The 57,671-nt window shown below is 61.7% G+C and carries 46 protein-coding genes and 2 tRNA genes (2 of these 48 cut by a window edge); 35 read left to right on the top strand and 13 right to left on the bottom strand.

Going from position 1 to position 57,671, the window contains the following annotated elements; all coding sequences use genetic code 11:
- Both SSARUM2_RS00255 and SSARUM2_RS00260 read left to right on the top strand, forming a co-directional pair.
- Window positions 1–65, top strand: partial view of a ribbon-helix-helix domain-containing protein gene (locus SSARUM2_RS00255; RefSeq protein ID WP_033649526.1) — the 3' end only. Its footprint begins 196 nt before the window's first position; 65 of the gene's 261 nt are visible here — the last part of the coding sequence; its start codon lies off the left edge, out of view; it ends in the stop codon at window positions 63–65.
- Window positions 65–340 carry a type II toxin-antitoxin system RelE/ParE family toxin gene (locus tag SSARUM2_RS00260; protein WP_060452991.1) on the top strand — a complete coding sequence of 92 codons (276 nt, stop codon included), beginning with the start codon at window positions 65–67 and terminating at the stop codon, window positions 338–340. The genes SSARUM2_RS00255 and SSARUM2_RS00260 overlap by 1 nt, the downstream gene beginning before the upstream one ends.
- Before the next feature lie 11 nt (window positions 341–351).
- Here SSARUM2_RS00260 and SSARUM2_RS00265 read toward each other — a convergent pair whose 3' ends face one another.
- On the bottom strand, window positions 352–1,263 hold the full coding sequence (locus tag SSARUM2_RS00265) for a LysR family transcriptional regulator (protein WP_033636572.1): 912 nt from the start codon (window positions 1,261–1,263) through the stop codon (window positions 352–354).
- A 121-nt stretch (window positions 1,264–1,384) separates the two neighbouring features.
- Between SSARUM2_RS00265 and SSARUM2_RS00270 the strand changes: the two genes are divergently transcribed.
- Window positions 1,385–2,011: a LysE family translocator gene (locus SSARUM2_RS00270; RefSeq protein WP_047569917.1), complete on the top strand. Its 627-nt coding sequence runs from the start codon at window positions 1,385–1,387 to the stop codon at window positions 2,009–2,011.
- Window positions 2,012–2,064: 53 nt separating this feature from the next.
- Here SSARUM2_RS00270 and SSARUM2_RS00275 read toward each other — a convergent pair whose 3' ends face one another.
- Complete coding sequence (locus SSARUM2_RS00275) at window positions 2,065–3,312, bottom strand: MFS transporter (protein ID WP_033638635.1); 1,248 nt, start codon at window positions 3,310–3,312, stop codon at window positions 2,065–2,067.
- 217 nt (window positions 3,313–3,529) lie between these two features.
- Between SSARUM2_RS00275 and SSARUM2_RS00280 the strand changes: the two genes are divergently transcribed.
- Complete coding sequence (locus SSARUM2_RS00280) at window positions 3,530–4,522, top strand: acyltransferase (RefSeq protein WP_060439315.1); 993 nt, start codon at window positions 3,530–3,532, stop codon at window positions 4,520–4,522.
- On the opposite strand, the gene SSARUM2_RS00285 is transcribed toward SSARUM2_RS00280, so the two are convergent.
- The 4 genes from SSARUM2_RS00285 to SSARUM2_RS00300 all read right to left on the bottom strand — a co-directional run bounded on the left by SSARUM2_RS00285 (window position 4,517) and on the right by SSARUM2_RS00300 (window position 8,466).
- Window positions 4,517–5,440: a helix-turn-helix domain-containing protein gene (locus SSARUM2_RS00285; RefSeq protein ID WP_060452992.1), complete on the bottom strand. Its 924-nt coding sequence runs from the start codon at window positions 5,438–5,440 to the stop codon at window positions 4,517–4,519. The two genes, SSARUM2_RS00280 and SSARUM2_RS00285, sit on opposite strands and share 6 nt — an antisense overlap.
- Window positions 5,441–5,442: 2 nt before the next feature.
- Window positions 5,443–5,994 (bottom strand): isochorismatase family protein, encoded by a 552-nt coding sequence (locus tag SSARUM2_RS00290; protein ID WP_033636578.1) that lies wholly within the window; start codon window positions 5,992–5,994, stop codon window positions 5,443–5,445.
- A 100-nt stretch (window positions 5,995–6,094) separates the two neighbouring features.
- Window positions 6,095–7,483, bottom strand: coding sequence for an amidohydrolase family protein (locus SSARUM2_RS00295; RefSeq protein WP_060452993.1), 1,389 nt, complete (start codon window positions 7,481–7,483; stop codon window positions 6,095–6,097).
- Between the two features lie 128 nt (window positions 7,484–7,611).
- Window positions 7,612–8,466 (bottom strand): LysR family transcriptional regulator, encoded by an 855-nt coding sequence (locus SSARUM2_RS00300; protein ID WP_033653975.1) that lies wholly within the window; start codon window positions 8,464–8,466, stop codon window positions 7,612–7,614.
- A 210-nt stretch (window positions 8,467–8,676) separates the two neighbouring features.
- Here SSARUM2_RS00300 and SSARUM2_RS00305 point away from each other — a divergent pair, with 210 nt between their 5' ends.
- The 5 genes from SSARUM2_RS00305 (at window position 8,677) to SSARUM2_RS00325 (ending at window position 13,348) form a co-directional block, all read left to right on the top strand.
- Entirely contained in the window at window positions 8,677–9,792 is a 1,116-nt protein-coding gene (locus tag SSARUM2_RS00305; RefSeq protein WP_060428515.1) for a cyanate transporter, read from the top strand.
- A gap of 75 nt (window positions 9,793–9,867) precedes the next feature.
- Entirely contained in the window at window positions 9,868–11,211 is a 1,344-nt protein-coding gene (locus SSARUM2_RS00310) for an esterase-like activity of phytase family protein (RefSeq protein ID WP_060452994.1), read from the top strand.
- A gap of 100 nt (window positions 11,212–11,311) precedes the next feature.
- Window positions 11,312–11,406, top strand: a tRNA-Sec gene (locus SSARUM2_RS00315).
- 170 nt (window positions 11,407–11,576) lie between these two features.
- Window positions 11,577–12,620: a virulence RhuM family protein gene (locus SSARUM2_RS00320; RefSeq protein WP_060453003.1), complete on the top strand. Its 1,044-nt coding sequence runs from the start codon at window positions 11,577–11,579 to the stop codon at window positions 12,618–12,620.
- A 215-nt stretch (window positions 12,621–12,835) separates the two neighbouring features.
- A complete protein-coding gene (locus SSARUM2_RS00325; RefSeq protein WP_060453004.1) occupies window positions 12,836–13,348 on the top strand; it encodes an Mpo1-like protein in 513 nt (170 codons plus the stop codon).
- Window positions 13,349–13,412: 64 nt separating this feature from the next.
- On the opposite strand, the gene SSARUM2_RS00330 is transcribed toward SSARUM2_RS00325, so the two are convergent.
- Window positions 13,413–13,583 (bottom strand): hypothetical protein, encoded by a 171-nt coding sequence (locus tag SSARUM2_RS00330; RefSeq protein WP_162846235.1) that lies wholly within the window; start codon window positions 13,581–13,583, stop codon window positions 13,413–13,415.
- A gap of 731 nt (window positions 13,584–14,314) precedes the next feature.
- On the opposite strand from SSARUM2_RS00330, the gene SSARUM2_RS00335 reads away from it, so the two are divergent.
- The gene (locus SSARUM2_RS00335; RefSeq protein ID WP_039568202.1) at window positions 14,315–15,481 is read left to right on the top strand and encodes an MFS transporter; all 1,167 of its coding nucleotides are present in this window, start codon (window positions 14,315–14,317) and stop codon (window positions 15,479–15,481) included.
- 32 nt (window positions 15,482–15,513) lie between these two features.
- On the opposite strand, the gene SSARUM2_RS00340 is transcribed toward SSARUM2_RS00335, so the two are convergent.
- On the bottom strand, window positions 15,514–16,263 hold the full coding sequence (locus SSARUM2_RS00340; protein WP_033636599.1) for an NAD(P)-dependent oxidoreductase: 750 nt from the start codon (window positions 16,261–16,263) through the stop codon (window positions 15,514–15,516).
- 662 nt (window positions 16,264–16,925) lie between these two features.
- Here SSARUM2_RS00340 and bglF point away from each other — a divergent pair.
- The 3 genes from bglF (at window position 16,926) to SSARUM2_RS00355 (ending at window position 21,728) form a co-directional block, all read left to right on the top strand.
- Entirely contained in the window at window positions 16,926–18,788 is a 1,863-nt protein-coding gene (gene bglF, locus SSARUM2_RS00345; RefSeq protein ID WP_033650002.1) for a PTS beta-glucoside transporter subunit IIABC, read from the top strand.
- 14 nt (window positions 18,789–18,802) lie between these two features.
- Window positions 18,803–20,206 carry a 6-phospho-beta-glucosidase gene (gene ascB, locus SSARUM2_RS00350; protein WP_041037251.1) on the top strand — a complete coding sequence of 468 codons (1,404 nt, stop codon included), beginning with the start codon at window positions 18,803–18,805 and terminating at the stop codon, window positions 20,204–20,206.
- 127 nt (window positions 20,207–20,333) lie between these two features.
- Window positions 20,334–21,728 carry a carbohydrate porin gene (locus tag SSARUM2_RS00355; protein ID WP_060453011.1) on the top strand — a complete coding sequence of 465 codons (1,395 nt, stop codon included), beginning with the start codon at window positions 20,334–20,336 and terminating at the stop codon, window positions 21,726–21,728.
- Here the strand turns inward: SSARUM2_RS00355 and SSARUM2_RS00360 are convergent, their stop codons facing one another.
- A complete protein-coding gene (locus SSARUM2_RS00360) occupies window positions 21,729–22,328 on the bottom strand; it encodes an HD domain-containing protein (RefSeq protein WP_033636604.1) in 600 nt (199 codons plus the stop codon). It lies immediately after the preceding gene.
- A 96-nt stretch (window positions 22,329–22,424) separates the two neighbouring features.
- Here SSARUM2_RS00360 and SSARUM2_RS00365 point away from each other — a divergent pair, with 96 nt between their 5' ends.
- The 13 genes from SSARUM2_RS00365 to dppF all read left to right on the top strand — a co-directional run bounded on the left by SSARUM2_RS00365 (window position 22,425) and on the right by dppF (window position 37,690).
- On the top strand, window positions 22,425–22,889 hold the full coding sequence (locus SSARUM2_RS00365; protein ID WP_041037249.1) for a MarR family transcriptional regulator: 465 nt from the start codon (window positions 22,425–22,427) through the stop codon (window positions 22,887–22,889).
- 160 nt (window positions 22,890–23,049) lie between these two features.
- Complete coding sequence (locus SSARUM2_RS00370; RefSeq protein ID WP_016929533.1) at window positions 23,050–23,475, top strand: organic hydroperoxide resistance protein; 426 nt, start codon at window positions 23,050–23,052, stop codon at window positions 23,473–23,475.
- A gap of 226 nt (window positions 23,476–23,701) precedes the next feature.
- Window positions 23,702–25,396 (top strand): kdo(2)-lipid A phosphoethanolamine 7''-transferase, encoded by a 1,695-nt coding sequence (gene eptB / locus SSARUM2_RS00375; RefSeq protein WP_033650007.1) that lies wholly within the window; start codon window positions 23,702–23,704, stop codon window positions 25,394–25,396.
- A gap of 127 nt (window positions 25,397–25,523) precedes the next feature.
- The gene (gene uhpA, locus SSARUM2_RS00380) at window positions 25,524–26,114 is read left to right on the top strand and encodes a transcriptional regulator UhpA (RefSeq protein WP_049235495.1); all 591 of its coding nucleotides are present in this window, start codon (window positions 25,524–25,526) and stop codon (window positions 26,112–26,114) included.
- Window positions 26,111–27,655, top strand: a complete 1,545-nt coding sequence (gene uhpB / locus SSARUM2_RS00385) for a signal transduction histidine-protein kinase/phosphatase UhpB (protein ID WP_060439299.1) — start codon at window positions 26,111–26,113, stop codon at window positions 27,653–27,655. Before uhpA ends, uhpB begins: the two co-directional genes overlap by 4 nt.
- A gap of 95 nt (window positions 27,656–27,750) precedes the next feature.
- Window positions 27,751–29,082: an MFS transporter gene (locus tag SSARUM2_RS00390; protein ID WP_033650009.1), complete on the top strand. Its 1,332-nt coding sequence runs from the start codon at window positions 27,751–27,753 to the stop codon at window positions 29,080–29,082.
- Between the two features lie 120 nt (window positions 29,083–29,202).
- Window positions 29,203–29,279, top strand: a tRNA-Pro gene (locus SSARUM2_RS00395).
- Window positions 29,280–29,703: 424 nt separating this feature from the next.
- On the top strand, window positions 29,704–31,395 hold the full coding sequence (locus SSARUM2_RS00400; protein WP_033653995.1) for a glycosyl hydrolase family 18 protein: 1,692 nt from the start codon (window positions 29,704–29,706) through the stop codon (window positions 31,393–31,395).
- Window positions 31,396–31,996: 601 nt separating this feature from the next.
- Window positions 31,997–33,604, top strand: coding sequence for a dipeptide ABC transporter periplasmic-binding protein DppA (gene dppA, locus SSARUM2_RS00405; RefSeq protein WP_019452584.1), 1,608 nt, complete (start codon window positions 31,997–31,999; stop codon window positions 33,602–33,604).
- A 170-nt stretch (window positions 33,605–33,774) separates the two neighbouring features.
- Window positions 33,775–34,794: a dipeptide ABC transporter permease DppB gene (gene dppB / locus SSARUM2_RS00410; protein ID WP_033636611.1), complete on the top strand. Its 1,020-nt coding sequence runs from the start codon at window positions 33,775–33,777 to the stop codon at window positions 34,792–34,794.
- 11 nt (window positions 34,795–34,805) lie between these two features.
- Window positions 34,806–35,708, top strand: coding sequence for a dipeptide ABC transporter permease DppC (gene dppC, locus SSARUM2_RS00415; RefSeq protein WP_025304838.1), 903 nt, complete (start codon window positions 34,806–34,808; stop codon window positions 35,706–35,708).
- A gap of 15 nt (window positions 35,709–35,723) precedes the next feature.
- Entirely contained in the window at window positions 35,724–36,704 is a 981-nt protein-coding gene (gene dppD / locus SSARUM2_RS00420; RefSeq protein WP_004934132.1) for a dipeptide ABC transporter ATP-binding protein, read from the top strand.
- Entirely contained in the window at window positions 36,701–37,690 is a 990-nt protein-coding gene (gene dppF, locus SSARUM2_RS00425) for a dipeptide ABC transporter ATP-binding subunit DppF (RefSeq protein ID WP_033636613.1), read from the top strand. Before dppD ends, dppF begins: the two co-directional genes overlap by 4 nt.
- 299 nt (window positions 37,691–37,989) lie before the next feature.
- Here dppF and bcsG read toward each other — a convergent pair whose 3' ends face one another.
- The 3 genes from bcsG to bcsE are packed head-to-tail and all read right to left on the bottom strand — an operon-like array spanning window position 37,990 to window position 41,400.
- Complete coding sequence (gene bcsG / locus SSARUM2_RS00430) at window positions 37,990–39,645, bottom strand: cellulose biosynthesis protein BcsG (RefSeq protein ID WP_033649883.1); 1,656 nt, start codon at window positions 39,643–39,645, stop codon at window positions 37,990–37,992.
- Entirely contained in the window at window positions 39,642–39,845 is a 204-nt protein-coding gene (bcsF, locus tag SSARUM2_RS00435) for a cellulose biosynthesis protein BcsF (protein ID WP_004934139.1), read from the bottom strand. The genes bcsG and bcsF overlap by 4 nt, the downstream gene beginning before the upstream one ends.
- Window positions 39,832–41,400, bottom strand: coding sequence for a cellulose biosynthesis protein BcsE (gene bcsE / locus SSARUM2_RS00440; protein ID WP_033649882.1), 1,569 nt, complete (start codon window positions 41,398–41,400; stop codon window positions 39,832–39,834). Before bcsE ends, bcsF begins: the two co-directional genes overlap by 14 nt.
- A gap of 189 nt (window positions 41,401–41,589) precedes the next feature.
- On the opposite strand from bcsE, the gene bcsR reads away from it, so the two are divergent.
- From bcsR to SSARUM2_RS00485, 9 genes are all read left to right on the top strand, one after another.
- A complete protein-coding gene (bcsR, locus tag SSARUM2_RS00445) occupies window positions 41,590–41,781 on the top strand; it encodes a cellulose biosynthesis protein BcsR (RefSeq protein ID WP_033649881.1) in 192 nt (63 codons plus the stop codon).
- 3 nt (window positions 41,782–41,784) lie between these two features.
- Window positions 41,785–42,525 (top strand): cellulose biosynthesis protein BcsQ, encoded by a 741-nt coding sequence (gene bcsQ, locus SSARUM2_RS00450; RefSeq protein WP_049233737.1) that lies wholly within the window; start codon window positions 41,785–41,787, stop codon window positions 42,523–42,525.
- On the top strand, window positions 42,522–45,125 hold the full coding sequence (bcsA, locus tag SSARUM2_RS00455; protein WP_049233739.1) for a UDP-forming cellulose synthase catalytic subunit: 2,604 nt from the start codon (window positions 42,522–42,524) through the stop codon (window positions 45,123–45,125). Before bcsQ ends, bcsA begins: the two co-directional genes overlap by 4 nt.
- A gap of 62 nt (window positions 45,126–45,187) precedes the next feature.
- Window positions 45,188–47,494 carry a cellulose biosynthesis cyclic di-GMP-binding regulatory protein BcsB gene (gene bcsB / locus SSARUM2_RS00460; RefSeq protein WP_049233741.1) on the top strand — a complete coding sequence of 769 codons (2,307 nt, stop codon included), beginning with the start codon at window positions 45,188–45,190 and terminating at the stop codon, window positions 47,492–47,494.
- Between the two features lie 5 nt (window positions 47,495–47,499).
- Entirely contained in the window at window positions 47,500–48,612 is a 1,113-nt protein-coding gene (gene bcsZ / locus SSARUM2_RS00465) for a cellulose synthase complex periplasmic endoglucanase BcsZ (protein WP_039568333.1), read from the top strand.
- Window positions 48,594–52,067: a cellulose synthase complex outer membrane protein BcsC gene (bcsC, locus tag SSARUM2_RS00470; protein WP_060453007.1), complete on the top strand. Its 3,474-nt coding sequence runs from the start codon at window positions 48,594–48,596 to the stop codon at window positions 52,065–52,067. The genes bcsZ and bcsC overlap by 19 nt, the downstream gene beginning before the upstream one ends.
- A gap of 229 nt (window positions 52,068–52,296) precedes the next feature.
- Window positions 52,297–54,303: a biofilm formation regulator HmsP gene (gene hmsP, locus SSARUM2_RS00475; RefSeq protein ID WP_049301567.1), complete on the top strand. Its 2,007-nt coding sequence runs from the start codon at window positions 52,297–52,299 to the stop codon at window positions 54,301–54,303.
- A gap of 274 nt (window positions 54,304–54,577) precedes the next feature.
- A complete protein-coding gene (locus tag SSARUM2_RS00480; RefSeq protein ID WP_041037232.1) occupies window positions 54,578–55,864 on the top strand; it encodes a dicarboxylate/amino acid:cation symporter in 1,287 nt (428 codons plus the stop codon).
- 260 nt (window positions 55,865–56,124) lie between these two features.
- Entirely contained in the window at window positions 56,125–57,627 is a 1,503-nt protein-coding gene (locus SSARUM2_RS00485) for a pitrilysin family protein (RefSeq protein ID WP_041037230.1), read from the top strand.
- Window positions 57,628–57,652: 25 nt separating this feature from the next.
- On the opposite strand, the gene ppiC is transcribed toward SSARUM2_RS00485, so the two are convergent.
- A protein-coding gene (gene ppiC / locus SSARUM2_RS00490) for a peptidylprolyl isomerase PpiC (RefSeq protein WP_004934175.1) crosses the window boundary here: on the bottom strand, window positions 57,653–57,671 show its 3' end. It continues 263 nt past the right edge of the window; the window shows 19 of its 282 coding nt (coding positions 264–282); its start codon lies off the right edge, out of view; it ends in the stop codon at window positions 57,653–57,655.

A 57,671-nucleotide genomic window follows, 5' to 3' on the forward strand; every position in this document is an offset into this window, starting at 1 on the left:
ATGAATCGGTAGAAGCCTGGGCTGCCAGCCTGGACAGTGACGATCCGCTGCCGGTACCGCGCTGATGGCGTTAAAATGGACGAGTAAGGCGCTATCGGATTTGGCGCGTTTGTTTGAGTTTCTTGCCTTGGCTAACCGTACTGCGGCAGCGAATTCGGTGAAGGCCTTGGTCGCCGCGCCTAAAGCGTTGCTTGATAATCCTCGCCTGGGTGAAAGACTGGACGAGTTTTTACCGCAGGAAGTGAGGCGTATTCTGGTCGGCCGTTATGAGATACGTTACCAGGTGCAGCCGGCAACGATTTATGTTCTGCGTATTTGGCATCCCCGCGAAGAGCGATAGGCCGAATTCCCCTACCCGATAAATCTGACGGCGGCCCGGCTGACGTCGGGCGTCTGGGCGGTCAGAAACGCCTGTAAGCGTTCGATCAGCGGCCGCTTCGCCGATTCTTCCGGCCAAACCAGATAGTAACCGTCGCCGGTACGCACGGCGGCGTCACAGGGCAGCGCCAATAACCCCTCCTCAATCGTCCGCAGGCTCAGCGCCAGATCGCCGATCGAGACGCCGTGCCCGGCGATGGCCGCCGTGTTGCCCTGTTCCAGCGAATCAAATACCTGGCCGCGCGTGAGATCGATCGGGGCCGCGATGCCGCTTTTTTGCAGCCAGCGCCGCCAGTCGCGCCGATCGGGCGAAGGGTGGATCAGCGGGCAGGCGGCGAGGTCGCGCTGCCCGTCGGCGAGCAGCGCGGGGGCGCAAATCGGGATCAGCCATTCGTCGAACAGCTTGGCGGCGGCGGTGTTGGCGCCGAAGTGGCCGTTGCCGAGCAGGATGGCGCAGTCGTAGGGTTCGCTGAAAAAATCCACGCTGTCGATGTCCATCCAGACGCTGGCTGCCTGCACCTCGAACGCCTGCGCCGTTTGCCGGAACCGGCTCAGGCAGTCCAGCAGCCAGCGCAGGGTCAGCGTGGAGGGCGCCTTCAGCCGCAGCAGATCGCGGTGGCTTCTGAACAACTCGCACGCTTGCTCGATGCGGCCAAACCCTTGCTGCAGCTCGGCGGCGAAGATTTTCCCCTGCGGCGTGACCTCGATGCGCGGGCCGTTGCGCTGGAACAGCCGACAGCCGAAGTGCTGCTCCAGCGTTTTGATGTGCTTGCTGACGGCGCTCGGGGTGAGATGCAGCTCCTCGGCGGCCAGCGTGAACGAGCCGGTGCGGGCGGCGCTTTCGAAGGCGCGCAGGGCGTAAAGCGGCGGAAGGGAACTGGCCATCGCGGCGTCTCTAATAATGAGTCTGATTCACAGTAAACGACAGGATTACTCCTTTTTCAAGGCGGGGGCGGCGGCAGGATAATGGCGCGACGCCAACTGACTGAATGTGAGTGAAATAAAGATGAACCTGTCGTTGCTGGCGGCGTATTTCGCCGCCATTTTCTTGCTGATCGCCACGCCGGGGCCGGTGGTGGCGATGGTGGCCAACACCGCGGCGCGCTTTGGTGCCCGGCGCGCGCTGTTGACTGCGCTGGGCAGCAACGGGGCCTCCTTGTTGCTGATCGGCATCGCCGCGCTGATTATCACCGGGCTGTTCGCGGTGGATATGCGCTTGCTGCAGTGGATAGGCCTGCTGGGTTGCCTGTTTATCGGCCGTATGGCGATCGCCTCGCTGTATGAGGATTTATCCGCGCGAACCCCGGATGCGCAGCCCGTTGCGCCGCCGCAAAAACGCTCGGCGATCCTGACCGGTTTTCTGGTGGGCATCGCCAACCCCAAAGACATTATCTTCTTCGTCGCTTTTTTCCCGCAGTTTATCGCCGTCACCCCCTCGATCGGCGCCAGCCTGACGCTGTTGACTGCACTGTGGGTGCTGGCGGACTTCGCCATCTTGCTGGCCTATATCACCCTGCTGTCGGGAACGGCGCTGCAGCGCGCGCGGCGGGCGATCTCTGTCCTGTCGGCGTTGCTGCTGTTGGGGGTGGCGGTGGTGGGAGCGGGGTATGCGCTGTGGGGGCTGCTCGGCTGAAGCCGCATAAAAAAACGCCGGTCGGGAAACCGGACCGGCGTTTATCGTGGCGTTTAAGCCGCGCCGGTCGGCTGCGGCGTGGGGTCGCCGTTGCGGCGTTTGCCGATAAACAGCGCCACCAGCGTCAACCAGCACAGGCCGCTGATGAGATTGAACAGGTTGAACAGCCCGCTGCCGCCCCAGACGTAGGCGACCTTGGCCAGCTCGATGCCGACGGTGAACACCATCATGCTCAGCATGCCCATGGTGGCCGACACGGTGCCTTTGCTGACAGTGCTGGAGAACAGCGTCAGGCGGTACAGGCCGGCGTTGGCCAGGCCAATGCCGAAGGCGTACAGGCTCAGGCCGGCGGTCATCCACAGGTAGGCATGGCTGGAGAACTGGGTCGCCAGCGCGGCGATCAGCAGCCCCAGCAGCATTGGGCCCGCGCCCAGCTTGATCAGGCGCTCCACGCTGTTTTTGCCGGTCAGGCGCGCCAGCGTCAGGTTGCCGAGGATCAGCGCGCCGAACACCGGGATTTGCAGCAGGCCGTAATCCAGCGTCGACAGCGACTCACCGCTGATCAGGATCACCGGTGACTGGGCGATCCAGGCCAGCAGCGGCAGGCTGGCGAAACCGATCGCCAAAGCGCCGCACAGGAAGCGGCGGTTGCCCAGCACCTGGCGGTAGTCGCGCCACAGGTTGGCGGCGGAAAACGCCTCGCCCTGCAGCGTGGCGGTTTCCGGCATCGCTTTCCACAGGCCGTAGAAGGCGATGGCCGCCAGCGCGGCGAACAGCACGAACATGCTCTGCCACGGCGCGACGTGGATCAGCGCCGCGCCGGCCAGCGGCCCGAGCAGCGGGGCGATCAGCGCCACGTTGGCCATCAGTGCGGTGATCTTGATGCACACCGATTCTTCAAACGACTCCTGGATGGTGGCGTAGCCGACCGCGCCGATAAAGCACAGGCCGATGCCCTGCAGGAAACGCATGGCGATGAACTGTTCGATGGTGGTGACCAGCAGGATCGCCAGGCAGGAGACGATAAAGAACGCCACCCCGGCCAGCATCACCGGGCGGCGGCCGCGGCGATCCGACAGCGGCCCGAGCAGCCACTGCAGGAAGATGCCGCCGGCCAGATAGGCGGTCATCGAGGTGGGTACCCACTCTTCGCCGGCGTTGAAATCCGCCACGACGGCCAGCATGCCCGGCTGAATCATATCGTTGCCGATATAAGTGGCGAACTCGAACAGCACCAGACAAAGAGGGAATAAAAGCGCCTGTCGGCCCAAACGTGCCGCAGGTGGTAATGTCGTTTTCATATTATTGTACTGATAGTAAAAGAGAAAAAGGAACTGCCAGGGCGGGAAGCGCAAACTGAGCGAGTTGTGGCGGCTATTTTGCCGCCAATTGTTCACCTTCGCAATCATAAGGTGTTGTTTAAGTGCATTCTGATATTTCGCTTTTGGGTTGTCGCCGAACGCCGTGCCCGATAACCTCTTCTTAACATATCAATATGACACAAGATCGGGCGAGCGTTTGAGCGAGAAAATCGGCTGGATAGACAATCTGCGGGCGATAGCGTGCATGATGGTGGTGATGATCCACGCCACCACCTATTACGTCACCAACGGCGCGGCGATAGGGCTGCACAACTGGGATATCGCCAACGCGCTGAACTCGCTGTCGCGCGTGTCGGTGCCGCTGTTCTTCATGATTTCCGGCTACCTGTTCTTCGGCGAAAAGAGCGCTGGCCGGCGGCATTTCACCCGTATCGCCTGCTGCATTCTGTTCTACAGCGCCATCGCGCTGATCTATATCGCGGCCTTCACCAAGATCGGCTTCTGGCCGTCGCTGCGCGCCATCCTGCAAAAGCCGGTGTTCTACCACCTGTGGTTTTTCTACGCCATTACGGTGATTTACCTGCTGTCGCCGCTGATCAGCGTCAAGCCGGTGTCGCGCCGTTACCTGGCCGCCGCGCTGGTGGTGTTGGCTGCGATCGCCAACCCGAATACCGACAAGCTGACCTTCGGCAATGCGCACCTGCTGCCGGTTAACCTGTATATCTACGGCGATACCTTCTACTACCTGCTGTATGCGCTGGCCGGGCGGGCGATTGGCATGATGGAGGCGCGCGGGCGCGCCGTGGGCTGGCTGGCGGCGCTGGGATTTGCGCTGTGCGTGGCGCTGATCGCGCGCGGCACCAAGCACCAGCTGTTCATCAACGGCAACTTCGCCGATACCTACTACATCTACAGCGGCCCGCTGGTGTTTATGGCGGCGGTGGCGCTGCTGGTGTGGGTGAAACACTGTTTGCCGCAGCCGATCGGCTGGCTGAGCGCGTTCTCCCGCCATTCGCTGGCGATCTACGGTTTTCACGCCCTTATCGTCAACGTGATGCGCAGCCGGCACCTGGATTTCACCGGCCACCCGCTGCTGGATATCTTCTGGGTGTTCGGCGTGGCGCTGGGGCTCAGCCTGCTGCTGTCTGTCGGCCTGCAGCGGCTGGATACCCGCCGGCTGGTGTCATAGCGGCGAGCGCTGGCGCTGCTGGGCGCGGCGCAGCTGCCGCCCGGAAGAAAAGCCGGCCGCCAGCGCGGCCTTCTCCAACCCATACCCTTGCTGCAGGCGCTGTTGCGCCACCGCCAACCGCAGCTGCTCATGATACTCCCGCACGCTGATGCCGACGTGGCTGCGAAACAGCCGCGCCAGGTGGCGGCTGCTGACGTGCGCCTTCTCCGCCACCTGCGGCACCGACCAGTCGGCCTCCGGCTCGGCGGCCATCACGTCCTGCGCGCGGTGTACCGCCGGGTGCAGGTGGTTGCGATAGCGCAGCCAGGGCGACAGCTGCGGATCGTCCCCGGCGCGGCGGAAATAGACCACCATGTCGCGTGCGACGTCGCGCGCCCGGCCGGAGCCGCAGTGGCGGTGGACCAGGTGCAGCGCCAAATCGATGCCGGTGGTGATGCCCGCGCTGGTGTAGATGCCGCGATCTTCGACGAAGATACGGTTCTCTTTCACCTGCGCCGCCGGCGCCTGCCGGCGGATACGTTCGATGACGTCGTGGTGGGTGGTGCACTGATAGCCGTCGAGCAGCCCGGCCTGCGCCGCCAGCAGCGCGCCGGAACAGATGCACACCAGGGTGATACGCTGCCGCTGCAGATCGGGCCGCAGCGTCGCCAGCCAGCGGCGCGCCTGCTCGGCCTCTTCCCCGGCGAAATAGCGCTGCGAATCGCCGACGCCCGGCAGCACCAGAATGGCGCCGTCTTCCAGGCGTTCGGGCAACGGCTGCAGGCCGCTCAGCGTCATGCCGATGGAGCAGACGATCTGCGGCGCCGGGCTGAGATAACGCAGGCTGAACTGCCCGGCGAGGCGCAGGGTTTCCGCCGGGCCGCTGACGTCCAGCGACAGCACGTTGGGCAACAGCAGAAAATAGACGGCCTGCGACATGGTTACTCCTGTGCGAGTTGCGCCAGCGCCTCATCCACGCTGGCGATGCGGGCGAAACGATCGACCAGTACGGTTTCAGTATGCCGCTTCAGCTGCGCGGGGGTAAAGGTTTCACCGTCGGGATGACGCATCGGGAAGGTCAGCGTCGCCTCGGTGACGAAGGTCACCCGATAACCGAGATCGGACGCTACCCGGGTGGTGGTTTCGCAACACTGTTCGGTGCGGATGCCGGAGACGATCAGGTGGTTGATATCCCGCTCGCGCAGCCAGGCGTCGAGGCCGGATTCGGTCAGCGCATTGTGTACGTGCTTATGCACGGTGATATCCGCCTGGTGGGTGAGGAACGGCAGGCGCTGTACATGGCCTGAAGCCAGCGAGAACGGCCCCTGCGGCGAAACGTGCAGCACATCGACCAGCGCTGCGCCGCGTTGTTGGCAACCCGCGATCAGGCGCGTCAGCGCCTGCTGAAACGCCGGCAGATCGTCCTCCTGCCAGAATGGACGGTGCTGGAATGATTGCTGGACATCGATGATCAATAACGCGCTCTGTGACATTTTCGGCCCTCCGCCTGTGTGTGTAGCGACCATCTTGCGCCGCTCCTTACTCTGGCAGAAGGCCAAAAACGGCCATCATGATGACAACAGCGGACCGACCTTAGGCTTTGCTCACCTGGCCGGCCACCAGACGCCCCTGATGGAAGGTGGCGCTGCGCGCCGGCAGGCGGGCGACCGCCTCGGCGGAACAGCTGGCGTTGACCAGCACGAACTCGGCGGCATCGCCGGCTTTTGGCCAGGCGCGCTGGCCCTTATCGTCCAGCGGCAGCACGCCGCCGGTGGAGATGGCCATGGCGCGCGACAGGTGATACTCGTCGGAGCCACGGTACAGCTGGGCGTACAGGTTGGCCTTCTCCAGGATGTCGCCGGTGCCGAACGGCGACCAGTGGTCGATCACGCTGTCGGTGCCGGTCATCACGAACACCCCTTTCTCGCTGAGCTGCGGCAGCGGCATCATCAGGCCGCCGATCGGCACCGTAGAGGCGATGGTGATCTGCTGCGCCGCCAGCCGGGTGGCGGTTTCCGCCAGTTCGCCCGGCGTCAGCGTGGTCAGGGCGAAAGCGTGGCTGATGGTGACCTTGCCGCGCAGTGCCGGGTTTTGCTCCACGGTGGCGATCATGTAGTTGATGGCGGCGACCCCGGCCGGGCTGGTCTCATGCAGGTGGATATCCACGCCTTTGCCGGTATCGAGGGCGATCTGGAACATGGCGTCCAGCGATTGCTCCATCGCGCCGTCGACGTTGGTCGGATCGAGCCCGCCGACGTACTGCACGCCCATCTGCATCGCTTCGCGCATCAGCGCATCGACTTTGGAGTGCAACAGCCCGTGCTGCGGGAAGGCGACGATTTCACAGCTGAAGTCCGCCCGGTGGTTTTCCAGCGCGCGCTGCAGGTGTTCCAGGCTTTTCAGGCCGCTGACCGGATCGATATTGCAGTGGCTGCGCGCCACGGTGCTGCCTTTGGACTGCAGCAGGGCGATCAGGTTTTCCGCCCGCTGCTGCGAGGTGGGCAGCAGTTTCGGGATCAGCGTCTGCTCCAGCGCGATCATGTCCATGATGGTTTTGCCCTGGCGCGGGCGCGGCGCCTGCCACGGGCCGCTGTAGAAGGTTTTGTCCAGGTGGATGTGCATGTCGCGAAACGCCGGCAGCAGCAGCTGGCCCTGCGCCTGATAGCGGGGCACGCCGGTGGGCAACGCGGCGCTGGCGGCGTGAATGGCGGCGATCTTGCCGTCTTTGATCTCCAGCGTGTACAGCGCGGTGCGGGTGCCGATCACCGTTTCGCCGTCGTATTCAAAGCCGTCTTCCAGCCGCACCTCGCTCAGGCAGTAGTGGCGATCGGTCAGGGTCATCGGTGCCGGTGCGCACTGCCCGTCGCCCGGTGACGCGGCCTGCGCCATGCCACCCGTCAGGCCGATCACCGCGCAGGCGGTGGTAAGTTTGCCGGTTTGGCTGAGGAAGGCTCTGCGGCCCGGTTGTTGAGGGTTTTCCACGTTCGGTTCCTTAATCCAGAGGTGAGGGATGAAAACATCCCCCAATTTAGGAGAGGAACCGGCCGGTTGGCAGCGACATTTGCCACTGGTGACTATTCGATTTGGTAATGATCGGCGTGTGCCGGCGTTTATATCAACCCGCAAAACACCGCCAGCCGCTGGGCCAGCGACAGCGTGGCGGCGGGGGCGCCGTCGCGGTAGTAGAGCGCCAGTTCGAAGCTGTCTATCGGCGGCAATCCTTCGGCTTCGCCCAGCACCCGATGCGTGGGCAGACGGCAGCCGGCCGGCAACAGGGTGACGCCCAGCCCGGCGGCGGAAGCGGCGGTCAGCGCCGCCAGGCTGGCGCTGCTGTAGCCAATGCGCCAGCGTTTGCCGAGGTTGTCCAGCGCCTGGCACAGCTCGTCGCGGTACAGGCCGCTGAGCGGAAATACCGCCAGCGGCACCGGCGATTGCTCGATGGCCGGGAAGGCCAGGCTGTCCAACCACAGCAGCGGTTCCGGCCGTGCGGCGCGCGGCGGTTGCCGGCGGCGCTGCTTCACCAGGATCAGATCCAGCTCTTCACGCGCGTAGGCGCTGTGCAGATCGGCGCTCAGGCCGCTGGCGACGTCCAATCGCAGGTGTGGGTGCTCGCGGCTGAAGTCGGCCAGCAGCTCGGTGGTGGGCACGGCGAAATCCTCCGGCATGCCGATCCGCAGCACGCCGTCGCGCCAGATGCCGGTCAGCGCGTCGTGGGCCTCTTCATTCAGCGCGATGATGCGGCGCGCGTAGCTCAACAGCTTGACGCCTTCTTCGGTCAGCAGCACCTGATGCGAGGAGCGCTCAAACAGCGGCTTGCCCAGCATCTCTTCCAGCCGGCGCACCTGCTGGCTAACGGTGGACTGCGACAAAAACACCCGCTCTGCGGCGCGGGTGAAGCTGTTGCTGTCGCATACGGCGACGAAGCTGAGCAGCAGCTGCGGATTGAACATCGGGTAGCGATTCATTTTCCCACTGTTGGCTATTTTATTATTTAATTTCCCAATACTAGCGGCGTTGCCTACAGTAACGCAACGCTGCGGCGATCGCGCTGTGACGCCGCACTCTTCATTTCGCAGTACCAGGAATATACCGTGTTAAATCATTCTGTTAATTCACCTTCTTCGCGCCGCTGGTTCAATCCCCTGTTGCTGGCGCTGGTGTTGATCGGCCTGAACATGCGGCCGCTGTTGACCTCGATTGGCCCATTGCTGCCGACGCTGCGCCAGGCTACCGGGCTGAGCTTTGGCGGCGCGGCGTTGCTGACCACGCTGCCGGTGCTGATGATGGGCCTGATGGCGTTGGCGGGTGGCGCCATCAACCGGCTGTTCAGCGAACGCAGCGCCGTGGCGTTGAGCCTATTGGCGATCGGACTGGGCGCGCTCTGGCGCGAGCTGGCCCCCGGCAGCGTGCAGCTGCTGATGAGCGCGGTGCTGGGCGGGCTCGGCATCGGGGTGATCCAGGCGGTGATGCCCGGCATCATCAAGCATCATTTCCTCAACAGCATGGCGCTGGTGGCCGGGCTGTGGTCGGCGGCGCTGATGGGCGGCGGCGGACTGGGCGCGGCGATCACCCCGTGGTTGATGAGTGCGGGGCACGACTGGCACAGCGCGCTGGCCTGGTGGGCATTGCCGGCGCTGGTGGCGCTGCTGGCCTGGTGGCCGGTCAGTCGCGGGCTGCCTCGCCTGGGCGCAGCGGGAGAAAACCGCGGGCCAAGCCTGCTGCGCAACCGGCGCGCCTGGCTGCTCGGCGCCTATTTCGGCCTGATCAACGGCGGCTATACCAGCCTGATCGCCTGGCTGCCACCGTATTACATGCAGCTCGGCTGGCAGCCGCAGGCCAGCGGTTCGCTGCTGGCGCTGATGACCTTCGGCCAGGTGGTGGGCGCGCTGCTGTTGCCGGCGCTGGCGCGCAATCATGACCGGCGGCCGTTGCTGCTGCTGGCGCTGATGATGCAACTGATCGGCTTTATCGGCCTGATTTACCTGCCGCAGACGCTGCCGTGGCTGTGGGTGTTGGTTTCTGGGCTGGGGCTGGGCGGCGCGTTCCCGCTGTGCCTGGTGCTGGCGCTCGATCACCTGCACCAGCCGGCGGCGGCCGGGCGGCTGGTGGCCTTTATGCAGGGCGTCGGCTTCCTGCTGGCGGGCGTGACACCCTACCTCTCCGGCCTGCTGCGCGACTACAGCGGTGGCTTCGTGCTGGACTGGCAGATCCACGCGCTGCTGGTGGTGGTGCTGATCGCCATCACCTGGCGCTTCCACCCGCACAGCTACCGGCGGGCGTTCGCCGAATAATATTTCTGTCATTGCCGCTCCCTATAGTGACGTTGCTTTTACTTCTGGGCGATAACAACGAAAAGGGACAATGACATGCACAACACCAAAACCCGGCTGGCGCTGCTGGTCGGCTGCATGGCGCTGAGCGCCAACCTGTGGGCCGAGGCGCAGCCGGTACCGGCGACGCTGGCGGGGCATGCGCTGCTGCCGGTGAAATCCACCGTTTCCACGCCGAAGGACGCGCCGAGCGATCTGCAGCTGAGCGGCAAGTACACCAGTGGCAAACGCGTCACCGAGCTGGGCAGCGTGGCGGGCAAATCCGCCGATCGCCTGACCGGCCTCGGCCTGCCGATCGAAGGCCAACCGCTGCAGGGCCACTCAGGCATCAAACACATGCCCGACGGCACCTACTGGGTGCTGACCGACAACGGCTTCGGCAGCAAGGCCAACTCGCCGGACGCCATGCTGTATCTCAACCACTACAAGATCGATTTCAAAGACGGCACGGTCGCGCCGCTGAAGACGGTTTTCCTGCACGATCCGGATAAAAAGGTGCCGTTCCACATCATCAACGAGAGCACCGAGAAGCGCTATCTGACCGGCAGCGATTTCGATCCGGAAAGCTTCCAGTTTGCCGACGATGCCTTATGGATCGGCGAAGAATTCGGGCCTTACCTGATCAAGGCCGACTTGAACGGCAAAGTGCTGGCGGTGTTCGACACCCTGGTGGACGGCAAGGTGGTGAAATCGCCGGACAACCCGACGCTGACCCTGCCGGGCGCGCCGGACGGCAAGCAGAACTTCCAGGTGGCGCGCTCCAAAGGCTTTGAAGGCATGGCCGCCTCGCCGGACGGCAGCAAGCTGTATCCGCTGCTGGAAGGGGCGCTGTGGGAAGGCGAGCAGTTCGAGAACGTCGGCGGCAAACGCTACCTGCGGGTGCTGGAGTTTGATGTGAAACAGCAGGCCTGGACCGGCCGCAGCTGGCAGTACGTGCTGGAAGACAACCAGAATGCCATCGGCGACTTCAATATGATCGACGCCACCCACGGGCTGGTGATCGAGCGCGACAACGGCGAAGGCACGCCGGATAAAGCCTGCGCCGCAGGCGCGCCGACCGACAACTGCTTCAGCCAGGTGGCCAAGTTCAAGCGAGTGTATAAAATCGCCTTCTCGGACGCCAACGTCGGCAAACCGGTCGACAAACTGGCCTATATCGACCTGATGAATATCCAGGATCCGAACAAGCTGGCGCGCAAGCCGCTGAACGACGGCGTGCTGACCTTCCCGTTCTTCACCATCGAGAACGTGGACGTGGTGGACGCCAACCACATCATCGTCGGTAACGACAACAACTTCCCGTTCTCCTCCAGCCGCCAACCCAATATGGCGGATGACAACGAGTTCATCCTGCTGGACGTGAAGGATTTCCTGAAGTAGCGCTCCCCGGCCGCCGCATCACCGGCGGCCGCACGATTTCCCGCTTAGCGCAGCGAACAAACTGCGCTATAATCAGCGCCTTGCTTCTTCTCTTCTCCAAGGAAGATCCTCGTCCCCGGTGGGGCGGCCGGACTTCAAATCCGGTTGGGGCCGCCAGCGGTCCTGGGCAGGTTCGACTCCTGTGATCTTCCGCCAAATTACTGTTTCCCACACTTTCTTGAATTCAACAAAATCCTATCCAAGCGAGTCAGCTTGCAGACATTTTTTTGGGAAAATAACCGTTGTTCGAGTAATGAGCTTTGATGTGGTTCTCTGGCATACTTAGCGAATTACAGCGTTGTAAGTCAGATTAAAGCGGAGGCGACATGGCAGACAAGCACTTAACCCAATCACCGGCAGGTGAGTTTGTTATGTTTGCCAGCGATGATGGCGAAGTGCGCGTTGAATGTCGTTTTGAGCAAGAAACGCTGTGGTTGCCCCAGGCAACCATCGCGAATCTTTATCAAGTGACTCCCCAGGCGATTACGCAGCACATCAAAGCGATCTACGAAGAAGCGGAACTTGAACAAAACGCAACCTGTAAGTCTTACTTACAAGTTCAGCAGGAAGGGGCCCGTCAGGTAAGTCGCAATATCCTGCACTATAGCCTGCCCGTTATTCTTGCCGTCGGTTATCGTGTTCGTTCGCCTCGTGGCACCCAATTTCGCCAGTGGGCGACCCAAACTCTTCAGGAATACCTGATCAAAGGCTTCGTGATGGATGACGAGCGGCTTAAAAATCCGCCCGTGGGTTCATCCGCTGTGCCTGATTACTTTGATGAGATGCTGGAGCGCATCCGTGATATCCGTGCCAGTGAGCGTCGGGTTTATTTGCGGGTATGGGAGATCTTCGCATTAGCCGCCGACTATCAGCCGTCACTTAAAGAGACAACGTTGTTTTTCCAAACTATCCAAAACAAGCTGCATTTTGCCTGCACCGGCCACACCGCTGCTGAACTCATCCATCAGCGGGCTGACGCCAACCAGCCCCATATGGGCTTGAGCAGCTATAAGGGCGAGGAAGTATGCAAAAGCGACGTGACGGTGGCGAAAAATTACCTCAATCAGGACGAAGTCAGCGAACTCAACCGCGTGGTCAACATGTGGTTGGATTTCGCTGAAGATCAGGCGCGGCGTCGTCAACAGGTGTTCCTACGTGACTGGCAGGATAAGCTGGATCAGTTTCTGCAATTTAACGACCGTGACGTTCTACAAGGTGCTGGCACGGTCAGTAAGAAAGCGGCAGATGAAAAAGCGCAGGCTGAATACGTCCAGTATGCCGAGCAGCAGCGCCGCTTAAAAGAAGCGGCGGGGGAACAGGATATCGCCGGTTTACTGCAGTGGAAAACAGACACCAAGAAGCAGCCATAAAGCCCCTTGAACCCCACAAGCAAAATAATTTGGGGGCATAATAGGGGGCATGGTTCAAAATCGAACTGGATAAAACTGAGTAAATTCAATAGAACTGACTATCAAATGCGACTCCTGTGATCGCCAATCTCTGACCATTTTCCTATGCTGAACGATACGGCTATCTTTAATGCAATGAGCCGGCTCGGCCGTGCGCGCACCATTCGGAGGTCAACATGCGAAGTCTGGAAGATCAACTTGCCGCTTATGCCGCCTATCACCGCGATGCGCGCAATATCGCCACGCATTTCATCGGCATTCCGCTGATCGTCGTCAGCCTGCTGGCGCTGCTCTCCCGGCCGGCGTGGGGGGCGGGATGGCTGCCGTTTTCGCCGGCCTGCGCGGTGGTTATCGTCGCGGCCCTCTATTACCTGCGGCTGAGCCTGCGCCTTGGCGTCATGATGCTGGCGTTGCTGCTGCTGTGCCTCGGGATCGGCGCCTGGGTGGCGTCGCTGTCGACGGCGGCGTGGCTGAGCATCGGCATCGGCGGTTTCGTCATCGGCTGGCTGTTTCAGTTTGTCGGGCATTTCTGGGAGGGGCGAAAACCGGCGTTTATGGACGACGTGACGGGCCTTATCATCGGCCCGCTGTTCGTGCTGGCGGAAGCCTGCTTCCTGGCCGGCGGGCTGCGCGAACTGCAGCGGAACATCGAGCTGCGCTCGGGCAAAGTGCGCAATGCAAAGCGCTAAACGAGGCGATTCCGATAGTCAGATGAAGAGCCTCTTTCAAAGAAAGAGGCTGAATGGGTTCAGATTAGGCGTGTTGGATCAATTTCCAGGTGACGCCTTTACCGCCATAGGGAGGCATGATATTGCCTTTGGCGATTGGCGCTGTGGTTGAGGGTTTGCCAACCACTTCCCAGACACCGCTTTCCGGGCATTTCTGTCCTGTTGAGGCGGTAGTACCAATAGGTGACTTAGACATACGATCTTTCCTTAATCAAAGCGGCGCCACCATAGCGCCGGGCATAAAGATATTTACATGTTCGCTTATATATTCAACCCATAGGGGAGAATATGGAAGATAGGCATATTTTCTCTTTCTTATTTGGATTCTTTGACTTTTTTATTTACGTTTTTAATTTTTAAATATCAACTTATTTATCATTTTAATCTATGAATTGTAATTATTTTTGAATTTAATTGTTTTGGAAGCTATCTGTAAAATGTTTTCAATTTCATTATGTTAGTTTCTTTTTGTGTATTCTGATATCAATGGTGTTTATTTGGCTTATATAATTCATTTCAGAATTATATAAGAATTAATTTTGTTGGTTACATTCATTGCGTGTATATAAGTGAGTTGGTAGGGCAAGGGTTTTCCATGCTATCGCCGATAACGCATAATCAGTAAGGAATATCGTTGGTTTTTCATTGGATTTATCCGGGCATGGTATGCGGAGGTTAAATACCCCAAGTGCAGAGTGATTCCCCTCGGCGCTTATCCTTCAGACGCATTAACGCCATTCTCCGCACGCATCGCCGCGATCGCGGTAAAGCAACCTTGATGCCCAATGCCGATCTCACCTCCTCACTTTTAACAAATTTGCAAAAGTCTTTTAGCCTCCCGCCTGCTTATCTTTGGTGTGATCAATGTCATACTTTCGGCATCTTAACTGTTCCCGCGCTTCGGCAGCGGTAAACCGGAGTTGTTGCATGAAAGTGAATTATCCCTTGTTAGCGCTGGCGGTGGGGGCGTTTGGCATCGGCACCACCGAATTCTCTCCCATGGGCTTGCTGCCGACCATCGCCAAAGGGGTGGACGTCTCCATTCCGATGGCCGGCATGTTGATCAGCGCCTACGCCGTCGGCGTGATGGTCGGCGCGCCGCTGATGACGCTGCTGTTGTCGCACCGGGCGCGCAGAAGCGCGCTGATTTTCCTGATGGCGATCTTTACCCTGGGCAACGTGCTGTCGGCCATCGCGCCGGATTACACCACCCTGATGCTGTCGCGCATCATCACCAGCCTGAACCACGGCGCCTTCTTTGGCCTCGGATCGGTGGTGGCCGCCAGCGTGGTGCCGAAAGAGAAACAGGCCAGCGCCGTGGCGACCATGTTTATGGGGTTGACCATCGCCAATATCGGCGGGGTGCCTGCCGCGACCTGGCTGGGTGAAACCATCGGCTGGCGCATGTCGTTCCTGGCGACGGCCGGGCTGGGCGTGATCGCCATGCTGGGGCTGTGGTTCTCGTTGCCGAAAGGCAGCGCCGGGGCGCGCCCTGACGTGAAACGCGAGCTGTCGGTGCTGGTGCGGCCGCAGGTGCTGACCGCGCTGCTGACGACCGTGCTGGGGGCGGGCGCGATGTTCACGCTCTATACCTACATCTCGCCGGTATTGCAGCACATCACCGAGGCGACGCCGCTGTTCGTGACGGTGATGCTAGTGCTGATCGGCGTCGGTTTCTCGATCGGCAACTACCTCGGCGGCAAGTTCGCCGACCGTTCCGAGAGCGCGACGCTGAAGGGCTTCCTGCTGCTGTTGGTGGCCATCATGCTGCTGATCCCGCTGCTGGCGCGCAGTGACATCGGCGCGGCGGTGAGCATGGTGATTTGGGGCGCGGCGACCTTTGCCGTGGTGCCGCCGCTGCAGATGCGCGTGATGCGCGTGGCCAGCGAAGCGCCGGGGCTGTCGTCTTCGGTCAACATCGGCGCTTTCAACCTGGGCAATGCGCTGGGCGCCGCCGCCGGTGGCGCGGTGGTCTCCGCCGGTTTGGGCTACAGCTTCGTGCCGGTGATGGGGGCGATTATCGCCGGGTTGGCGCTGCTGTTGGTGTTGTTCACCAGCCGCACCGCTGCAAAAGTCGTTTACGCCAACGGCTAAATACGCAGATGCGGCGGGCCTGCTCGCCGCACCTACTCAAAGCCGAGCAGGCTGAACGCATCGTCCTGCGGGGCGTAACCCAGCAGGCGACGGGTCTCTTCCAGCGATAAACGCGTGTAGCGGTTATTGGAAACCCCGTGCACCACCGCATATTGCACCCCTTCGACGCGAATGCAGCGCTCCAGCAGATCGGCGGCGTCGCGATGGCTGAGGAACGCACTCATGTCGCGAGCGCTGAGCCGATCGCCCGGGCTGAGGGTGGTGAAGTTGGCGATGCGCACCGACAGGGCGGAAAGCCCTTCCTGATGGGCGAAGTAGGCGGCGATGCCTTCGCCGAAGGCTTTGCTGGCGCCGTACAGGTTCTTCGGCTTCGGCGCGTCGTCCGGGCGGATTTGGTAATCGAGCGGATAGCCTTCCACCGCCTGCGCGCTGCTGGCGAACACCACCCGGCGGCAGCCGGCGTCTTTCGCCGCGCGGAAGATATTGAAGGTGCCGAGAATGTTGTTGTCCATCAACGAACCGCAGAAGTCGGCATCGGGGGAGGGATCGGCCGCCAGATGCAACACGGTGTCGATATTGGCGCAGGCCGCGCGGCAGGCATCGAGATCGGCGATGTCGAAGCTGATGACTTCGTCGCCCGGCTGCCGATCGCTCAGCAGGCTGATGTCTCGTTCCGCCAACCGTAGCGGGTAGCGATCGCCCATCGCCAGACGAAACGCCGTGGCTACCCGGCCGCCGGCGCCGGTGATCAGAATCCGTCCCAACTCAGTCCGCAACGTCATGGTCGCTGTCATCCCTACAATCGATTACGCGTTGACCAGTAATAATCGCCCGCGTGACTTTTGTCCAGTCGTTTTAATTAGTCTCTCTGATGTTTCTGTCGCCATCGTCAATTGCGCACGGTGATTTTTGCGCGGGTGAATATCGTGGGATGTTAACGATGCGCAATCAGGTTTGGCGATCTATTTACCTTATGGATTGCGGGTTGTGACGAAAAAACGAGGACTGGCAGTGGATGAGCGAGCGCTTTGCTTTCGCTTGATAGTGAATTATTAGGTTAGTTAATCTTATGTTTTTGGGCGAAGCGGAGCGGTACTCCGCCACCCCTTTCCATTCTATCGCCTGCGCGATATATCACCGTGGCGCTGAAGCCGATAGAGGGCGGCAGGCCTTATTTGCCACCCCGGGACGGTTTTGCCCACCCGATCACAGTTCGGCAATTTGCCGGTGCAAAGCCTTGCGCCGGCAAAATCCGCGGTGTTAACGTCATAACTCAACCGATTTAGGGTTGTTACTGCTACGGCAGGCAAAACCTAAACCTCGCGTTTCTGTTCCCCGATGGGGCAGAGGCCGCGAGGTTTAGGTTTTTTTTTGCGCCGAATTCCGCCTCAGCGCCAGGCCAGTGCGGGGGGAGCGGCAGAACGCGAAGTCTAAGGATAACCGTATGAAATATGACACATTAGCCAGTGAGATTTTGGCCGGCGTCGGTGGCCGCGACAATGTGAAAAGCCTGGTGCACTGCGCCACCCGCCTGCGTTTCAAGCTGCGCGATGACACTCGCGCCAACGCGGCAGCGCTGAAGAAAAATCCTGGCGTCATCATGGTGGTAGAGAGCGGCGGCCAGTTCCAGGTGGTGGTGGGCAACCACGTGGCGGAGGTGTTCGACGCGGTCAACCGGGTTGGCGGATTGGCCGACGGCGCGCCGAGCGACGACGCGGGCGGCAAAAAAGACAACCTGCTCAGCCGCTTTATCGATCTGGTGTCCGGCATTTTCACCCCGCTGCTCGGGGTGATGGCCGCTTCGGGGATCCTGAAAGGCTTCCTGGCGCTGAGCCTGGCCTGCGGCTGGCTGCTGGAGAGCGGCGGCACCTTCAAAATGCTGTTCGCCGCCAGCGATTCGCTGTTCTACTTCTTCCCGATCATGCTCGGCTACACCGCCGGGAAAAAATTCGGCGGCAACCCGTTTGTCACCATGGCGATCGGCGGCGCGTTGACGCATCCGCTGATGATGGCGGCGTTCGAAGCGGCGCAGCAGCCGGGGGCGGTGCGCGAGTATTTCTTCGGCATTCCGCTCACCTTCATCAACTACAGCTCGTCGGTGATCCCGATCATCTTCGCGGCCTGGGTATCTTGCCGCCTGGAGCCGCTGTTTAACCGGGTGATCCACAGCGCGCTGCGCAATTTCATCACGCCGCTGCTGTGCCTGGCGATCACCGTGCCGTTGACCTTCCTGCTGATCGGCCCGGCGGCGACCTGGCTCAGCCACCTGCTGGCCAACGGCTATCAGAGCATTTACGCCTTTAACCCGATCGTTGCCGGCGCCTTTATGGGGGCGATGTGGCAGGTGTGCGTGATCTTCGGCCTGCATTGGGGGTTGGTGCCGTTGATGATCAACAACCTGAGCGTGCTGGGGCGCGACACCATGGTGCCGCTGCTGTTGCCGGCGGTGATGGGGCAGGTCGGCGCCACGCTGGGCGTGATGCTGCGCACCCGCGACGCCAAACTGCGGGCGCTGTCCGCTTCGGCCATCGGTGCCGGGATTTTCGGCATCACCGAACCGGCGGTGTACGGCGTCACGCTGCCGAACAAACGCCCGTTCATCTTCGGCTGTATCGGCGGCGCGCTGGGCGGTGCGGTGATCGGTTACTTCCAGACCTCGGTCTACTCGTTCGGCCTGGTGAGCGTATTCACCTTCGCGCAGATCATCCCCGGCGGCGGCATCGACGCCACGGTATGGGGCGCGATCGGCGGCACTCTGCTGTCGTTCGTGTTCGCCGCGCTGGCCAGCTACCTGTTCGGCGTCGCGCCGGCGGAAGAGACGGCGCAGCCTGAAGCCGCCGCGCCGCTTAACCGCAAACAGGCCATCCTCAGCCCGATCGCCGGCGACATCGTGCCGCTGGATCAGGTGAACGACGCGACCTTCGCCAGCGGCCTGCTGGGGAAAGGGGTGGCGATCGCGCCGCAGCAGGGGCGCGTGGTGGCGCCGGTGAGCGGCAGCGTGGCGTCGCTGTTCAAAACCAAACACGCCATCGGCATTGAATCGGACGACGGCGCGGAGATTCTCATCCACGTCGGCATCGATACCGTGAAGCTGGACGGGGCGCATTTCACCGCCCACGTGCGGGAAGGCGAGCGGGTCGCCCCGGGCGATCTGCTGATCGAGTTCGACCAGGCGGCGATCCATGCCGCCGGCTATGACACCACCACGCCGATCATCATCAGCAACAGCGATGACTACGTGGACGTGTTGACCAGCGGCCTGTCTCCGGTGCAGGAACAGGCGCCGCTGCTGACTTTATTACGTTAATTGAGGAGCAAGCGATGAACGGCAAGTTTCCGCAACATTTTCTGTGGGGCGGCGCGGTAGCGGCGAACCAGGTAGAAGGCGCGTATCAGGCCGACGGCAAGGGGCTGTCGACCTCCGATCTGCAGCCGCAGGGCATCTTCGGCGCCATCACGCCGCGCACGGCGGGCGACAGCGGCATCAAGGACGTGGCGATCGATTTCTATCATCGTTACCCGGAGGATATCGCGCTGTTCGCCGAAATGGGCTTCAAGTGCCTGCGCACCTCGATCGCCTGGACGCGTATTTTCCCGCAGGGCGACGAAGAGACGCCGAACGAAGCCGGGCTGGCGTTCTACGATCGGCTGTTCGACGAGATGGCGAAGTACGGCATTCAGCCGCTGATCACGCTGTCGCACTATGAGATGCCTTACGGCCTGGTGAAGCACTACGGCGGCTGGGGCGATCGGCGCACCATCGATTTCTTCGAACGCTATGCGCGCACCGTGTTCGAACGCTACAAGCACAAGGTCAAACACTGGCTGACCTTCAACGAGATCAACATGTCGCTGCACGCGCCTTTCACCGGCGTCGGCCTGCCGCAGGAGAGCGACAAGAGCGCCATCTATCAGGCGATCCATCATCAGCTGGTGGCCAGCGCCAAAGCGGTGAAAGCCTGCCACGAGATCGTGCCGGAGGGCAAAATCGGCAACATGCTGCTGGGCGGCATTCTGTATCCGCTGAGCTGCAAGCCGGAAGATCTGCTGGAAACCCAGCGGCAAAACCGCGACTGGCTGTTCTTCGGCGACGTGCAGGCGCGCGGCTATTACCCGGCCTATATGCAGCGCTTCTTCCGTGAAAACGGCATTCAGGTGGCGATCACCGAGGAAGATCGGCAAACGCTGCGCGAAACCATCGACTTCATCTCGTTCAGCTACTACATGAGCGGCTGCGTCACCGCCGATCCGGAGCAGTACGAGACGGCGCGCGGCAACATTCTCGATATGGTGCCGAACCCGCATCTGGCCAGCTCGGAGTGGGGGTGGCAAATCGACCCGATCGGGCTGCGCTACCTGCTCAACGTGCTGTACGACCGCTATCAGAAGCCGCTGTTCATCGTCGAGAACGGGCTGGGCGCCAAAGACCGCGTCGAAGCCGACGGCAGCATCCACGACGACTACCGCATCAACTACCTCAATGACCATCTGGTGCAGGTGGCGGAAGCGATCGACGACGGCGTCGAGGTGATGGGCTACACCAGCTGGGGGCCGATCGATCTGGTCAGCGCCTCGAAGGCCGAAATGTCGAAGCGCTACGGCTTCATTCACGTCGACAGGGACGATGCCGGCAACGGCAGCCTCGCGCGCCGCCGCAAGAAGAGTTTCTTCTGGTATCGCGATGTGATCCACAGCAACGGCGCCAGCCTGAAAGACCGACGCTAACCTCTAAGCCCGGCGGCAAGCGCCGGGCGTTAACCTAACGTTATTCGCTGCTGTTCATGATGGGAAATTCTCTCCCAGGGAATGCTGTTGCCCGCAGTCAGCCGTTATGCGGAGAAATATAATAATGATGAAAAGCTTATTACCACGTTCCATAACCCTGGCGGCGCTGGCGCTGCTCTGTAGCCAGGCGCAGGCGGAAACGCTGCAAACCGGCAAGGACGTCGAAGCCCCCACCGCCAAGTGGGAAGGGGTGGCGCTCGGCTTTGAACCGCCGCAGCCCGGGCTGTTGGGGGATATGCTGGGGATCAGGCCGATCCTGGAGGATCACGGTTTCCACTATAACCTCGGCTACCTCAGCCAGCTGTCGTATAACGCCGGCGGCGGTTACAACCACGATAAACAGGCGTCGTACATCGACCAATTCTCGCTGACCTTCAGCCAGGATTTGCAGGCGCTGACCGGCATTCCGGACGCGGCGATCGAAGGCAATATCGTCAACCGCAACCATGACAACAACCTGACCCGCGATCGCTTGCAGGATCCGCGCGTCGGCCTGACCGATCTGTCGCAGGAGAGCTTTGGCGGGCAGTCGATTACCCGCCTGGGCTGGCTGACCTTCAGCCGGTCCTTCCTCGATCGCCGGCTGCAGTGGCGCATCGGCATGATGAACAAGGTGCAGGATTTCGATCAGATCATCCCCTGCGATTTTCAGACGCTGACGCTGTGCGGCGGCAAGTCTGCCAACTCGTTGACCTGGTACAACTGGAACGTGCATTACTGGGGCACCACGCTGCAATACAAGCTGACCGACGGCCTGACGCTCAAGGGCGGCGTGATGGAGCAGAACCCGAGCGCCCCCAGCCGCAGCCACGCCTGGAGTTGGTCCACCAAGGGCAGCAAAGGCTTCCTGTTGCCGATGGAGCTGGAGCTGAAAACCCACGCCGTCAACCAGCTGCCGGGGGTGTATAACCTGGGCGTGCTGTTCACCAACGCGCGCCAGAGCGATCTTTATGAAGGGGTGTCCGGCGGGCCGGGCGCCAGCGATCCGCAGGGCTATCGCAGCCACGATCGCACCTGGTTCCTGTATACCGGTTTCAATCAGCAGGTGACGCGCCATGCGGACGACATAAACCGCGGTCTGAGCGTGTTTTACAGCCTGGGGATGGGGGATCAGCGCAGCAACTACCTGCACTGGTCTACCTCGACCGGCATTCGCTATCGCGGGCTGTTCGATGCGCGGCCGGACGACTGGCTGGGGCTGGGCGTCTCGGTGGTGAAGCTGAGCGACCGCTATAAAGATAATCAGCGTTATCTCAACCAAATCAACGGCGTCAGCGATTATCACGATCCGAGCTACCGGCCGGTGCCGGGCCACTCGGTGACGGCGGAGCTCTATTATCGCGTGAACGTCACGCCGTGGTTGCAGCTGCAGCCGGGCCTGCAGTACTGGCATCACCCGGCGGGCGTCAGCGAGACGCAGGACGCCTGGGTGACGGCGTTGAAAACGGTGGTGACCTTCTGATCAGGCCGCGTCGCTCTCGCGGTAGCGCCGGCGGGCGTGTTCGAACCAGCTGGCGGGCACGTTGTGCGGCGGCTGCTGCAAGCGGAGCAGCCCTTGCTCAACGATATGGCTGGCCTGGCGCCACAGCGTCGGGTCGCCTTCGGTCAGCACCTCCAGCAGACGCTGTTTCTCGATCAGGTAGGTCTGAGCGAAGTGGCTGTCATAGTCCAGCAGCGAGCGGGTGTTGTCGATCAGATCCGCCAGCTTGATGGTTTTGGCCTGCGGCGATGCGCCGGCGCTGTGGCGCCGATCGCGGTTTTTGCGCTCGAAGCGGTTGCCGTCCTCGGCGCGGCTGACGTTGGTTAGCATCCGCACCAGCTCCGCCACCTTCGGCCCGAAGTGGCTTTCGATATCGCCGAGGGTGGTGGGCGTGTCTTCCACCGTGTCATGCAGCCAGGCGGCCGCCAGCATCTCTTCGGTGTGCGGCACGCTGCGCACCAGTTCCATCACCGCCTGTGGGTGGACGATGTACGGATCGTCGGTGTATTTGCGGCGCTGATCGATGGCCGCATGCGCCTTGGTGGCGTAGCGGCGCGCGCGTTCTACAAGCGTGTTTGTCATTTCCTTTCCCTCCGAGCATCCTCTGCATAAAAAAAGGTAGCATACCTCACAAGAAATAGCTTGCGATTACATCGTGCGCTATCTATATTCAGACACATGAAAAGCACCGATACCGAACAACCCCACGCGAAGCATCTGCTGCAGCTCGATCAGCAGCTCTGTTTCGCGCTGTACTCCGCCAACCTGGCGCTGCACAAAGTTTATCGCAAGCTGTTGAGTCAGCTCGAACTCACCTACCCGCAATACCTGGTGATGATGGTGCTGTGGGAGCGCGATCGGGTGACGGTATCGGATATCGGCGAGCGGCTGTTCCTCGATTCTGCCACGCTGACGCCGCTGCTGAAGCGGTTGGAAACCGCCGGTTTGCTGGTGCGTTATCGCGCCACCGCCGACGAGCGGCAGGTGATCATTGCACTTACCGAAGCCGGCCGCGCGCTGCGCGAGCGGGCGCAATCGGTGCCCGAGGCGGTGATGTGCGCCACCGACTGCAGCCTGGACGAGATCGTCTCGCTCAAACAGCAGCTGGAAAAGCTGCGCGGCAGCCTGATCGATCAGATTTGACCCGCCGCCGCCGAACGCAAGAACGGCAGGGGTGGTCTACACTGGTTAATAAGCGTCAAAAATAAGTAGTGCGCGATTTAATCGCAAAAGATAAATATGTGACCGGCTTTACCTCGTGGAAGCCGTAGTCATCTCGCCAACCAGCAAGAAGGAATGAACGATGTCTATTGAGAAAGTGGTTTACCGCGCTCACGCCACCGCAACCGGCGGCCGCGACGGCCGTGCGACCTCCTCCGACGGCGTGTTGGACGTGAAACTGGGCGTGCCGAAAGAGATGGGCGGCGCCGGCGGTGAAGTCACCAACCCCGAGCAGCTGTTCGCCGCCGGTTACTCGGCCTGCTTCCTCGGCGCGTTGAAGTTTGTCGCGGCGAAAGAAAAGGTTAAAATCCCGGCCGAAGCGAAGATCGACGGCACCGTCGGCATCGGTGAAATCCCGAACGGCTTCGGCATCGAAGTGCAGCTGGATATCTCGCTGCCGGGCGTCGAGCGCAGCGTGGCGGAAGATTTGGTGAAAAAGGCGCACGTGGTGTGCCCATACTCCAACGCCACCCGCGGAAATATCGATGTGACTCTGAACGTTAAGTAAGATTTTTATCCTTATCGCGAAAAAAATGGAGGGTTTGACCCTCCATTTTCTTATCTGCCCCGCTTGAAAGCCGTTTGCAAAAAGCGTAAAAATTGCCCGTTTTGTGAGAATTCTCTTGATTATTACCCGCAAAATAACGCTTATTGCCGGTTGGCTGAACCAGAAGCCCTAATAAGTGTCTGACTGATCCAGAACCGCTACACCGTCCCCGGAGCCACCGCGTTACATGAACAAAGTTAAATCGCTATCACAGCAGAATTTATCGTTATTGTTAGCGATCTATATCGGTATATTTCTCAACCTGTCCGTTTTTTATCGTCGTTTTGATTCGCTGGCGCACGGCATTCAGGGGATTAAGGTGATTTCGGCGGTGACGGAAGTCATCGCTATCGTCCTGTTCACGTTCTTCATCATGCGGCTGGTATCGCTCGGCGGCCGGCTGTTTTATCGCATCGTCGCTTCGCTGCTGGTGTTGATTTCGGTTGCCGCCAGCTACTACATGACGTTTTTCAACGTAGTGATCGGCTACGGCATCGTGGTGTCGGTGATGACCACCGACATCGATCTGTCGAAAGAGGTGGTCGGCCTGCACTTCGTGCTGTGGATGGTGGCGCTCAGCGCCTTGCCGCTGCTGCTGATCTGGAAAAACAGCCTGCGTTACACCCTGATAGAACAGCTGAAAACCCCCGGTCATCGCATCAAGCCGCTGCTGGTCTTGCTGGCGGTGGTGGCGCTGGTCTGGCTGCCGCTGCGCATGCTGGACGACGAGCAGAGCGTGCAAGAGAAGCTCTCCAACGTCGATCTGCCGAGCTACGGCGGCGTGGTGGCGCACTCGTATCTGCCGTCCAACTGGCTGTCGGCGCTGGGGTTGTTTGCCTATACCCGCTATGACGAAAGCCAGGATCAGAGCACGATGTTCGATCCGGGCAAACACTTCACCTACGTACCGCCGGCGGATATCGACGACACCTACGTGGTGTTCATCATCGGCGAGACCACGCGCTGGGACCACATGGGCATGCTGGGCTATGAGCGCGATACCACGCCGCGGCTGTCTAAAGAGAAGAATCTGGTGGCGTTTCGCGGCGAGTCGTGCGACACCTCCACCAAGCTGTCGCTGCGCTGTATGTTCGTGCGCGAAGGCGGCACCGAAGACAACCCGCAGCGCACGCTGAAAGAGCAGAACGTGTTCGCGGTACTGAAGGATCTGGGCTTCTCTTCCGAGCTGTTCGCCATGCAGAGCGAGGTGTGGTTCTACAACAACACCGAGGTGAACAACTATTCGTTCCGCGAGATGATCGCGTCCGAGAAGCGCAACGACGGCAAGGCGGTCGACGATATGCTGTTGGTGGACGAAATGAAGGAGTCGCTGGCGCGCTATCCGAAGGGCAAACACCTGGTGATCCTGCATACCAAAGGCTCGCACTACCTGTACTCGCAGCGTTATCCGCGCAGCTATGCGCGCTATCAGCCGGAGTGCATGGGGGTGGACGATTCCTGCACCAAGGCGCAGCTGATCAACGCCTTCGACAATACGGTGCTGTATACCGACAGCTTTATCGCCAATGTGATAGACCAGGTGCGCGACAAGAAGGCCATCGTGTTCTATGCCGCCGATCACGGCGAATCGATCGGTGAAAACACGCACCTGCACGGTACGCCGCGCGAAATGGCGCCGCCGGAGCAGTTCCGCGTGCCGATGATCGTATGGGCGTCGGACAAATTCCTTGAGAACCCGCAGCACCTCAGCGCCTTTGAGCAGCTGCAGGCGCAGCAGCGCATCGGCAAAACGCATCGCCACGTCGAGCTGTTTGACACCATCCTCGGCTGCCTCGGCTACACGTCTCCCGATGGCGGCATCGTGGATAAAAACAACTGGTGCCATCTGCCGCAGGATAAAACGGCACCCGCTAGCCTGTAGTAACCCCTCCCGCCGGGTGCCTGCCTTGCGCACCCGGCAATTTCACCCAATACATTCTCTTCATCAATTATTCCGGTGTGTGCATACGGTATACTTGCGCACTTCCCCCTGTTAACCGGAGATTTCCATGACCCTGCGCGTGGCGTTTATCGACGATCATGACATTGTGCGTTCGGGCTTCGTGCAGCTGCTGTCGCTGGAGGCCGATATTCAGGTGGTGGGCGAGTTCAGCAGCGCAGCGCAGGCGCGCGCCGGCCTGCCGGGGCTGGAGGTGGACGTTTGCATCTGCGACATTTCGATGCCGGACGGCAGCGGGCTGGATCTGTTGGCGGACATTCCCTCCGGCATCCGCGTGGTGATGCTGTCGATGCACGATAACCCGGCGCTGGTGGAAATGGCGCTGGATCGCGGCGCCGGCGGCTTTCTCTCCAAGCGCTGCAAGCCGGAAGATTTGATCACCGCGGTGCGCACCGTCGCCGGCGGCGGCGTTTACCTGATGCCGGAAATCGCGCAGCAGCTGGCGCGGGTGAGGGTCGATCCGTTGACCCGCCGCGAGCGCGAGATCGCGCTGTTGCTGGCGCAGGGCCAGGAGGTGCGCGAGATCGCCGCCGCCTTGGGGCTGTCGCCGAAGACGGTGCATGTGCATCGCGCCAATTTGTTCGCCAAGCTGGGCATCAACAACAACGTCGAGCTGGCCAGACGGATGCTGAACCTGTGACGCAGCGCCTGATCACCCAGCTGGCGCTGTTTTTCATCTACGCCGCCAGCGCGTTTTGCCTGTGGGGCATCGGCACCGCGCTGATCGACCCGCCCTGGCAGGCGCTGCTGCTGTTCCCGTTCGGCCTGCGCATGGGTATTTTGCTGCAGAGCCCGTACCGTTTCTGGCCGGGGATCCTGCTGGCCGACCTGCTGCTGATGGCGCTGCTGGCGGACCAGTTCGGTTACGGCCCGGCGCTGTGGGCGTCGGTGGCGGTGCTGGTGTTGACGGTGCTGCTCAGCCTGCTGGCCTCGCCGTGGCTGTTGCGCCATCAGCAGAGCGACAGCGAATGGCGCTGGCCACTGTTGCAGGGCGCGGTGGTGGGCGCCGCCGCCTTGCTGCAGGCGCTGGTGTGGCAGCTGGTGAGCGGTGAAGGCGCCCGCGCGCTGCTGCTTGGCCTGACCGGCGGTTTTACCATCGCACCGACCTGCCTGCTGTTGTGGCACTATCTGGCGCGCCAAATCTGGGTGCCGCTGGAGCCGGGGCTGATCCACAAGCCGGTGGAGCTGCGTCTGGGCCATCTGGCCAGCTATCTGCTGCTGTTTGCGTTCAGCATCTGGCTGCAGCAGCAGGTGAACGCCGCCGAGCTGCGGCGTTTCGCGCCGTTCTGCCTGGCCATTCCTATCGTGTTCATGTCTTACCGCTACGGCTGGCAGGGCGCGCTGTTGGCGACGCTGCTCAACGGCGTGGCGCTGATGGTCAACGAGCCGCCGCAGCCGGAGTCGCACCGCGATCTGCTGTTGTCGCTGCTGGCCCAAAGCCTGACCGGGCTGCTGCTGGGCGCCGGCATTCAGCGCCAGCGCGAGCTGAATCAGCAGCTGAGGCTGCGGCTGGCGGAGAACCGCCAGCTGGCGCGGGCGCTGGTGACGGCGGAGGAGCAAACCCGGCGCGAGGTGGCGCGCGAGCTGCACGATGAGGTGGGGCAGACCATCACCGTGATCCGCACACAGGCCAGCATCGTCAAACGCCTGGCGCCGGAGCCGGCGGTGCTCGGCTGCGCCGACACCATCGATGCGTTGGCGCTGCGGGTCTACGACGGGGTGCATGATGTGCTGACTCAACTGTGGCCGGCGGCGCTGAACAACCTGCCGCTGTCGGCGGCGGTGGCGGCGATGCTGCGGGAGTCGCTGCCGCAGGACGCGTCGCTGGTGAGCAGCCTGCAGTGGCAGGTGCCGGACGAGCTGCTGGATGAAACGCTGAAAATCACGCTGTACCGGGTGTGCCAGGAAGGGGTGACCAATGTGTGCCGCCACGCCGGCGCCAGCCGCCTGGAGCTGGATGCGCGCCTGCAGCCGCGCAAAGGCGCCGCGCCGCAGATCGCCCTGACCATCCGCGACAACGGGGTGGGCTTCGATGCGGAAAACCATCAGCCGGGCTATGGCCTGCGCGGCATGCAGGAGCGCATCAGCGCCCTCGGCGGCAGCCTGCGGTTCACCGCTGAGGGGGGCGCCTGTTTGAGTGTGATCTTGCCCACAGTTTCGCCGGCGCAAACGCAAAACTAGGAAAAACTCCTAACCGCGTCGGGAATCCGGCGTAAGCCTCCCGCGCGCGCGCGGAGCATCATAGCGGCACTTTATTCAATCCTCTGAGGTTCCACATGTGGTCTTTCCTTAAAAGCCGCCCGGACGCGCCGCAGGTCACCGATCAACGGCAGATCGACGCCAGCTACAAATACTGGCGCATCCAGCTGATGTGCACCATGTACATCGGCTACGCCGCGTTTTACTTCACGCGCAAAAGTTTCAACTTCATCATGCCGGCGATGCTGAGCGATCTGGGCCTGACGATGTCCGACGTCGGCATCCTCGGCACGCTGTTCTACATTACCTACGGCTGCTCGAAATTCATCTCCGGCATGATCAGCGATCGCTCCAACCCGCGTTACTTTATGGGGCTGGGCCTGATCATGACCGGGGTGCTGAATATCTTCTTCGGCCTCAGTTCGTCGCTGCTGATGCTGGGCACGCTGTGGATCCTCAACGCCTTCTTCCAGGGCTGGGGCTGGCCGCCGTGCTCCAAAATCCTCACCAGCTGGTATTCGCGCTCCGAGCGCGGTGGCTGGTGGGCGATCTGGAACACCTCGCACAACGTCGGCGGCGCGCTGATCCCGCTGCTGGTGGGCTTTATCTCGCTGCACTTCAGCTGGCGTTACGGCATGATCATCCCCGGTATCATCGGCGTGGTGCTTGGCCTGCTGATGTGCTGGCGCCTGCGCGACAAGCCATCCACCCTGGGGCTGCCGAGCGTCGGCAAATGGCGCAACGACGCCATGGAGCTGGTGCAGGAATCGGAAGGCCAGGGGCTGAGCAACCGCGAGATCATCAAACGCTACGTGCTGACCAACAAGTACATCTGGCTGCTGGCGGTCTCTTACGTGCTAGTGTACATCGTGCGTACCGCGATCAACGACTGGGGCAACCTCTACCTGACGCAGGAAAAGGGCTATTCGCTGATGACCGCCAACTCGGCCATTTCGCTGTTTGAAGTGGGCGGCTTTATCGGTTCGCTGGTGGCCGGTTGGGGTTCCGACAAGTTGTTCCGCGGCAACCGTGGCCCGATGAACCTGATCTTCGCCATCGGTATCTTCCTGTCGGTGGCGGCGCTGTGGCTGATGCCGGGCGTGACCTACCTGCTGCAGGCCTGCTGCTTCTTCGCCATCGGTTTCTTCATCTTCGGCCCGCAGATGCTGATCGGCATGGCGGCGGCGGAGTGCTCGCACAAGGATGCGGCGGGCGCGGCGACCGGTTTTGTCGGCCTGTTCGCCTACCTGGGCGCGGCGCTGTCCGGCTACCCGATTGCGCGGGTGATGGAGATCTGGCAGTGGAACGGCTTCTTCGTGGTGATTTCCATCGCCGCCTGCCTGTCGGCGCTGTTCCTGCTGCCGTTCCTGCGCGCGCAGACGCCGGCGCTGAAACCGGCCAAAGCCTGAGCAAAATACGCTGCGCAGCCCCCGGCGCAGCGCATTATGGCGCTTTTATCACCACTTGAAATGCAGGGGCAAAAAAGTGATTGACGCCTATAACCGCCAGCAGTAAGATGCGCCCCGCATCGGCGAGTAGCGCAGCTTGGTAGCGCAACTGGTTTGGGACCAGTGGGTCGGAGGTTCGAATCCTCTCTCGCCGACCACCATTCGAAAAACCTGCTTTTTAAAGCAGGTTTTTTTCGCCCGTCGTTTATGAGGATGAGTACCTCCGCCGATATGGCCGGCTTCGCTTTATGGCGTGCCTCAATCTGCCGTCCTCGTGAAATATATTTATTCTTTACGCTTAATTAATTCACACTCCTTATTCCCTTTAGGTTCTTATTTCCATATTTAAATAAATTCATGCTTGCCGAATAAAACCCGGTTGATAGCGCTCTTGTTTTCACGCTTTTTTTACCTATAGTCTGAATGGACAACGCGGGATATGTTATTCCCGCCGCGTGGGAAATACCGTGATTATTTATTAACGTTAATCTTCGTGGATTATTGCGGAATCATTTCGCTCCGGCAATGCGTGGCGACGATTAACTCTTTTATGTTTATCCTCTCGGAATAAAGGAATCAGTTATGCGCAAATTTAATAAACCGCTGTTGGCGCTGGTGATCGGCAGCACGCTGTGTTCCGCGGCGCAGGCCGCCGCGCCGGGCAAGCCGACCATCGCCTGGGGCAACACCAAGTTCGCCATCGTCGAAGTCGATCAGGCGGCCACCGCTTATAATAATCTGGTGAAGGTAAAAAATGCCGCCGACGTTTCGGTCTCCTGGAATTTATGGAATGGCGACACCGGCACGACGGCAAAAATTTTATTAAATGGCAAAGAGGCGTGGAGCGGCCCTTCAACCGGCGCTTCCGGTACGGCGAATTTTAAAGTGAATAAAGGCGGCCGTTATCAAATGCAGGTGGCGTTGTGCAATGCCGACGGCTGCACCGCCAGCGACGCCACCGAAATTGTGGTGGCCGACACCGACGGCAGCCATTTGGCGCCGTTGAAAGAGCCGCTGCTGGAAAAGAATAAACCCTATAAACAGAATTCCGGCAAAGTGGTCGGCTCTTATTTCGTCGAGTGGGGCGTTTACGGGCGCAATTTCACCGTCGACAAGATCCCGGCGCAGAACCTGACCCATCTGCTGTACGGCTTTATCCCGATCTGCGGCGGCAACGGCATCAACGACAGCCTGAAAGAGATCGAAGGCAGCTTCCAGGCGTTGCAGCGCTCCTGCCAGGGCCGCGAGGACTTCAAAGTCTCGATTCACGATCCGTTCGCCGCGCTGCAAAAAGCGCAGAAGGGCGTGACCGCCTGGGATGACCCCTACAAGGGCAACTTCGGCCAGCTGATGGCGCTGAAGCAGGCGCATCCTGACCTGAAAATCCTGCCGTCGATCGGCGGCTGGACGCTGTCCGACCCGTTCTTCTTCATGGGCGACAAGGTGAAGCGCGATCGCTTCGTCGGTTCGGTGAAAGAGTTCCTGCAGACCTGGAAGTTCTTCGATGGCGTGGATATCGACTGGGAGTTCCCGGGCGGCAACGGTGCCAACCCGAACCTGGGCAGCCCGCAGGACGGGGAAACCTATGTGCTGTTGATGAAGGAGCTGCGGGCGATGCTGGATCAGCTGTCCGCGGAAACCGGCCGCAAGTATGAGCTGACCTCCGCCATCAGCGCCGGCAAGGACAAGATCGACAAGGTGGCTTACAACGTCGCGCAGAACTCGATGGATCACATCTTCCTGATGAGCTACGACTTCTACGGCGCCTTCGATCTGAAAAACCTGGGGCATCAGACCGCGCTGAATGCGCCGGCCTGGAAACCGGACACCGCCTACACCACGGTGAACGGCGTCAATGCGCTGCTGGCGCAGGGCGTCAAGCCGGGCAAGATCGTGGTCGGCACCGCCATGTATGGCCGCGGCTGGACCGGGGTGAACGGCTACCAGAACAACATTCCGTTCACCGGCACCGCCACCGGGCCGGTTAAAGGCACCTGGGAGAACGGCATCGTGGACTACCGCCAAATCGCCAGCCAGTTCATGAGCGGCGATTGGCAGTACACCTACGACGCCACGGCGGAAGCGCCTTACGTGTTCAAACCTTCCACCGGCGATCTGATCACCTTCGACGATGCCCGCTCGGTGCAGGCCAAGGGCAAGTACGTGTTGGATAAGCAGTTGGGCGGCCTGTTCTCCTGGGAGATCGACGCGGACAACGGCGATATTCTCAACAGCATGAACGCCAGCCTGGGCAACAGCGCCGGCGTTCAATAATCGGTTGCAGTGCGTTGCCGGGGGATATCCTTTCGCCCCCGGCTTTTTCGCCGCCGAAAGTTTTTTTACGCCGCACAGATTGTGGGCCTGCCCGGCGCAAAACGCGCTCATCGGACTCACCCTTTTGGGTAATCCTTCAGCATTTCCTCCTGTCTTTAACGGCGATCACAAAAATAACCGTTCAGATATTCATCATTCAGCAACAAAGTTTTGGCGTTTTTTAACGGAGTTAAAAACCAGTAAGTTTGTGAGGGTCAGACCAATGCGCTGAAAATGTCCGCTTAGCATAAATTTTCATGCTGGAAGTGTTAACAAAAGGTTTTTTTTATGTTTGTTTGCTGTTTCTCACAGTCTGCGTAAATCCCCACTGGTTATATTGACGACACCCCAAACAGTTGGCAACTTGATAGCCTCAGGGGTAAGAGCGAGAGTTGTTTGAGTGAATTCCACGCGCTCAGACGTCCCCGCCGCGATGCGTTCCATCCGGCATTCTCTCCTCGTACACCTTCTGCCTTCGGGCGCCGATCGCACAGGCCACGCAATAAAAAATACAGGTCTGGCGGCAATGACACACATCACATCACACAATGGAGCACTAACGATGACACGTTCCTTGGGTAAATCGGGGGTTCTGAAATTCGGCATTGGGCTGATCGCGCTGACCGTGGCGGCCAGCGTACAGGCCAAGACGTTGGTTTACTGTTCTGAAGGTTCCCCGGAAGGGTTCAACCCGCAGCTGTTTACCTCCGGCACCACCTACGACGCCAGCTCGGTACCGATCTACAACCGCCTGGTCGAATTCAAAATCGGCACCACCGAACTGCAGCCGGGCCTGGCTGAGAAGTGGGACGTCAGCGAAGACGGCAAAACCTACACCTTCCACCTGCGCAAAGGCGTGAAGTGGCAGAGCAGCAAAGACTTCAAACCGACGCGCGATTTCAACGCCGACGACGTGGTGTTCTCCTTTGAACGCCAGTTGGATGCGAACAACGCCTATCACAAAGTGTCCGGCGGCAGCTACGAATACTTTGAAGGCATGGACATGCCTAAGCTGATCGCCAAGATTGAAAAAGTGGACGACAACACCGTGCGCTTCGTGCTGAACCGCCCGGAAGCGCCGTTCCTGGCTGACCTGGGCATGGACTTCGCGTCCATCCTGTCCGCCGAATACGCCGACGTGATGATGAAAGCCGGCACGCCGGAGAAGGTCGACCTGAACCCGATCGGCACCGGCCCGTTCCAGCTGCTGCAATACCAGAAAGACTCCAAGATCCTGTACAAGGCATTCGACGGTTTCTGGGGCACCAAGCCGAAGATCGATCGCCTGGTGTTCTCCATCACGCCTGACGCCTCCGTGCGCTACGCCAAACTGCAGAAAAACGAATGTCAGGTGATGCCGTACCCGAACCCGGCCGATATCGCCCGCATGAAGCAAGACAAGTCCATCAACCTGATGGAGCAGCCGGGCTTGAACGTGGGCTACCTGTCGTTCAACGTCGAGAAAAAACCGCTGGATAACCTGAAGGTGCGTCAGGCGTTGACCATGGCGGTCAACAAGCAGGCGATCATCGACGCGGTTTATCAGGGCGCGGGCCAGGCGGCCAAGAACCTGATCCCGCCGACCATGTGGGGCTATAACGACGCGGTGCAGGATTACGCTTACGATCCGGCCAAGGCGAAAGAGCTGCTGAAAGAAGCGGGCATGGCCGACGGTTTCAGCATCGACCTGTGGGCGATGCCGGTACAGCGTCCTTACAACCCGAACGCGCGCCGCATGGCGGAAATGATCCAGGCCGACTGGGCCAAGATCGGCGTGAAAGCCAAAATCGTGACCTATGAGTGGGGTGAATACCTCAAGCGCGCCAAAGCGGGCGAGCACCAGACGGTGATGATGGGCTGGACCGGCGACAACGGGGATCCGGACAACTTCTTCGCCACGCTGTTCAGCTGCGCGGCGGCGAAAGACGGCTCCAACTACTCCCGCTGGTGCTACAAGCCGTTTGAAGATCTGATTCAACCGGCGCGCGCCGAATCCAACCACGACAAGCGCATCGAACTGTACAAGCAGGCGCAGGTGGTGATGCACGATCAGGCTCCGGCGCTGATTGTCGCACACTCCACCGTGTACGAGCCTGTGCGTAAGGAAGTGAAAGGCTACGTCGTGGATCCGCTCGGTAAGCATCACTTCGAGAATGTCTCTGTAGACTGATTTCGACCGCTTTACCGGAGACGCACGAATGGACTTGCAGGGGCGCAACAGGTTTGCGCCCCTGCTGACCAGTCTCCGGCGTATGGCCGTCGAATCGTTCAAAGGCATGTGAGCGTTAATAAGCCTGGCGGACGATGAGCTGCCGGGCATTGATACAGAGAGTTCGGGATATGTTGCAGTTCATACTCCGACGTTTGGGGTTAGTTATCCCAACGTTTATCGGCATTACATTGCTGACTTTTGCATTCGTCCATATGATCCCCGGCGACCCGGTGACCATCATGGCCGGGGAACGCGGTATCTCCGCCGAGCGCCACGCGCAGCTGATGGCGGAAATGGGGCTGGACAAGCCGCTCTATCAACAATATTTCTCCTACGTGTCCAACGTGCTGCAAGGCGATCTGGGCACCTCCCTCAAAAGCCGCATCTCCGTCTGGAGCGAGTTCGTTCCGCGCTTTCAGGCCACGCTGGAACTGGGCATTTGCGCGATGATCTTCGCGGTGCTGGTAGGCATCCCGGTCGGGGTGCTGGCGGCGGTCAAACGCGGCTCGGTCTTTGACCATACCGCGGTGGGTATCTCGCTGACCGGCTATTCGATGCCGATTTTCTGGTGGGGCATGATGCTGATCATGCTGGTGTCGGTGCAGCTTAACCTGACGCCGGTGTCGGGGCGCATCAGCGACACGGTCTTCCTCGACGACAGCCAGCCGCTGACCGGCTTCATGCTGATAGACACCCTGATCTGGGGCGAGCCGGGCGACTTCGTCGACGCGGTGATGCACATGATCCTGCCGGCCATCGTGCTGGGCACCATTCCGCTGGCGGTGATCGTGCGCATGACCCGTTCCTCGATGCTGGAGGTGTTGGGCGAAGACTACATCCGCACCGCGCGCGCCAAGGGCGTGAGCCGCATGCGGGTGATCGTTGTTCACGCGCTGCGCAACGCGCTGCTGCCGGTGGTGACGGTGATCGGGCTGCAGGTCGGCACCATGCTGGCCGGCGCCATTCTGACCGAAACCATCTTCTCCTGGCCGGGGCTGGGCCGCTGGCTGATCGACGCGCTGCAGCGCCGCGACTACCCGGTGGTGCAGGGCGGGGTGTTGCTGGTCGCCTGTATGATCATTCTGGTTAACCTGCTGGTAGACGTGCTCTACGGCGTGGTCAACCCGCGTATTCGCCACAAGAAATAAGGGGCGCTCTCATGTCTCAAATCACTGAGTCTGCAGTTAAAGGTGCGCCGAAGCCGATGACCCCGTTTCAGGAGTTCTGGCACTATTTCAAGCGCAATAAAGGGGCCGTGGTCGGCCTGGTGTATATCGTTCTGATGCTGGTGATCGCGCTCGGCGCCGGCGTGCTGGCGCCGCATGCGCCGGCGGACCAGTTCCGCGACGCGCTGCTCAAGCCGCCGGTGTGGCAAGAGGGCGGCAGCTGGCAATATATCCTCGGCACCGACGACGTGGGCCGCGACGTGCTGTCGCGCCTGATGTACGGTGCGCGCCTGTCGCTGCTGGTCGGCTGCCTGGTGGTGGTGCTGTCGCTGATCATGGGCGTGATATTCGGCCTGCTGGCCGGTTACTTCGGCGGCGTGGTGGACGCGATTATCATGCGCGTCGTCGACATCATGCTGGCCCTGCCGAGCCTGCTGCTGGCGCTGGTGCTGGTGGCGGTATTCGGGCCGTCGATCGTCAACGCCTCGCTGGCGCTGACCTTCGTCGCCCTGCCGCACTATGTGCGTCTGACGCGCGCAGCGGTGCTGGTGGAGGTGAACCGCGACTACGTCACCGCTTCGCGGGTGGCGGGCGCCGGCGCGCTGCGCCAGATGTTCGTCAATATTCTGCCTAACTGCCTGGCGCCTTTGATCGTGCAGGCTTCTCTCGGTTTCTCGAACGCCATTCTGGACATGGCCGCTCTCGGCTTTCTGGGCATGGGCGCGCAGCCGCCGACGCCGGAGTGGGGCACCATGCTCTCCGACGTGCTGCAGTTCGCGCAAAGCGCCTGGTGGGTGGTGACCTTCCCCGGCGTGGCGATCCTGCTGACGGTGCTGGCATTCAACCTGATGGGGGACGGTTTGCGTGACGCTCTCGACCCCAAACTCAAGCAGTAACAGAGGACGAGAGAGATGGCGTTATTGAATGTAGACAAGCTTTCGGTGCACTTCGGTGACGAAGGCACCCCGTTCCGCGCGGTAGACCGCATCAGTTACAGCGTGGAGCAAGGTCAGGTGGTCGGCATCGTCGGTGAATCCGGCTCCGGCAAATCCGTCAGCTCGCTGGCGATCATGGGCCTGATCGATTTCCCCGGCAAGGTGATGGCCGACAAGCTGGAGTTCAACGGCCAGGATCTGCGCAAGATCTCCGAAAAAGAGCGCCGCCAGCTGGTGGGCTCCGAAGTGGCGATGATCTTCCAGGATCCGATGACCAGCCTGAACCCGTGCTATACCGTCGGTTATCAGATCATGGAGGCGCTGAAGGTGCACCAGGGCGGCAACCGCCGCACTCGCCGCCAGCGCGCTATCGACCTGCTGACCCAGGTGGGCATTCCCGATCCGGCCTCGCGGCTGGACGTGTACCCGCACCAGCTTTCCGGCGGCATGAGCCAGCGCGTGATGATCGCCATGGCCATCGCCTGTCGGCCGAAGCTGCTGATCGCCGATGAGCCGACGACCGCGCTCGACGTGACCATCCAGGCGCAGATCATCGAACTGCTGCTGGACCTGCAGCAGCGCGAAAACATGGCGCTGCTGCTGATCACCCACGATCTGGCGCTGGTGGCGGAAGCTGCGCACCACATCATCGTGATGTACGCCGGCCAGGTGGTGGAATCCGGCAAGGCGGCGGAGATTTTCCGCGCCCCGCGCCACCCGTACACCCAGGCGCTGCTGCGCGCGCTGCCGGAGTTCGCCGCCGACAAGGCGAGGCTGGCTTCGCTGCCGGGCGTGGTGCCGGGCAAATACGATCGCCCGACCGGCTGCCTGCTCAACCCGCGTTGTCCCTACGCCAACGAGCGCTGCCGCAACGAGGAGCCGGAGCTGCGCAGCATTCCCGGCCGTCAGGTTAAATGTCACACACCGCTGGATGATGCGGGGAGGCCGACCGTATGAGCCAGAATCAACCTTTACTGCAGGCAATTGACCTGAAGAAGCATTACCCGGTGAAAAAGGGCCTGTTCGCGCCGGAGCGGCTGGTCAAGGCGCTGGACGGCGTCTCCTTCACCCTGGAGCGCGGCAAAACGCTGGCGGTGGTCGGTGAGTCGGGCTGCGGCAAATCGACGCTCGGCCGCCTGCTGACGATGATCGAAGTGCCGACCGGCGGCGAGCTGTACTACCAGGGGCAGGATCTGCTGAAGCCGGACGCCTCTGCCGAGAAGCTGCGCCGCCAGAAGATCCAAATCGTGTTCCAGAATCCTTACGGATCGCTCAACCCGCGCAAGAAGGTCGGGCAGATCCTCGAGGAGCCGCTGTTGATCAATACCTCGCTCAGCGCCGCCGAACGGCGGGAAAAAGCGCTGGAGATGATGGCGAAGGTCGGCTTGAAGACTGAGCATTACGACCGCTACCCGCACATGTTTTCCGGCGGCCAGCGTCAGCGTATCGCCATCGCCCGCGGGCTGATGCTGAACCCGGACGTGGTGATCGCCGATGAGCCGGTGTCGGCGCTGGACGTGTCGGTGCGCGCTCAGGTGCTGAACCTGATGATGGATCTGCAGCAGGATCTGGGGCTGTCCTATGTGTTCATCTCGCACGATCTGTCGGTGGTGGAGCACATCGCCGACGAGGTGATGGTGATGTACCTCGGCCGCTGCGTGGAAAAGGGCAGCAAAGAGGCGATCTTCAACAATCCGCGCCATCCGTACACTCAGGCGCTGCTGTCGGCGACGCCGCGATTGAATCCGGATATGCGCCGCGAGCGCATCAAGCTGACCGGCGAGCTGCCCAGCCCGATGAATCCGCCGCCGGGCTGTGCGTTCAATGCCCGCTGCCGCCGCGCCTTCGGCACCTGCGTTCAGCTGCAGCCGCAGCTCAAACAGTACGGTGAGCAGATGGTGGCCTGCTTTGCGGTCGATCAGGACGAACATCCGGGGGCGTGAAGCGCCGGATTTTCCTGTCTAAACCAAACGCCGGCACAGCGCCGGCGTTTTTTATTATTCAATCAAAGGGTTGGTCAGTAGACGATCGTGACAACCCGTCTTTTAAATTATGCTCTTAACGTCATTCTGACAAAACGTTATATTTTTAAGAATCTTCGCACGATAATAATAATCGAATAAGAGAATTCAACGGGTTGCTGTTAATAAGTTTATTTCGGCCGATAGCGTTCGCCATTTTTATTATAAAAACCCAATAAAAAAGCACGCCGACGGCGTGCTTTGGGTGAATGAGGCTGCGCTTATTGCGGATAAGGCACCCAGTCGCCGCCGTTCAGGCGAATGTAGGGCTTGCCCTGATACAGCATCACGATGGCGTTGTCGTTTTCGGAGATGACCGGGGTCTGCGGCAGCCCCTGGGTCAGCGCCTGCCAGTCGACGCTGGGTTCGCTGAAGACCTTGCCGTCCACCAGACGCGACACCAGTTCAGACAGCGCCAGATAGCTGCTCGGCGTTTTGATCTGCAGCGGGCTGCCCTGATGCGGCGCCTTCATGCCCACCAGTTTGATGCCGACCGGCGTATGAGTGATATTCGGGCTGGGAATGTCGCGCAGGCCGGACATCTGCATCTTGTCGCCCACCAACGCCGCGCCGTGTTCCGGCACGATCACCACCACCACTTTGCGGCCGGATTTCTCCAACTGATCGAGGAAGGTGTTCAGCTGATCGAACAGCTTCTGTGCGCGCGGCGGGTAGTCGGCGCTCTTGTTGGAGCCGACGAAGCGGTTGCCGTCGTGCAGCGGGATGACGTTGAAGAAGGTGGCGGTGCGGCCGTCACCGCCTTTTTGCTGCTGATCCAGCCAACGGGTCAGCAATTCGAGATCGTTATAAATCGGCTCGCCGTCGAACGACGTCAGCTCGTTGCCGATGCCGGCCTGCGACATCAGCGGCGCCTGCATGTCGCCCTGTTCACGCAGCTCTTTCAGGAAGTTGCCGAACACCCCGGAGTGATCGAGCATCAGCTGTTCCTTGAAGCCGAGCTTCGCCAGGTTGTCGAACAGGTAACACTGCTGGTTCACCGGCTGATACAGATCGCGATGCGAAAGCTGGCCGCAGCTGGCGCGCAGCAAACGGATGGCCGCCGGGCCGCTGTAGGCGGTGGCCGAGTTGAAGTTGTCGAACATGATGTCCATCTTCGACCACAGCGGGTGATTTTGCAGGTTGACCGCGTCCATATCGGCCCAGGCTAGCGAACAGATGTTGATCACCAGCAGATCGAACGGCTGGGCATCGGCGGGCAAGCTGGCCGGGAACGCGGTGGTGCGGCCTTTTTCTCGCTCGTAGAACTGGTTCAGGTAGGCCGTCAGGTTGGCGCTGGTCGGCGGCAGGCTGTCTGCCGGCGCAGCATCCCCCGCCGCCGGCGCAGACGTGGCCGGCGTATTGGCGCCGCCGGCCGCGGCCGTGGAGGTCGCGGGCAGCAGCGAGACTGCCGGTCCGGCGATGTTGACGATATTGAGCCACACCAGCGCCGCCACGGTGAACACCGTGACGCGCACCCACTGCGCGACGAACAGGTAGGCGATAAACAGCACGAAGGCCGCGCCGATCATTTGCCAGTTGATAAAGCGGCCGATCAGCTCCAGCAGGTACTGGGCGCTGAAGCCGGCCAGCTGCGAACCCTGGCTGAGAATGCTGTTGATGCCCGGCAGCCAGGTGTCGTGGTAGAACAACGCGATGCCGATCGGAATGGCGAGGTAATGGCGCCAGCGATGCAGGCGCTGCGACGGGATCGGCATCAGCAGAAACGCCATGAACACCAGGTTCGGCAGCGCGTGGAAGTTCAGGTAGCCGAACCACAGCAGGGCGAATTTGGCCAGAAAGTACAGGTTCCAGCCGCCCAGTCCGCGCCAGTAGCGCCATAGAGCGTTATCGGATTGCGTCTTCGAGTTTGGATTCATGGCTGCTTCTTACGTTTAATCTGAGATGAGGAGCCTGTGCGCACCCACAAACCGGCGGATTTCAAATAGCGCGGCGATAACAACAGGTTTTGCCAGTATTGACGCAAATGCGGAAAACGCCGGTGAAAGGCGTAGCCCAGCGGGATGAAGATCAGCGCGCACAGCAGGATCAGTTGCACGATGTCGTTAAGGTTCAGCATGCGGTTCCTCCTGCGGGCCGAGCGTCAGCGTGAAGGCGACCGGCTGCCGCCGTTCTGCGGGCGCCTCGGCCGCCGTCTCGCGGGGGCGCGGCGCGGCGCCGGCAGTGCCGGTGGCCGAAATCTGCCAGCGCCCCTGGGCCATACGTTTGATTTCCGAAATGATATCGACGTCCTGATGCCACACCACCCGGTTGCTGAAGGCTTCATCCACCGGCAGGCGGAAGATGAACCTCAGCGCGGTATCCAGATCGTTGATGCGGCAGGTGGAGAGAAACAGCACCAGCCGCCCCTGCACCACGGTCATCACGTCGCCGAAGCGCCGCAGGTGGCACAGGGTCATCGCCTGTTCGGCGCGCAGGCCGGTGGCCGGCCGCAGCGCCACCATCACGCCTTTGCCGTCCTCGGGCAGCAGCGTGTTGCCCATCAGCGAAAGCACCGCCTGGCTGAACGGTTCCGGCCGCATATAGCCTTTAAGCTGCAGCGGGCGCAAACCGGCCAGCAGCGCATCGATGTCGGCGGGCACATGGCGCGAGAAGCGCTGCCCCTGGATGCCCTCGAGCATGGTCAGAAAACGCGACAGCGGCGCGACGTGCGGCACGATCAGGTTGGCGCCGCAGGCCAGCAGCAGCCGCTCGTCGCTGTAGCGCAGGCTGGCGCTCATCTCGCGCACCGCGATTTTCAGGCCGTTGCCGCGGCTGCGGCGCAGGGTGTGGATCTGGTGCGCCAGGTGATCGATTTGGTCGCTTTGGTACAGCGCGAAAATCAACGTCGCCGAGAGTCTCAGCATGCCGTGCTGCGCCAGTTCGTCGTTGCTCTCCAGCAGCTGCCAGTTGGCGGACAGCGGCGGCGCGCCTTCCAGGATGCTGCGCTCGGCCAGATACAGGCCTTCATCGCTGCGCAAGGCGGTGGGGGAGGGTTGGCTGTTTTCATCCTCACCCTGCCAGCCGCCTTCCGCGGCGTACAGCGTCAGCAGCTGATTGGCGTTGATGCCGTTTTCGGTGCTCCACCAGTTCACCAGATATTGCGCGCTGTCCTGTTGCCATTGCAGGCTGGACAGGCCGTTCAGGATGCGATGCTGCGCGCTGAGCTGCCCTTTGAGCTTATTGATGCCGCCGCCGTGGCTGAGAATCAACAGCGTGCAGCCCTGTCGCCGCAGCCAGGCGGCGAGGGCGCGCGTCCACTCGCGCAGCTCTTCGGTGGTGAAGGTTTGCCACAGGCTGGCGTGGGCCAGCAGGATAAGTAAGCGATTTTGCGGCCGCAGGGCGCGCATCAGATCGTCGCTCAGCTGCGTCAGCGCGGCTTTTTTCTCCGGTAATTGATACAGCGGCAGCTTCTGCAACGCGGGCGAAGCCAGCTCGGCCAACAGGCGGTCGGGTTTGTCGCCGCTGCAGATCAGGGCGACTTTGCGGGTGGCCGGCTGGGCGGCAATGACCTGGCGACACAGCAGCGCGGCGTCGCTTTGCCTGTCGATATTGATCCAATAAAGCCCGGGGGCCTGCATCACCGACAGCTCTTCCCAAATCTGCCGAATGCCTAGAGAAAAAGAGTGCGCCATAGGATGTGTTCTACTTTCGTTGAAAGCCGACTAAAGGCGTTTATATATAAAGATAGCCATTTTTACTCTGGCAATAACAAATCTCCTACGCTCTGCAACAATATTTGTTGAGAATCATCTTATTGCCTCTCTCTTTTTGTATCGTTGCTATAGTTAATTAACATAGCCTATTTTCGCCAAGGCGGAAGAATGAATAACGCACCCACCCATTTTCGTGCAGCGGCGCCTGGGGAGAGCCAGGATGACCTGCAGGCGCTCAGCCAAGCTTTTTCATTGCCGAAATTAAGCTATGTCGATATTTCCCGGCAGGAGCGGTTAACGCAAATGATGACGCGCTGGCCACTGTTGGCCGAATTGGCGCAGACCACGGGGAGCCATTGATCTATGCCGGTGATCGCGCTGCAAGGGTTGCGGGGTGGAATGGGGACGACGTCGGTCACGGCGGCGCTCGCCTGGGCGTTGCAGCAGCTGGGTGAGTCGGTGTTGGCGATCGATTTCACGCCGGATAATCTGCTGCGCCTGCATTTCAACACGCCGTTCGAGCTGGCGCGCGGCTGGGCTCGCGCGGAGCGGGATGGCGGCGGCTGGCAGGAAGGCGCGCTGCGTTATTGTGAAAACCTCGACTTTCTGCCCTTTGGCTGCCTGAATGCGGCGGAACGGCTGGAAGTGCAGCGTCAGTGTCGGGAGCAGCCGGAACGCTGGCGCGACAATGTGCGCCAACTGATCGCCGGCGATCCGCAGCGCTGGATCCTGCTGGATGTCCCGGTTGGGGACGGCGTGCTGGCGCAGCAGGCGCTGCAGCTTGCCGACTGTGTGTTCATGCTGTTGAACCCCGACGCCAATTGCCAGGTGCGGCTCCATCAGCAGACACTGCCGAACGACTGCCGTTTCCTGGTCAATCACTACTCCTCCGCCAGCCAGCTGCAGCAGGATCTGCATCAGCTGTGGCTGCAAACGCTGAGCGGCCTGTTGCCGGTGGTGATCCACCGCGACGAAGCGTTGGCGGAAGCGCTGGCGGTCAAACAGCCGTTGGGTGAGTACCGCCCCGAGAGCCTGGCGGCGGATGAAGTGCTGACGCTGGCCAACTGGTGCCTGATCAATCTCAAACGGGGCGTTGCGCCATGAGCCGGGTATTGAGCCTGCTGCTGGTGCCGCCGGTGCGTCAGGCGGTGCAGACGCGCTACCGCGGCTATCGCCGCAATGGCGCATCGGCGCTGACCGCCTTTTTCGCCACGCTGCTGGTGGCGTTGGGCTGGCTGCTGCTGCGCTTCGAGTCGCCGGCCTGGCAGCGCGTGCGTACCGGCCGCGCTTACTGGTTCCCGCATCTGTCCGCCGAACGCCCGCGCCCGGCGGATGCGCTGCGTTATCTGCTGCAAGGGCTGTGGCTGCTGCTGTTTCGCAGCGGCCGCGCGCCGGTGCAGCGCGACTATTTCGCCGGTTGGCGCCGCCTGCAGCAGCGCTATGCCGACTGGCTGCAGGGCCTGCCGCAGCGGCTGAAGAACGCCGGCGTGGAACAGCGCTCGGTGGAGCGCCTCGGCCGCATGAACCGCGGCATGCGGCGCGCGCTGTTTATTCTGGTCAGCGTGCTGGCGGCGATCCTCGCCATGCTGTGCATCTCGCAACCGTTCGATCTGCCGGCGCAGTTCGTGTTCGTCCTGCTGCTGTGGGGGATCGCGATGGTGGTGCGCCGGGTGCCGGGGCGTTTGCCCGCGCTGATGCTGATCGTGCTGTCGCTGACCGTCTCCTGTCGCTACCTGTGGTGGCGCTATACCGCCACGCTGAACTGGGACGACCCGCTAAGCCTGGTGTGCGGCCTGTTGCTGCTGGTGGCGGAAACCTACGCCTGGGTGGTGCTGGTGCTGGGCTATTTCCAGACCATCTGGCCGCTTAACCGCCAGCCGGTGCCGCTGCCCGCCGATAGCGCCACCTGGCCGACCATCGATCTGATGGTGCCGACCTACAACGAAGATCTCGGGGTGGTGAAGCCCACCATCTACGCGGCGCTGGGCATCGACTGGCCGAAAGAGAAGGTGAATATCTATATCCTCGATGACGGCAACCGCCCTGAATTCCGGGCGTTCGCCGCCGAAGTGGGGGTGAAATACATCGCCAGGCCGACCCACGAACACGCCAAGGCCGGCAACATCAATAACGCGCTGAAGCAGGCCACCGGCGAGTTCGTGGCGATTTTCGACTGCGACCACGTGCCGACGCGATCCTTCCTGCAGCTGACCATGGGCTGGTTCTTCAAAGACAAAAAGCTGGCGATGCTGCAAACCCCGCACCACTTCTTCTCGCCGGATCCGTTCGAGCGCAACCTCGGCCGCTTCCGTCAGACGCCCAACGAAGGCACCTTGTTCTACGGGCTGGTGCAGGACGGCAACGACATGTGGGATGCGACCTTCTTCTGCGGCTCTTGCGCCATTCTGCGCCGCAGCGCGCTGGACGAAATCGGCGGCATCGCGGTGGAAACCGTCACCGAAGACGCCCACACCTCGCTGCGCTTGCACCGGCGCGGGCACACCTCGGCCTATATCCGCATTCCGCAGGCCGCCGGGCTGGCGACCGAGAGCCTGTCGGCGCACATCGGCCAGCGCATTCGCTGGGCGCGCGGCATGGTGCAGATCTTCCGGCTGGACAACCCGCTGCTGGGCAAGGGGCTGAAACTGGCGCAGCGCCTGTGCTACGCCAACGCCATGCTGCACTTCCTGTCGGGCATTCCGCGGCTGATCTTCCTCACCGCGCCGCTGGCGTTTTTGCTGCTGCATGCTTACATCATCTTCGCGCCGGCGCTGGCGATCGCGCTTTACGTGCTGCCGCACATGATCCACGCCAGCCTGACCAACTCGCGTATCCAGGGGAAATACCGCCATTCGTTCTGGAGCGAAATCTATGAAACGGTGCTGGCCTGGTATATCGCGCGGCCGACGACGGTGGCGCTGTTCAATCCGCACAAGGGCAAATTCAACGTCACCGCCAAGGGCGGGCTGGTGGAGGAGGAGCACGTCGACTGGGTGATCACCCGGCCTTACATGTTCCTGGTGATCCTGAACCTGGCCGGGCTGGCGTTCGGCGTCTGGCGCTTGGCCTATGGCCCGACGGACGAGGTGATGACGGTGATCATCAGCCTGGTGTGGGTGCTGTACAACATGACGATTCTCGGCGGTGCGGTGGCGGTGGCGGTGGAGGCCAAGCAGGTGCGTCAGGCGCACCGCGTGGAAATCGCCATGCCGGCGGCGATCGCGCGCGCCGACGGCCATCTGTATCCCTGCACGCTGCGCGATTACTCCGACGGCGGCGTGGGCATTGAGATGCGGGTGGAAAACGCGTTGAAAGACGGCGACAAGCTCTCGCTGCTGCTCAAGCGCGGCCAGCAGGAGTACAGCTTCCCCTGCGTGGTGACGCGCGCCTTCGGCAACAAGGTGGGGGTACGCCTGGTCGACCTCTCCACCCGCGAACACATCGATTTCATTCAGTGCACCTTCGCCCGCGCCGATACCTGGGCGCTGTGGCAGGACGGGTTCCCCGAAGACCGGCCGATCGAAAGCCTGCGCGACGTGCTGGCGCTGGGCTTCCGGGGGTATGTGCGCATGGCGGACTACGCGCCGCCGCTGGTGCGCGGTCTGCTGGTCGGGGTCACCTCGCTGACCGCCTGGGTCGTGTCGTTTATTCCGCGCGGCGTCGGCAGGGATCCGACCTTGGGTCAACAAGAAACAGTGGGTTAGCTGCGAGTTCAACCGCCCGCTCACTCGCCCGGTGAACAGGCTCCAACATTGATGATGATACGATGACGAGAAAAATAACCTGGTTAACTGCTCTGGCCTTAGGCATCAGCACCCTGTCGCAGGCCGAAACCGCCACCGCGCCGACCGTGGCGGCCCAGCCGCCGATTGCCGCGGCGGCCGATACGGCGATCGCGCCACCGCTGGCCGCCGCGCCGCAGGATCCGAATGCGCCGGTGCGCGACGTGTCGCTGCCGTTTGCGCAGATAGCGCCGCCGCCGGGCACCTTTGTTCTGCGCGGCACCCGGCCGGACGGGCAGATCGAATTCGGCGTGCGCAGCGACGAGGTGGTCTCGCAGGCGATGCTCGATATGGAGTTTACGCCGTCGCCGGCGCTGATCCCGGTGGAGTCGCACGTCAAGGTCTACCTGAACGACGAGCTGATGGGCGTGACCACGATCGCCAAGGAGCAGCTGGGCAAGCCCAATCGCATCCAGATGGCGATCGATCCGCGTTATATCACCGATTTTAACCGCGTTCGGCTGGTGTTCGTCGGCCATTATCAAAATATCTGCGAAAACCCGGCCAGCACCTCGCTGTGGCTCGACGTCAGCAAGTCCAGCGCGCTGAAGCTGCGTTTCCAGACGCTGCCGGTGAAAAACGAGCTGTCGCACTTCCCTGAGCCGTTCTTCGACAGCCGCGATAATCGGCCGCTGACGCTGCCGATGGTGTTCGCCGGCCAGCCGGATCTCGCTCAGCAGCGTGCGGCGGGCATTCTGGCGTCCTGGTTCGGCAGCAAGGGGCAGTGGCGCGGGCAATCCTTCCCGACGCTGTACAACGCGCTGCCGACGCAGCACGCGGTGGTGTTCGCCACCAACTCGCAGCGCCCGGATTTCCTGCGCGATTATCCGGCGGTCAACGGCCCGACGGTGGAGATGATCAGCCACCCGGACAATCCGTACGTCAAACTGCTGTTGATTCAGGGGCGTGACGACAACGATTTGATCACCGCGGTGAAGGGCATCGCGCAGGGCAACATCCTGTTCCGCGGCCAGAACGTAACGGTGGACAAGGTGGAACAGCTGGCGCCGCGCCAGCCGTACGACGCGCCGAACTGGGTGCGCACCGATCGGCCGATGACCTTCGCCGAGCTGCAGCAGTACGCCGAGCAGCTGCAAACCAGCGGCATCGAGCCCGGCCCGATTTCGCTGACCATGAACCTGCCGCCGGATCTGTTCCTGATCCGCAGCACCGGCATCGACATGCACCTGAAATACCGTTACACCGCGCCGCGCATTCAGGACGGTTCGCGGCTGAGCGTCAGCCTGAACAACCAGTTCGTGCAGGCTTACTCGCTGGTGCCGGAGCACGAGCAGGGCGCGCAGCTGCTGCGCCTGCCGTTGACTCAGGGGCTGCTCGATTCCGACAAGAACGTCAATATCCCGGCGTTGCGGCTGGGGGCCACCAACCAGCTGCGCTTTGACTTCGACTACACCACGCTGCTGGCCAGCGGCGCGGAAGGGCGCTGTGAAACCTACTCCTTCACGCAAAACCACGCGGTGATCGACGGCGCGTCCACCATCGATTTCTCCGGCTACCGCCACTTTATGGCGATGCCGGATCTGCGCGCCTTCGCCAACGCCGGCTTCCCGTTCAGCCGCCTGGCGGATCTGTCGCAAACGCTGGTGTTGGTGAATCAGAAACCGCAGCCGGCGCAGGTCAGCGCGCTGCTGAACGCGCTGGGCGTGATCGGCGCGCAAACCGGCTACCCGGCGCTGGCCTTCACGCTGAGCGATGACTGGTCGCAGGCCAAGGATCGCGACGACGATATCCTGATGGTCGGCACCATTCCGCCGGAGCTGCGCGACGACAAGAAAATCAGCCTGCTGGTGGACGCGACCCAAAGCTGGGTGAAACAGCCGACGCGGCAGCCGCCGCTGCCCAGCGCGGAAGCGCTGGCGGAGGATACCCGGCCGGACAGCAAGACCGCCGTCAGCTCCGAGGGGGCGATGTCGGCGATCATTGGCGTGCAGTCGCCGTTCAACGACCAGCGCAGCATCGTGGCGCTGTTGGCGGACAGCCCGCGCGGCTATGAGCTGCTGAACAATGCCCTGCTGGACAGCGGCAAGCGCGCCGCGGTATTCGGCTCGGTGGCGGTGATCCGCGAATCGGGGGTCAACAGCCTACGCGTCGGCGATATTTACTATGTCGGCCACCTGCCGTGGTGGGAGCGGCTGTGGTATGCCCTCTCTACCCATCCGGTGCTGCTGGCGGTGATCGCGGTGGTGCTGGTGGTGATCCTGGGGCTGATGCTGTGGCGTGGCCTGAAGGCCTTCAGCCGGCGTCGTCTGGCGCCTGAAGATCGGGGTTGACGGCGGTGAACGCCATGCTGCAACGCCTGTCGCTCGGCATGCTGCTGCTGTGCGCCTTCAGCGCCGCGGCGGCCTGCGAGTGGCCGGGCTGGCAACAGTACAAGCAGTTCTACATCAGCCCGCAGGGGCGGGTGATCGATCCGAGCAGCCCGAACAAAATCACCACCTCCGAGGGGCAGAGCTACGGCCTGTTCTTCGCCCTGGTGGCCAACGACCGGCCGACCTTCGATCTGCTGCTGGCCTGGACGGAGAACAATCTGGCGGCGGGCGATCTCAGCGCCCGTTTGCCCGCCTGGCTGTGGGGCGAGAGCGACGACAAACAGTGGAAGGTGCTGGACGCCAACTCGGCGTCGGACGCCGATCTGTGGATCGCCTACAACCTGCTCGAAGCCGGCCGCCTGTGGAAAAGCCGGCGCTATCAAACCCTGGGGACGCTGCTGCTGCAACGCATCGGCCGCGAGGAGGTGGCCGACATTCCCGGCCTGGGCCTGATGCTGCTGCCGGGCAAAGTCGGGTTCGTGACGGACGATCGCTGGCGGCTGAATCCCAGCTACCTGCCGCCGCAGCTGTTGGCACGTTTTGCGGCGCTGAACGGCCCGTGGCGCGCGATGCGCCAGGTCAATCAACGGCTGTGGCTGGACACCGCGCCGCACGGTTTCTCGCCGGACTGGGTGGTGTGGCGGGTCGGCGCCGGCTGGCAGCCGGATCCCGTCAAGCCGAACGTCGGCAGCTACGACGCCATTCGGGTTTATCTGTGGGCCGGCATGCTGGCGGACGACGATGAATACAAGGCGGCGCTGCTCGAACGTTTTCAGCCGATGGCGCAGCTCACCGCCAAACAGGGCGTGCCGCCGGAGAAAACCGATACCGCCAGCGGCAAAACCACCGGCGGCGGCCCGGTCGGCTTTTCCGCCTCGATGTTGCCGATGTTGGCGACGCAGGCTGAGGCGCTGGCGACACAGCGGCAACGCATCAGCGAACATCCGCCGGGGGACGACGCCTATTTCAGCGCCTCGCTGACGCTGTTCGGCCAGGGGTGGGATCAACAACGTTATCGCTTTAATCGTCAGGGTGAATTGCAACCCTCGTGGGACGGCCAATGCACAACTTCAAAATAAACTGGCTGAATTTGATTCCGCTGAGCCTGGCGATGCTGCCGCAGGCGCGCGCTGCGGAAGCCGTGGCCCCGGAGCAGTGGCTGCTGGAACAGGTGCGCATTGGCGAGGCCGGTAACAAGGACGATCTGGTGCGCCAGTCGCTGTACCGGCTAGAGTTGATGGATCCGAACAACCCGGACGTGATCGCCGCGCGCATGCGTTTGGCGCTGCGGCAGGGCAATATGGCGCTGGCGCAGCAGCAGTTGGACAAGCTGAAAACCCTCGCGCCGCAGTCCAGCGCCTATCGCCAGGCGCAAATGAACATGCTGCTGACGCAGCCGGAAACCCGGCAGAAGCTGCAGCAGGCGCGCCTGATGGCGACCGCCGGCCGGTTGCAGGAGGCCAAGGCGCAGTACGATGCGCTGTTCCACGGCGAGCCGCCGACGCTCGATCTGGCGGTGGAGTACTGGCGGCTGGTGGCGCGTTTGCCGGGGCAGGAGGCGAAGGCGTTGAAGCAGCTGCAGGCGCTGGATCAGCAATATTCCGGCAACGTGGCGCTGCGCATGTCGCTGGCGCGCATGCTGTTCAGTCAGAACCAGGACGCGCAGGCCTATGAGCTGCTGCAGAAGATCGCCGCCGATCCGGCCGGGCGCGGCGATGCCGCCGATCTGTGGCTGGACAAGGTCAAAGCGATGCCGGTCAGCGCGCAAAGCGTGGCGGCGCTCAACCGTTTCCTCGGCGTGTTCGATACCGGCGATCAGGCGACCAGCGCCCGCGAAGAGCTGGCCAGACAGCAGAAACTGTTGGCCGATCCGGCGTATCAGGCGCGGGTGCGCGGCCTGGCGCAGGTGGATAAAGGCGGCAGCCGGGCGGCCATTCCGGCGTTGCAAAAGGCGCTGGCGGCGACGCCGAACGACGCCGAGGTGCTGGGCGCGCTCGGCCAGGCCTATTCGCGCGCCGGCAACCGCCCGCAGGCGTTGAAGCTGTTCCGCCAGGCGCTTGCCGCCGACACGAACGGCTACGACAGCGGCAAGTGGCAAAGCCTGATCAAGAGCACCAGTTACTGGCTGGCGATAGACGAAGGCGACAAGGCGCTGAAGGCCGGCAATCTCGCGCTGGCCAGGCAGAAATACCAGCAGGCGCGCCAACTCGACGACCGCGACGGCGACGCGTTCATCGGCCTGGGCGATGTGGCGGTGGCGAGCAAAGATGACGCCGCAGCGGAAGGGTTTTATCGGCAGGCGCTGCGGCGCGATCCCGGTAACGGCAGCGCGCTGCGCGGCCTGGTGAATATCTATCAACGGCAGTCGCCGGAAAAAGCGTTGGCCTACCTTAATGGGCTGCCAGGCAGCCAGCAGGCCAAACTGCGCAGCACCCTCGACGGACTGCGGCTCGATATGCTGAAACAGCAGGCGGAGGCATTGGCGGCGCAACAGCAGTGGCGGCAGGCGGCGGAAATCTATCGCCGCGCCCAGCCGATGGATCCCGACGACGTCTGGCTGACCTACCGCTACGCCCAGGCGCTGCGCCAGGCCGGGCAGCCGCAGCAGGCGGATGCCTTATTCCGACAGTTGGCGCAGCGTCAGCGTACCAATCCGCAGTTGGTCTACGCCTATGCGCTCTACCTTTCCGGTAGCGATCGCGACGATCAGGCGCTGGCGCAGCTCAATACGCTGCCTGCTGCGCAGTGGAACGACAACATGCGCGAGCTGGCGCAGCGGCTGAAAATGCAGGCGGTGATCGATCATGCCGAACGGCTGCGGGCGGCCGGTGACGAACCGGCGGCGGAAGCCTATCTGCGCCGGCAGCCGGCGGACACGCGCATCGATTTGCTGCTGGCCGACTGGGCGCTGGCGCGCGGGGAGTATGCGGCGGCGCTGGACGACTATCAGCGGGTGAAACGGCGTGAACCGAATAACCCGGATGCGCAACTGGGCGAGATTGAAGCCTATGTGGCGCAGGGGGATCTGGACGCGGCGCGCCAGCGGCTGAAAACCGAACCGCAGCCGCAAGACGCTTCGCTCAACAGCCAACGGCGGGTCGCCAACGCCTGGGGCGCGGTCGGCGATCCGCAGCAGGCCGAAGCTATCTTCGGTCGGCTGAAAACGGCGGCGGCCGCGGAGCCCGTGGGGCAGACCAAGGCGCTGATCTACCGCGACGCCGCCCGTCTGGAACGGGCGCAGCGGCAGCCGGAGCGGGCGCAGCAGGATTACCGCCAGGCGATGGTGGCCGGCGGCATCACGCCGACGCTGCCGCAGGACAATGACACCTACACCTCTCTGACGCGCAATAACCCGGGCGACGACTGGCTGAAACGCGGCATCCGTTCCGAGGCCGCGGATCTGTACCGGCAGCAAGACGTGAACGTCACGCTCGATCACGATTACTGGCGCTCGAGCGGCACCGGCGGTATTTCCGACTTCAATGCGCATGACACCATGCTGCAGGTGGACATGCCGCTGTATGACGGGCGCGCCTTTTTGCGCACCGACACCGTGCAGCTGGACGCCGGCCGCTTCTCGACCGACGGCAGCGGCAAATACTACGAGACCTTCGGCACCTGCAATACGCAAGGGTGCCGCGGCGATGAACATCAGAAATCCACCGGCACCAGCGTGGCGGCCGGCTGGAAAAACGATCGTTGGGCCGCCGATATCGGTACGACGCCGATGGGCTTCGAGGTGGTCGACTGGACCGGCGGGCTGGCCTACAGCGGCGACTGGAACCACATCGGCTGGACGCTGGCAGCCTCGCGGCGGCCTATCTCCAGCTCGCTGCTGGCGTTCGGCGGCGCCAAGGATCCGAACACCGGCATCACCTGGGGCGGCGTGCGCGCTACCGGCGTCAGCCTGAGCGCCAGCTACGATCGCGGCGAGGCGAACGGCGTGTGGGCCGATCTCAGTGCGCACCAGATTACCGGCAAGAACGTGGCGGATAACCAGCGGCAGCGGTTGATGGCCGGCTACTACTACAAGCTGATCAACGAAGACAATCGCCGCCTGAGCGTCGGGCTCAATACCATGCTGTGGCACTACCAGAAGGATTTGAGCGGCTATTCGCTGGGGCAGGGCGGCTATTACAGCCCGCAGCAATATCTGTCGCTGTCGCTGCCGGTCAACTATCGCCAGCGCACCGAGAACTGGTCGTGGGAGCTGGGCGGTTCGGTTTCGCTGTCCCATTCGAAAACCGACAGCCAGCGCCGCTATCCGCTGCAGGGGCTGATCCCGGATTCGCTGCCCGATAAGTTCGCCGTTGAGGACGGCAGCTCCTCGAGCGGCGTCGGTTATACGCTGCGGGCGATCGTCGAACGCCGTCTCAGTTCGCACTGGACGCTCGGCGCCGGTATCGACATTCAACAGGCGAAGGACTATACGCCGAGCCACGCGTTGATTTATCTGCGCTATTCCCTGGCCGGCTGGCAGGGGGATCTCGATTTGCCGCCGCAGCCGCTGACGCCTTACGCCGACTTCAAGTAGCCGGGAGGGGAAAGATTCGGAGTGTCGGACACCGGGGAGTTTTGTTACCCTGTGTCCGGGTCGCGTTTGTTCGCTTTAGGAAAAGACTGAAACCCGCGATTTTCTTGGTTTTGCCTGCGGCATAGCCAGATAAAAACAGCCGATGATCGAGTATAATCAGCCCGGTTCGAGGGGGCGGGTGAGAGTCAGCCCCCTTTTTTGTTTCAGCCCGATTTCACGGAGAGCAGGTTTGCGGGTCAGGCGTTCGTTAACGATTAAGCAGATGGCGACGGTGTCCGGCGTGGCGCTGGTCACGATCTGCATCTTTATCGTGATCCAGTTATTCCACTTTGTGCAGCAGCGCAGGGATGACTACGCCCAGCAACTGGAGAATATCGCTCAATCCGTGCGCCAGCCGCTGGCGGAAGCGGTGCTGCGCATGGACGTGCCGGAAGCCAAAAAGGTGCTGAACACGCTGTTGCCGGTCGGCATTCTCAGCCGGGCGGATATCGTCTTGCCGAACGAATTTCAGGCGCTGCACGCCAATTTCCCGCCGGAGCGGCCGGTGCCGACGCTGATCGCCCGGCTGTTTGAGCTGCCGATCCAAATTTCCGTGCCGCTCTATTCGCTGGAGCGGGTGCCGGCCAACCAGCAGCCGCTGGCCTATCTGGTGCTGCAGGCCGATTCGTTCCGCATGTACCAGTTTATCCGCAGCATTTTGTCGACCATGCTGTCGACCTACCTGCTGTTGGCGCTGATCCTGTCGGTGGCCATCACCTGGTGCATGAACCGGTTGATGGTGCATCCGCTGCGCGCGATGGCCAAAGAGCTGGAAAACATCTCGCAGGACGAAGCGCCCTACCACCAACTGATGCTGCCGACGCTGCACCAGGACGACGAGCTCGGCCTGCTGGTGCGCAACTACAACCGCAATCAACAGACGCTGGCCAAGGCGCATGCCGACATGAGCCGCCTGAGCACCCGCCATCCGGTGACCGAACTGCCGAATCCGGCATTGCTGAACGCGTTGCTGGAACAGCATATCGCCTCCAGCCTGCGCCCCGAGCGTTTTAACCTGCTGGTGATCGGCATCGAGACGCTGCATGAAGCCTCGGGCGTGATGAGCCCGGCGATGCGTGAAGCGCTGCTGTTGGCGCTGGCGAAGAAGCTGCGCGGCTGCATCGACGAAAACGGCGTTCTGGCGCAGCTGAGCAATACCGAATTCGCCATCCTGGCCAAGGGGACCGAGCGGCCGTTCCACGCCATGCAGCTGGCGCGACGCATCATGGCGGAGATCAACGCGCCCTTGACCCTGGAAGGTCTGGCGCTGCGGCCCAACGCCAGCATCGGCATCGCGCACTACCTCAATCAGGGGGAAAGTGCGGAACAGCTGCTGCGCAGCGCCACCTCGGCGATGATGTCCGCCCACCGTGAAGGAAAAAATCAGATCCTGTTTTTCGAGCCCAGCCTGACGGAACGCACGCAGAAGCGGCTGACGCAGGAGAGCGAGATTTTGCACGGCATCGAGCAGCGGCATTTTACGCTGTTCCTGCAGCCGCAGATCGACATGCAGTCCAACGAGGTGATCGGCGCCGAAGCGCTGCTGCGTTGGCAGCAGTATGACGGCAGCTATACCCTGCCGGCCGACGTTATCCCGCTCGCGGAAGAGCTGGGCGTGATCGTGCCTCTCGGCAACTGGGTGCTGGAAGAGTCCTGCCGCATCCTGGCGGACTGGCAGCAACGCGGCATTGCGCTGCCGCTGGCGGTCAACGTTTCCGGTATACAGATGCAGCATGAGGCGTTCGTCCCGCATCTGAAAAACCTGCTGGCGCAGTATCGGATAGACCCGCGCAAGCTGCTGCTGGAGATCACCGAGACGGTGCGCATCGACGATCTCGACCGCGCGCTGGCGCTGCTGCGCGAGCTGCACGATCTGGGATTGTCGATCGCGCTTGACGACTTCGGCATGGGCTACTCCAGTCTGGAATACCTGAACCGCTTGAAATCCCTGCCGATCGATTTGATTAAAATCGACCGCAGCTTCATTCAGGGGCTGCCGGCCGACGATGCGATGGTGCGCATCGTCAGTGCGATCTCCGAAGTGCTGGCGTTGCCGGTGATGGCCGAAGGCGTGGAAAACGCCGAGCAGCGCGACTGCCTGCTGCAGCACGGCATTCGCAGCGGGCAAGGATTCCTGTTCGCCCGGCCGCTGCCGCGCGTAGCGTTCGAAGCCGAGTTTTGCCGCGCGGCGCCGTAAGCGCCGCGTTTACCTTTCCGGTACTTTTCCCCGTCCGAAAATCGCTATTTCTCCTCTACCTCTTTTGCGTTAGTGCAAACAAAGCATTACGCAATTTTCAGCTTTGCGCCCCGACTGACGCGTTTCAGCTCTTAAATTCACATCAACTCCCAGGGGCGGGTGCAACAAATTATTTCCATGTTGTTAAGTGGGTGTTATTTTCCGCGCAAGCAATGAACAGGCTGGATTTTTAGACTGCTGCCTGGTGCGTGTCTTCCCCCCATAGGATGTTCATATGAAAACAACGATCTTTAAGAGCCTCTATTTTCAGGTGCTGACGGCGATCACGCTGGGTATCCTGCTTGGCCATTTCTACCCTGACCTCGGCGCCGAGATGAAACCTCTGGGCGATGGCTTCGTCAAACTGATCAAGATGATTATCGCCCCGGTGATCTTCTGCACCGTGGTGACCGGCATCGCCGGCATGGAAAGCATGAAGGCGGTGGGCCGCACCGGCGCCATCGCGCTGCTGTATTTTGAAATCGTCAGCACCATCGCGCTGATTATCGGCCTGGTGATCGTCAACCTGGTGCAACCGGGCGTCGGCATGAACGTCGATCCCGGCACGCTGGACGCCAAGGCGGTGGCAGTCTACGCCGAACAGGCGCAGCAGCAGGGCATCATTCCGTTCCTGCTGGACATCATCCCCGGCAGCGTGATCGGCGCGTTCGCCAGCGGCAACATTCTGCAGGTGCTGCTGTTCGCGGTGCTGTTCGGCTTCGCCCTGCATCGCTTGGGTGAGAAGGGGCAGCTGATCTTCAACGTGATCGACAGCTTCTCGCGGGTGATTTTCGGCATCATCAACATGATCATGCGCCTGGCGCCGCTGGGGGCCTTCGGCGCCATGGCGTTTACCATCGGTAAATACGGCGTCGGCACCCTGGTGCAACTCGGCCAGCTGATCGTGTGCTTCTATATCACCTGTATCCTGTTCGTGGTGGTGGTGCTGGGCAGCATCGCCCGCGCCAACGGCTTCAGCATTTTCAAATTCGTCAACTACATCAAAGAAGAGCTGCTGATCGTGCTGGGGACCTCGTCGTCCGAGTCCGCGCTGCCGCGCATGCTGGATAAAATGGAGAGGCTGGGCTGCAAGAAATCGGTGGTGGGCCTGGTGATCCCGACCGGGTACTCCTTCAATCTGGACGGCACCTCTATTTACCTGACCATGGCCGCGGTGTTTATCGCGCAGGCGACCAACACCCACATGGACATCATGCATCAGATTACCCTGCTGGTGGTGTTGCTGCTCTCCTCCAAAGGGGCGGCGGGCGTGACCGGCAGCGGCTTTATCGTGTTGGCCGCCACCATCTCCGCCGTCGGCCACCTGCCGTTGGCCGGCCTGGCGCTGATCCTCGGCATCGACCGCTTCATGTCGGAAGCCCGCGCGCTGACCAACCTGGTGGGCAACGGGGTGGCGACCGTGGTCGTGGCGAGGTGGTGCGGCCAACTGGATGAGAAACAGCTGAAAGCCACGCTGAACAACAAAAACGCCGGCGCGGACAAAACGCTGCCTTCCGCCTGATATTGACGGCGAATCACCGGCCGCAGCCGCGGCCGGTGAGGTTTTCCCCCTGCCTCGTAACGATTTCTTGCATTAAAAACCCCGCTATCTATTATTTTTCACTCTAATGAGTGACATCCGCAAAGGCGCGCGGTCTAACACGATGGTACACTTTCTGCTTTCCGCCCCACTGTGAAACTCAGGGCGTATTTTTATGATTCCATTGAATGGAATACACGCATTTGCATAAGAAATTGGATAGTCATTAAGTAGGGGTTCACATGCAGGGCACCAGAATTCATCTTATAGTTGGTGGGCTGCTATTGGCTGCAGCCAGTAGCAGCGTGCAGGCTGAAGCACTACAACCCGATCCTGCCTGGCAGCAGGGGGCGCTGGCCAACGGGTTTTCATGGCAAATTCTCGATACGCCGCAGCGGCCAAGCGACCGCGTGGAACTGCGGCTGATCGTCAATACCGGCTCTCTGGTGGAGTCTTCGCAACAGACCGGCTTCGCCCAGCTGTTGCCGCGGCTGGCGTTGACGCGCAGTGAAAGCTTTACCGCGCCGCAGCTGCGCGCCCTGTGGCAGCAGAGCGTGGATAACGAGCGGCCGCTGCCGCCGGCTATCATCTCGTATGATTTCACCATGTATAATCTCAGCCTGCCGAATAACCGGCCTGACCTGCTGAAAGAAGCGCTGGCCTGGCTGGCGGACACCACCGGCAAACTGGCGATCGACGAGCATACGGTGCACGCGGTGATGAACTCCACCATCAATCCGGTCGGCACGTTCCCGCCCAATACCCAAGACGTCTGGTGGCGTTACCGCCTGAAAGGCTCGACGCTGCTGGCGCACGATCCGGCGCAGCCGGCGAAACGGCCGGTCAACCTCGAACAGCTGAAGAAATTCTATCAACAGTGGTATACCCCGGATGCCATGACGCTGTTCGTTGTCGGCAAGGTCGACAGCCGCAGCCTGGGCGAGCAGATCAACAAGGCGTTCTCGCCGCTGCAGGGCAAACGTGAAACCCCGGCCCCGATGCCGACTCTGACGCCGCTGCCGCAACAGCCGGTGAGCCTGATCAGCGAGCAGGTGAAACAGGATACGCTGTCGATCATGTGGGATTCGCCGTGGCATCCGATTCGCGATTCGCAGAGCCTGCTCCGTTACTGGCGTGGCGATCTCGCCCGCGAGGCGCTGTTCTGGCATCTCCAGCAGACGCTGGAAAAAAGCGACCAGAAGAGCCTGCATCTGGGCTTTGACTGCCGCGTGCAGTACCAGCGCGGGCAGTGCGCCATCCATCTGGATACGCCGAACAACAATCTTAACGGCAGCCTGGGCTTTATCGCCCGCGAGCTGGCCAACGTGCGTGACAACGGCCTGTCGAAAGAAGAATTCGATGCGCTGCTGGCGCAGAAAAACGATCAGCTGAGCAAGCTGTTCGCGACCTACGCCCGCACCGACACCGATGTGCTGATGAGCCAGCGCCTGCGTTCGCAGCAGAGCGGGGTGGTGGATATCGCACCGGAGCTGTATCAGAAGCTGCGCCAGGAGTTCCTGTCCAGCCTGACGCTGGAGACGCTGAATCAGGCGCTGAAGCTGCAGCTTTCTCAGGAGGCGACGCTGGTGCTGATGCAGCCGAAGGGCGAGCCGGAAATGAGCATGAAGCAGCTGCAGGAAACCTATGACGGCATCATGATGCCGGCGCCGGCGGTGGTGACGGAGGAAGTCAAACCGGCCGACGCCGCGGTGGCTGCGCCGGCGACGGACGCCGGCGCGCAGTAATGCCCAGCAGGGGGCTCAGGCCCTCTCAGTTGCGGTACAGCACC

The organism is Serratia sp. K-E0102 (assembly GCF_029962625.1).
Taxonomy (GTDB): domain Bacteria; phylum Pseudomonadota; class Gammaproteobacteria; order Enterobacterales; family Enterobacteriaceae; genus Serratia; species Serratia sarumanii.

Bases quoted from the DNA above. Each gene is read 5' to 3' on its own strand.
- bcsQ (WP_049233737.1), top strand. From the start codon at position 41,785: ATGCCGGTGATCGCGCTGCAAGGGTTGCGGGGTGGAATGGGGACGACG.
- SSARUM2_RS00390 (WP_033650009.1), top strand. From the start codon at position 27,751: ATGTGGTCTTTCCTTAAAAGCCGCCCGGACGCGCCGCAGGTCACCGAT.
- bcsC (WP_060453007.1), top strand. From the start codon at position 48,594: ATGCACAACTTCAAAATAAACTGGCTGAATTTGATTCCGCTGAGCCTG.
- SSARUM2_RS00305 (WP_060428515.1), top strand. From the start codon at position 8,677: ATGCGGCCGCTGTTGACCTCGATTGGCCCATTGCTGCCGACGCTGCGC.
- SSARUM2_RS00400 (WP_033653995.1), top strand. From the start codon at position 29,704: ATGCGCAAATTTAATAAACCGCTGTTGGCGCTGGTGATCGGCAGCACG.
- SSARUM2_RS00340 (WP_033636599.1), bottom strand. From the start codon at position 16,263: ATGACGTTGCGGACTGAGTTGGGACGGATTCTGATCACCGGCGCCGGC.
- SSARUM2_RS00370 (WP_016929533.1), top strand. From the start codon at position 23,050: ATGTCTATTGAGAAAGTGGTTTACCGCGCTCACGCCACCGCAACCGGC.
- SSARUM2_RS00260 (WP_060452991.1), top strand. From the start codon at position 65: ATGGCGTTAAAATGGACGAGTAAGGCGCTATCGGATTTGGCGCGTTTG.
- bcsB (WP_049233741.1), top strand. From the start codon at position 45,188: ATGACGAGAAAAATAACCTGGTTAACTGCTCTGGCCTTAGGCATCAGC.
- SSARUM2_RS00275 (WP_033638635.1), bottom strand. From the start codon at position 3,312: ATGAAAACGACATTACCACCTGCGGCACGTTTGGGCCGACAGGCGCTT.
- eptB (WP_033650007.1), top strand. From the start codon at position 23,702: ATGAACAAAGTTAAATCGCTATCACAGCAGAATTTATCGTTATTGTTA.
- bcsR (WP_033649881.1), top strand. From the start codon at position 41,590: ATGAATAACGCACCCACCCATTTTCGTGCAGCGGCGCCTGGGGAGAGC.
- bcsE (WP_033649882.1), bottom strand. From the start codon at position 41,400: ATGGCGCACTCTTTTTCTCTAGGCATTCGGCAGATTTGGGAAGAGCTG.
- SSARUM2_RS00285 (WP_060452992.1), bottom strand. From the start codon at position 5,440: ATGTCGCAGGCCGTCTATTTTCTGCTGTTGCCCAACGTGCTGTCGCTG.
- dppA (WP_019452584.1), top strand. From the start codon at position 31,997: ATGACACGTTCCTTGGGTAAATCGGGGGTTCTGAAATTCGGCATTGGG.
- SSARUM2_RS00310 (WP_060452994.1), top strand. From the start codon at position 9,868: ATGCACAACACCAAAACCCGGCTGGCGCTGCTGGTCGGCTGCATGGCG.
- SSARUM2_RS00270 (WP_047569917.1), top strand. From the start codon at position 1,385: ATGAACCTGTCGTTGCTGGCGGCGTATTTCGCCGCCATTTTCTTGCTG.
- ascB (WP_041037251.1), top strand. From the start codon at position 18,803: ATGAACGGCAAGTTTCCGCAACATTTTCTGTGGGGCGGCGCGGTAGCG.
- bcsG (WP_033649883.1), bottom strand. From the start codon at position 39,645: ATGAATCCAAACTCGAAGACGCAATCCGATAACGCTCTATGGCGCTAC.
- dppD (WP_004934132.1), top strand. From the start codon at position 35,724: ATGGCGTTATTGAATGTAGACAAGCTTTCGGTGCACTTCGGTGACGAA.
- SSARUM2_RS00320 (WP_060453003.1), top strand. From the start codon at position 11,577: ATGGCAGACAAGCACTTAACCCAATCACCGGCAGGTGAGTTTGTTATG.
- bcsF (WP_004934139.1), bottom strand. From the start codon at position 39,845: ATGCTGAACCTTAACGACATCGTGCAACTGATCCTGCTGTGCGCGCTG.
- SSARUM2_RS00300 (WP_033653975.1), bottom strand. From the start codon at position 8,466: ATGAATCGCTACCCGATGTTCAATCCGCAGCTGCTGCTCAGCTTCGTC.
- bglF (WP_033650002.1), top strand. From the start codon at position 16,926: ATGAAATATGACACATTAGCCAGTGAGATTTTGGCCGGCGTCGGTGGC.
- SSARUM2_RS00265 (WP_033636572.1), bottom strand. From the start codon at position 1,263: ATGGCCAGTTCCCTTCCGCCGCTTTACGCCCTGCGCGCCTTCGAAAGC.
- SSARUM2_RS00330 (WP_162846235.1), bottom strand. From the start codon at position 13,583: ATGTCTAAGTCACCTATTGGTACTACCGCCTCAACAGGACAGAAATGC.
- SSARUM2_RS00335 (WP_039568202.1), top strand. From the start codon at position 14,315: ATGAAAGTGAATTATCCCTTGTTAGCGCTGGCGGTGGGGGCGTTTGGC.
- dppB (WP_033636611.1), top strand. From the start codon at position 33,775: ATGTTGCAGTTCATACTCCGACGTTTGGGGTTAGTTATCCCAACGTTT.
- SSARUM2_RS00480 (WP_041037232.1), top strand. From the start codon at position 54,578: ATGAAAACAACGATCTTTAAGAGCCTCTATTTTCAGGTGCTGACGGCG.
- uhpA (WP_049235495.1), top strand. From the start codon at position 25,524: ATGACCCTGCGCGTGGCGTTTATCGACGATCATGACATTGTGCGTTCG.
- SSARUM2_RS00360 (WP_033636604.1), bottom strand. From the start codon at position 22,328: ATGACAAACACGCTTGTAGAACGCGCGCGCCGCTACGCCACCAAGGCG.
- bcsA (WP_049233739.1), top strand. From the start codon at position 42,522: ATGAGCCGGGTATTGAGCCTGCTGCTGGTGCCGCCGGTGCGTCAGGCG.
- dppC (WP_025304838.1), top strand. From the start codon at position 34,806: ATGTCTCAAATCACTGAGTCTGCAGTTAAAGGTGCGCCGAAGCCGATG.
- SSARUM2_RS00355 (WP_060453011.1), top strand. From the start codon at position 20,334: ATGAAAAGCTTATTACCACGTTCCATAACCCTGGCGGCGCTGGCGCTG.
- SSARUM2_RS00485 (WP_041037230.1), top strand. From the start codon at position 56,125: ATGCAGGGCACCAGAATTCATCTTATAGTTGGTGGGCTGCTATTGGCT.
- SSARUM2_RS00325 (WP_060453004.1), top strand. From the start codon at position 12,836: ATGCGAAGTCTGGAAGATCAACTTGCCGCTTATGCCGCCTATCACCGC.
- SSARUM2_RS00290 (WP_033636578.1), bottom strand. From the start codon at position 5,994: ATGTCACAGAGCGCGTTATTGATCATCGATGTCCAGCAATCATTCCAG.
- dppF (WP_033636613.1), top strand. From the start codon at position 36,701: ATGAGCCAGAATCAACCTTTACTGCAGGCAATTGACCTGAAGAAGCAT.
- SSARUM2_RS00365 (WP_041037249.1), top strand. From the start codon at position 22,425: ATGAAAAGCACCGATACCGAACAACCCCACGCGAAGCATCTGCTGCAG.